We start from the raw sequence: 57,671 nt of genomic DNA, 5'->3' as shown, positions 1-57,671 counted from the left end.
AATAACGGGTCCTGTTGATAGATTGTTCTGACTTGCACTAATTGCTGTACCTATAACCCCAGAACTAGCTCCAAAAAATGCAGCTAGCACCACCATAATGCCTAGACTATTGGTCCATTGCCTAGCAGCTGCAGCCGGTGCTAATAACATCGCGCTCATCAATACAACACCCACTGTCTGCAAACCTAAAACAATTGCAATGACAATAAATGAAGTGATTAAAATATCAATCAGTTGAATATTAAAGCCTAAAGTCTTCGCATAATCAGCATCAAACAATAAAATTTTAAACTCTTTCCAAAACAACAGTAGAACGACCAAACAGACAAAGGTTACAGACGCCATAAACCAAACATCTCTTGCCAATAATGTCGCTGCTTGTCCAAATAAAAATTTATCCAAGCCGGATTGATTTGCATTTGGCAACTTTTGGATATAGGTTAGCAACAACATTCCAAACCCAAAAAAAATAGATAAAATTAAACCCAAAGCAGTATCTGATTTTAAATGTGTTCTTTTAGTAATACCTCGAATCCAAAATGCACCTAACAAGCCACTTACCAAAGCGCCTATTAGTAATACATTGGTTTCTTTTGTTCCTGTAATTAGAAAAGCGATTGCAATTCCTGGCAATGCTGCGTGTGAAATAGCATCGCCCAATAAACTTTGTTTTCGCAGTACAGCAAAACTACCAAGCATCCCGCAAATTGAGCCCAATATTGCCGTGCCCAAGGTTATGGTCCGAAGGGTATAATCTGTAAAAACGAGCTTTATGTATTCTGAAAAATCGATGGTTTAAGTTTTAGAGGTTTATTGTTTGCTATTCGTTGTTTAAAAGTATCTATTTATGCTTGTGAATTGGTGAAAAAACCTACATATTTCATAAATCACTTTCTAACATTTGTTTCTTATTTTTTACTTCTCTTAAAAACTATTTTTGGACACTTACCTTATAATTTATGCCATATGTTTTGGTCAGATTATCGTCATTAAAAATCTCTTTCACAGGTCCGGTTGCTATCTTTTTAACATTTAAAAATGTTACCCAATCAAAATATTCCGGCACTGTTTGTAAGTCGTGATGGACTACAACCACTGTTTTTCCTGCTTTCCGCAATTCTTTCAAAATATTAATAATGGTAATTTCTGTGGTAGCATCTACTCCTTGAAAAGGTTCATCCATAAAATAAATATCCGCATCTTGCGCTAGTGCTCTCGCCAAAAAAACGCGCTGCTGTTGTCCACCTGATAGCTGATTTATTTGTCGGTCTTTAAAAGAAAGCATTCCTACTTTTTCTAAGGACTCCAATGCTGTTTTTCGTTCGCTTTTACCTGGTCTTTTAATCCAACCTAACTTTCCGTAAGTTCCCATCATCACCACATCTAAAGCTGTGGTTGGAAAATCCCAATCTACACTTCCTTTTTGTGGAACATATCCTACTAATTTTCGCTGTTTATCATACGGCTTTCCGTAAATAGAAACACTTCCTGCTATGGGCTCAATAATTCCTAAAATAGATTTTATCAAAGTTGATTTTCCTGCACCATTCGGACCTACAATTGCCATTAAAACACCTTCTGGGATTGCGAGATCAATGTCCCACAAAACGGGTTTGTAGTTGTATGCAACCGTTAAATCGTCTACAGCAATCGCTATTTTTTGTGACTCCATTTATTCTATTTTAAAGAGCTTACAATAATTTTTACATTGTGTTTGTACATTCCAACATAAGTGGCTTCAGCAGTTCCTGCACTGCCTAATGCATCCGAATATAAAGTGCCGCCGATCACGACTTCTTTACCTTTTGCTCTCACGGCCTCCTGCAAAGCTTCCACTGTCCTTTTCGGTACTGAACTTTCTATGAAAATTGCTTTCACATTTTTTTCTTCAATAAAACTTGCCAATCGCTGTACATCTTTTACTCCTGCTTCTGTTGCTGTAGAAAGTCCTTGCAAGCCCACCACATTAAATTGAAATTCATTTCCGAAATAATTAAAAGCATCATGCGCTGTTACTAAAATTCTCCTTGCTACTGGTAAAGAATTTACTTGTTCGGTAATGGCTAATTTTAAAGAGGCTAATGTTTTTAAATAGTCTGCTCCATTTGTTTTATATGTTTCTGAATTCTCGGCATCCAACTCACAAAATTTATCTGTAATGTATTGCGTAATGAGTTCCCAGTTAGTTATGTCAAACCAAATATGTGGATCGTAATTAGACGCAAAATATTCTGAGCCAATTAATATAGCGGGATCAAGAGCATCAGAAGCTGCGATGGTTTTCTTATTCTGTTGACGCATTTTTTCAAATACATCCTCTAATTTCCCCTCTAAATGCAATCCATTATAGACAATTACATCCGCGTTAAATAATTTACCTACATCCCCTTCACTTGCTTTGTACAAATGCGGATCGACGCCAGCACCCATCAAACCCTGCACGTCTATTTTGTCTCCACCAATATTTTTTACCAAATCGGTAATCATTGTTGTGGTGGTCACTACCTTTAACTTTCCGTTCTTCTTCCCCACTTTTTTACAAGAAAAAATGGATATTAAGCATACTAAAATTATATATTTCTTCATTTAACCTACTTCTTTATGTATAAATTACTAGCTATTTTCTTTGAAATTGATAGTTTCTCTCCATCAATTTCGATAAACAATGAGTCGTCAAAATCTTCTTTTTCGAGAACAATGATTTTTTTTCCAAGCGTGATTTTCTTTTTGTCTAAAAAACGTAAAAATTCTGATGAAGAATCATTCACCCCAACACAAACACCACTTTCGTTTTTATTTAAAGTTGATAAAAGAATTTTATCAAGAGTATTTACATTCCCGTCTTTATCAGGAATTGGATCCCCATGAGGATCATGAGTAGGAAAACCCAAAAGAGCATCTAACTGATTGATTAATTTTGGTGATTTAATATGCTCTAATTGCTCTGCAACCTCGTGTACCTCATCCCAAGAAAAATTCAAGCGCTCGACTAAAAAAACTTCCCACAACCGATGCTTTCTCACAATATTTGCTGCCGTTTTTTTCCCAAACGCTGTTAAAGTTACTCCTTGGTACTTTTTGTAGAGGACCACTTTTTTCTCAGACAATTTTTTAACCATATCTGTCACTGAAGAGGCTTTTGTTTCTAAGCTTTTTGCAATGGCATTTGTACTTATTCCCTTTTTCGAATCTGATTCTAAATGATAAATCGCCTTTAAATAATTCTCTTCAGAAAGTGTAAACATTATACGTATTTAGTGGCACAAAGATATACTTTTTATTTTTATTCCAATTAATTTTTAGACAAGTCTAAAAATAATGTTACATTTGCCAAAAATTAAATTATTTTAAAATGAAAAATATAATATTTATAGGTTTATTACTGATATCCACCTGCATGTCAGGCCAGACAGTTAGCGGAAAAGTAACTGCCGAAAATGGCGATGAACTGCCGTATGCAAATGTGTATTTAAAGAAAACTAAAATTGGTACTTCTTCGGATGATTCCGGTTTTTATGAATTAAACAAGATACCCAAAGACAACTATACCTTAATAATTAGTAGCATTGGATACAAAACAAAAGCGATCCAAATTTCGATTACAGCGGATAAAAAAATAACAAGAGATGTTATTTTAATGGAAGATGACTCTTTAGATGAAATTGTAGTTTCTGGAACCTTAAGACCCGTATCGAAAACAAACAGCCCTGTTCCTGTCGAAGTGTATAGCGAAACTTTTTTTAGAAAAAATCCTACGCCTTCAATCTTTGAGTCTTTACAGAACGTAAATGGTGTTCGTCCGCAATTGAATTGTAGTGTTTGTAATACGGGAGATATTCACATCAATGGTTTAGAAGGACCTTATACCTTTGTATTAATTGACGGAATGCCACTTGTAAGTGGACTTTCTACTGTATACGGGTTAACGGGAATTCCACAGGCACTTATAGAGAGAGTAGAAATTGTTAAAGGGCCAGCTTCTACGCTGTATGGTTCTGAAGCTGTGGGTGGTATTATAAATGTTATCACCAAAAAAGCTGCAAATGCACCTATTTTAGCTACAGATGTTATGGCGAGTTCTTGGGGAGAAGTGAACACAGATATTAGCATGAGCTACAAAGCATCAGATAAGGTACAAGGTTTGTTAGGTATTAATTATTTCAATTATCAAAATAGAATTGACAACAACAATGACAATTTTACCGATATGACCTTACAGAATAGAATCTCCATCTTTAACAAAGTAAACATCGAAAGAAAAAGCAATAAAGTATTTACGATTGCTGGTCGTTATGTATACGAAGATCGTTGGGGAGGAGAAATGGATTGGGAAAAAGAATTTAGAGGAGGCAACCAAATTTATGGAGAAAGTATCTATACAAATAGATGGGAAACTTTTGGAACTTACGAATTGCCGACTTCAGAAAATTTAAGTTTCCAATTTAGCGCAAACGGCCATTATCAAGATTCTTATTATGGAGAAACTTCATATGATGCAGAGCAGTTAGTTGGTTTTGGTCAGTTAATTTACAGCAAACAATTGGGTAAAAAACATGATTTATTACTAGGTGCAGCGTATCGTTATACTTTTTATGACGATAATACTTTTGCAACTTTAAATGAAAATGGCATTGAAAATAATCCCTCGATAATCCACTTACCTGGTGTTTTTGCGCAGGATGAAATTAGTTTGAGTGATCGAAAAAAATTACTTCTAGGTGTTCGATGGGATCACAATAGCCTGCATGGGAATATCTTTTCTCCAAGAGTAAATTACAAATGGAATTCTAGAGATAAATCAAATATTGTGAGACTAAGTGCTGGAAATGGATTTAGGGTTGCAAATGTTTTTACAGAAGATCACGCCGCTTTAACTGGTGCAAGAACCGTAGAGTTTGAGGGTGAGTTAAATCCAGAAACCTCTTGGAATACCAACATTAATTATGTGAAAAAAATAAATACTGAAAATTCTTTTATCACTTTAGATGCAAGTGCTTTTTACACCTATTTCAACAATAGAATTTTGCCCGACTATGAAAGCGATCCCAATAAGATTATATATGCCAATTTAGAAGGTTCTTCCGTTTCACAAGGAGTTTCGCTAAATGCAGATTTATTATTTACAAATGGTTTAGCAATAAATGCAGGAGCTACTTTAATGGAGGTTTCTGTAACAGAAAACGGCGTAAAAAGAAAACAGTTACTAACGGAAAGTTTTAGCGGAGTTTGGTCTATATCTTACAAGTTCAGTAATGATTTTAGCATTGATTATACCGGAAATCTATACGGTCCTATGCGTTTGCCTTTATTAGGTGAGAATGATCCAAGAGATGAATACTCTCCGTGGTTTAGCATTCAAAATATTCAGTTGACAAAGAAATTCACAAATAGCTGGGAACTGTACGGCGGTGTTAAAAATTTACTAAACTTTACGCCTGCTGCCAATAGTATTAACAACGCAGGCAATCCATTTGATATTAACGTAAACACAGAATTAAACCCAGAAAGAGCTTTTGATCCGAGTTATGTATACACATCTAACCAAGGAATTAGAGCTTTTGCAGGAGTGCGTTACACCCTTTTTTAATATATTGCGAAGCTAATTATGCATTGTACAAAAAAACTTCTTTTTCTCTTTCTTCTCCTTGGTTGTTTTACGATCTGCGGACAAGAAAGTAAGGAAAAAGAAGTTTTAAATATTGTCACTTTCGAAGAAGTTGAAAATTTGCAGCAAAAAAAACCAAAACCACTGCTTATTCTTCTTTACACAGATTGGTGTAAAATATGCCATGGAATGAAAAAAACTACTTTTGAGAATAGAAAAGTAATTCAACTTTTAAATAAAAATTTTTATGTTCTCCTTTTAAATGGAGAAGAAAAAAGAGCCATTCCTTTTTTAGGAAAAACGTTCCAATATAAACCTACTGGAACAAATACTGGCATTCACGAACTAGCTCAAGAACTGGGAACAATTAAAAAAAGAATTGCCTACCCAACCACCACAATTTTAAACGCAAAATTTGAAATAGACTTGCAACTAGTAGGTTTTTTAAACAGTGAAAAAATGACTACTATTTTAACAAACTATAAATAGATAACTTCCTTTTTATAAAAACACAACCTACTCACTTGCTGATCAGCCTATGAAGGACATTAGGTCGAGAAAAAAAGGTAAGAAAACGAAATACTTCAGAGGTTCTTACTAATTTACAGCTTACATTTGCACAAAACTTCACAGGTTGAGTACGCAGAATATTGTAAACCAATACCAACAATCTTCGAATATTTCGCAGATTATACAGGCTTTTAAACAAGACAAAAACCATTTCCAAATCACTAATTTGGTGGGATCTTCATTGTCTTTTGTCATTTCAGAAACTTTCAAAACCTCAGAAAGACCCTATCTTTTAGTCCTTAACGACAAAGAAGAGGCTGCCTATTATCTAAATGATTTAGAACAACTTTTAGGAGAAAAAAATGTCCTTTTTTATCCAGGATCTTACAGAAGACCTTATCAAATTGAAGAAGTAGACAATGCCAATGTGCTCTTGCGCTCTGAAGTTCTAAATAGGATAAATTCTCAAAAAAAATCAGCTATCATCGTAACCTATCCTGATGCACTTTTTGAAAAAGTTGTGACCAAAAAAGAATTGGATAAAAACACACTAAAAGTCACCGTTGGCGAAAACCTATCCTTAGACTTTGTAAACGAACTGCTCTTTGAATATAAATTTAAACGCGTAGATTTTGTAACTGAGCCTGGAGACTTTTCTGTTCGTGGGGGAATCGTAGATGTATTTTCATTTTCCAATGATGAACCCTACAGGATTGAATTTTTTGGTGATGAAATAGAAAGTATTCGTTCCTTTGATGTAGAAACGCAACTCTCAAAAGAAAAATTAAAAAAAGTATCCATCATCCCCAATATTGAAAACAAAACGCTACAAGAACACCGCCAAAGTTTCTTAAAATATATTTCTTCGAATACCATCATCTTTACAAAAAACACGGGATTATTATTTGGAAGTTTAGACAGCCTCTTCCTAAAATCAGAAAATGCTTTTAACGATTTGTCCAAAGAAATAAAGCACGCCAAACCAAGTGAATTGTTTTGCGACGGCGCCTTTATAAAAAAGCAATTGCAAGAATTCTCTTTAGTTGATATTGGGCAACAAGACAAGCCCTTTGACGCTATTGTAAAAGAAAACATTACATTCAACACCCTACCACAACCCTCTTTTAACAAACAATTCAATTTATTAATTGACAACTTAACAGAATACCACAAAGGAGGATTTAAAAATTATATTTTCTGTGCAAATGAGCAACAAGCAAAACGCTTTCAGGATATTTTTGACGATTCGGAACAAGAAGTACACTATGAAACCGTTGTCTTTCCATTATATCAGGGTTTTATAGATGTAGACAACAGACTGGTTTGTTATACAGATCACCAAATATTTGAACGCTATCACAAGTTCAGACTGAAAAATGGATATGCAAAAAAACAAGCCATAACCATCCTAGAGTTGAACAAACTTGAAATTGGAGATTATGTAACCCATATGGACCACGGAATTGGAAAATTTGGAGGCTTACAAAAAATTGATGTTCAAGGAAATAAACAAGAAGCTATTAAATTAGTGTATGGCGAACGAGATATTCTATATGTGAGTATTCATTCGCTCCACAAAATTTCTAAATTCAGTGGTAAAGACGGGAAAGCTCCAAAAATCTACAAATTAGGTTCTGGTGCTTGGAAGAAAATCAAACAAAAAACAAAGGCACGAGTTAAACATATCGCTTTTAATTTAATTCAATTGTACGCAAAAAGAAAGCTTGAAAAAGGGTTTTCATTTGGTCCAGACTCCCACATTCAACACGAGTTAGAAGGAAGTTTTATCTATGAAGATACTCCAGATCAATTTACCGCCACACAAGATGTAAAAAAGGACATGGAAAAAGCGCAACCTATGGATCGCTTAGTCTGTGGAGATGTTGGTTTTGGAAAAACAGAAGTAGCTATTAGGGCTGCTTTCAAAGCAGTAGACAATGGCAAGCAAGTCGCTATTTTAGTACCTACAACAATTCTTGCTTTTCAACATTACAAGACTTTTACAGAACGTCTTAAAGATTTTCCCTTAAAAATTGATTACTTAAATAGGTTTCGAACTGCAAAAGAAAAAACGGCCGCAATAGAAGGTGTAAATAATGGTTCTGTAGATATTATTATTGGTACTCACCAGCTTACAAACCAACGCATAAAATTTAAAAATTTAGGCCTGTTAATTATTGATGAAGAACAGAAATTTGGGGTTGCTGTAAAGGACAAACTGAAAACTTTAAAGGAAAATATTGATACTTTGACCCTTACCGCTACACCCATCCCAAGAACCTTGCAATTCAGCTTAATGGCAGCAAGAGATTTATCGATTATTAAAACAGCACCCCCGAACAGACATCCCATAGACACAAATGTCATTCGGTTTTCTGAGGAAACCATTCGCGATGCGATTTCTTACGAGATTTCTAGAGGTGGACAGATTTTCTTTATTCACAATAGAATTGAAAATATAAAAGAAGTTGCTGGCTTACTCCAAAGGCTCGTTCCCTCGGCAAAAATTGGTATTGGACACGGACAAATGGAAGGTAAAAAATTGGAGGGACTAATGCTTAGTTTCATGAACAATGAATTTGATGTTTTAGTCTCTACAACCATTATAGAAAGCGGTTTAGATGTACCAAATGCAAATACTATTTTTATCAATAATGCCAATAATTTTGGACTTTCAGACTTGCATCAAATGCGTGGTAGAGTTGGTCGCTCAAATAAAAAAGCATTCTGTTATTTCATAACACCTCCCTACCATGTAATGACTGACGATGCTCGAAAACGCATAGAGGCCTTAGTTTTATTTTCTGATTTAGGAAGTGGAATTAATATTGCTATGAAAGATTTAGAAATTCGAGGTGCAGGAGATTTGTTAGGAGGAGAACAAAGTGGATTTATCAATGATATTGGATTTGACACCTACCAAAAAATCTTACAAGAGGCAATTGAAGAATTGAAAGAAAATGAGTTCAAAGACTTATATCCAACAGATGAAACAAAGCCCAAAGAGTTTGTAAAAGAAGTGCAAATAGATACTGACTTTGAAATTTTGTTTCCCGATAATTATGTAAATTCAGTAACGGAAAGACTCAGTTTATACAACAAACTCTCTGACTTAAAAAATGAAGAAGAAATTCAAGTATTTGAAACTGAAATTGTTGACCGCTTTGGAGAAATCCCAAATGAAGTTTTAGATCTTTTAGACTCGATACGAATAAAATGGCTGGCTAAAACGTTGGGATTGGACAAGATTATTCTGAAGCAAAAAAGAATGATTGGTTATTTTGTTGCAAACCAACAGAGTGATTTTTACCAAACTACAGCGTTTTCTAACATGCTAAAGTATGTGCAACAAAATAGCAAGAGTTGTGTTATGAAAGAAAAAGAAACCAAAAATGGTTTGCGTTTACTCGTCACTTTCATTCGCGTAGACGCGGTAAAAACAGCCTTGAATATTCTAAAGAAAATTTAATGAATAAAGGTCCTATCAAAAATTTATTGCTACTCCTTTTAGCAACTCTTTTTATAAGCACCTCTGGTGTTTTAGGTAAATACATCGCAATGCCTGTAGAAGTCATTATTTGGTTTAGAGCTTCTTTAGCAATGGTCTTTTTATTTGTCTACGGGAAATTCAAAAAAATAGATTTTTCGATAAAATCAACCAAAGACTACAAACCTTTTTTTATTAGTGGTGTTTTAATGACGGTGCATTGGATCACCTATTTTTATGCTTTAAAACTCTCTAATGTAGCTTTAGGCGTTTTATCTTTATACACTTTTCCCATTATGGTAGCACTGCTAGAACCCCTATTTTTAAAAGTGAAATTTAGTCCAATATACATTCTGTTAGGGCTCATGGTTTTAGCAGGGTTGTATGTTTTAACTCCAGAATTTAATATTGAAAGTGCACAAGCCAAAGGAATTCTTTTCGGAGTTTTTTCTGCATTTTGTTATGCGATACGAATTCTAATTTTAAAGCAATACGTTGCTAGGTATAATGGCACCACATTAATGCTGTACCAGACAATAATCATCACAGTTTTACTGCTTCCAACCTTATTTTTTATGGACCTATCGGGCTTAAAAAGTCAATTTGCGTATTTGATTTTGCTCGCTCTTCTTACCACAGCCATTGGACACAGCTTGATGCTGCACTCTTTGAAGTTCTTTTCTGCAACCACCACTAGTATTATTAGCAGCTTACAACCTGTTTTCGGAATCTGCATTGCCTATTTTCTCGTCAACGAAATACCGAGCCTTAAAACCTATATTGGTGGCGGATTAATTATATTAACGGTTGTTATAGAAAGTATCCGAAGTAAAAAAAGCAGCCCTTCTTAAAAGATGTTAGCAATCATAATTAAGCCATCTCATCAACATAAACTGAGGAGTGCTAAAACAATTCATTATTACTAATATCTATGTAATTACGTTTTACAAAAGCTAAGATCGTCTCTAAAATCTCTCCCATATTATTACACTCTCTAAATTTCACATCTCCCACATATTTGATGAGTTGCTTCTTTAGCAACGCGACATTTTCCGGAAAAGAGATCGTATCTGCTTTCATACATTTAATCAAACGTGCACTTCGTCTTGGCGTATTTAACATTCTTTTTGCCATGAAAGAGCGCTCTTCTATTTTATACTGCAAAATAGAATCGTTTTGTAGTTTCTTGCCAACCATCTCTATCATTTTAAAATTCTCTTTCATAAACTGTAGGTTGTACACCTTTAAGTTTCCTTCAAAAGATTGCTGATCAAAGTCAATGGCCCTAATTTTATAAATAATATGATCAAAATCGTGTGTTGGTGTAATGACATAATTATAAGAACGCATGTCTCCCAACAAACGAATCAGACATCGTTCTTTAAACTTTACAAACTCTTTGGCTATCTGTGATTTTTCTAATTCAGTGCAATTTGGAAGGATATCTCTGATAAAATCGTCTCCAGGAATTCCGGCAATGTGCTCTTCTATTAAGGTATCTTTATGCACCAAAAAATTCATGTTGTGCGGAGATAAAATATGCTCCAACTCCAAACCATAAATACGAGAAGCATCTGCTTTCTTCACGTAGAAATAGGTGAAATTATCATTTAAAATATTTCTAATTTTTATTCTAAAAGGTTTGGAATTTCCAAAGGTGCAATAGTCAATAGCATCTACATTTAGAAAGGGAATGGTACTATCATTACCATCCGAATGCAATATTGTATATACTTTTTTTAAACTTCTGTCGATCTCTTCTCTATCAAACTCAGAATAATACGTGCGCACCCAAAGGGTATCTTCATCATCCTTGTCATACACTACAACAGAACCTTGAAATCGCAACAAATCATCATAGAAAATAGAGATCTTAGTATTTCTATTGTAATTTTTCAGATAAGCATTTAACATTTCGTTTACGGGAAATGTAGGCTTCTTTTTGGACATCAATTTTTTCTCTACCGCCATCTTTTCGTGTGATTTCCTCAAAAATAAGTATTTTATATCAATTCAAACATCTTTCCAGGCAAAGGTTTTGAGACCCCTTTTAGCTCCATCTGTAATAAAATTGACGCCAACTTATACATGGGGATATTGCATTCTAAAGAAATTACATCCAGTATTTGTTTCCCCTTGTCATGCAAAAAATCATGAATTTTTTGCTCATTTTCATTTAAATCTAAAAACAACTGTTTTTGTATAATTTTTGGGGTCGCTTTTAAGTCCCAATTCAACATATTGACAATTTCTTTGGCAGAATTTAAAAGAAATGCACTGTTGTTTTTAATCAAGTTATTACAGCCTTTACTGTATAAATCTGTTGTTCTTCCCGGAACGGCAAACACATCTTTATCATAAGAATTTGCAATATCTGCAGTTACCAAAGAACCTCCCTTTTCGGCCGACTCAATTATAATGGTCGCATTAGAAATGCCTGCAACAATTCTGTTTCTCTTTAAAAAATTTTCTCTTAAGGGCATTTCATTGTGCCAAAATTCAGTTAAAAACCCTCCATTTTCATTTACTTGCTGCATGTATTTCTTGTGTACTTTCGGATAGATTTGCTCAAACCCGTGCGCTAAAACTGCAATGGTTTGTAAATTGTTTTGCACTGCCACTTTGTGCGCACAAATATCGACTCCATAAGCAAAACCACTCACTATAATTGGATTGTGTGGCGCTAAATCTGTAATCAACTTTGTACAAAAATCACGCCCATAAGAACTCATGTTTCGCGTGCCTACGATAGAGATAATTTTCTTATTAGAAAAATCAATTGCGCCGTCTTCAAATAACAAAATAGGGCTGTCTACACAATGTTGTAAATTCTGAGGATACTTGTCTTCCAAAAAATAAGAATATGAGATTGCATTGTCCTGTATGTACCTTAATTCTTGCTGTGCGAGCGTAATATTCTCTTTGGTAAAAAGATGTTTTAAAACATGCTTACCAATGCCATTTATTTTTGACAAATGACTTGTTTTTTCTCTAAATATCTGCACCACATCACCCACATGAACAATGAGCTTCTTCGCCAGAATATCGCCGACAGCTTTACACTTTTGCAATCTTAAAATAGCAAGGATTTTTTCTTCATTCAACACAGAACAATTTGATACCTAATATATAAAAAATTTGTTAATAATTATTATTGAAGCTTCTTGAAAGAGGTCTTAAAAATTATATATTTGAAACTATGAATTTAGCCAAGCACATCAACGATTTATTATACAGATACGATTGCGTAATAGTCCCGAATTTTGGGGGATTTGTAACCCATCAAGTTGGTGCAAAACTAAATAATGCTGCGCAAACATTTTATCCGCCAACAAAACAGATTGCTTTTAACGGTCATTTAAAACACAATGATGGTTTGTTAGCGAACTATGTGACCTCTGTTGAACACCTGTCTTTTGAACAAGCTTCTAATGCCATTTCTTTGATTGTTGGAAAATGGCAAGATCAATTAAAAACAAGCGAACTATCCCTAGATAAGTTGGGTGTTCTTTCTTTAAATACACAACAACAAATAGTCTTTGAACCAAAAAAAGAGATCAATTTCCTGACCACCTCTTTTGGTCTAAGTGCTGTTGTAAGTCCGGTTATGAATAACCCCAAGACTAGTATAAACAACCCAATACCGATCGTTAAAACAGCTTCTAGAGAAGTAATTCCTACTTTTATAAAATATGCCGCAACCGCTGCAATTTTATTAACCTTAAGTTTTGCTGGCTACTCAAGTTATGAGCAAAATGAACAAAAAGAAATGCTTGCAAGCCAACAAAAAGCATTAGAAAAAAAGATACAATCTGCTACCTTCGTAATTTCCAATCCACTACCCACTTTAAAATTAAATGTAGTCAGAGAGGTTTCAAAACAGTACCACGTAATTGCTGGTGCTTTCCAATTTGCAAAAAATGCGGACCGAAAGGTAAAGCAGTTAATTGCAGATGGATTTAATTCTAAAATTATTGGTCTGAATAAGTGGGGCTTAACGCAAGTTAGCTTTGATAGCTTTGCAGAAAAAAATGATGCGATCAATCATTTAAACAAAATTAGACAAACCGTATCAAAAGAGGCTTGGCTCTTGGTTCAAACCAATAAATAATTTCACCTTTCTGTTCTCAGCAGTATTTATGGATACATGATTGTTTACCTTTGCAAAAAAATTACTTTTTAATGGAAGCGAAAACATCCACAGCATCTTTAACCATATTAACAGATTTGGTTTTACCTGGAGAAACCAACTACTTAGACAATCTTTTTGGAGGAGAATTATTAGCTAGAATGGATAGAGCTTGCAGTATTGCTGCTAGAAGGCACTCTCGAAGAATCGTGGTAACCGCTTCTGTAAATCATGTTGCATTTAATAAATCCGTGCCCGTTGGTAGTGTTGTTACCGTGGAGGCAAAAGTTTCTAGAGCCTTTAACTCCTCTATGGAAATCTATGTAGATGTTTGGATTGAAGACAGACAATCGAGACACCGAACAAAAGTAAATGAGGGTATTTATACATTTGTTGCCGTAGATGAAACTGGCAAACCTGTGAAAATTCCAGAATTAATACCAGAAACACCTCTAGAAAAAGAGCGGTTTGAAGGAGCTTTAAGAAGAAAGCAACTAAGTTTGGTTTTGGCTGGTAAATTAAAACCAAATGAAGCTACTGAACTAAAAGCATTATTTAATTAAAAATAAAAAAAGTAGAATTTTTAAATCACTAGAAGCTCCTTACACCTTTAATTTTCTTTTTGTTTTATTTTTAAATTCGATTTGTGATTACAAAATCACTTTGCAAAATTAAAAAAAATTTAAGTTTCGAGTTCTTATAATTCTGGTGACAAATAAAATAATTAGTGTTTTTGTCTATATTACGGTACTAGTTGTAATCGCACTTATTTGGGGAGTGGTTGAAGAACAATTATTAATTTATAGTGCTTAGTAATTGACAATACTAGGCATCGCTTTTTTTTGCACAATGATCTGTTCTCTCAAGTATAACGACAGCCATTGTCTTATTTATCAACTTACCCTATAAAAATCATAGAAGCAATTACGTTTTTATAAAAGGACAACCCCCGCAGTATTACTAGAGCGATTAAAAATATTAGCGTTTTTTTCACTGCCTAAAAACAGCTGATATTAATTTAATTACATTGCCTAATTGAACTATCCTTCAAAATAACATCAGGTACACACTAAAATAAAGTGGCTTTAATTATCTTGTTAAAATCCAACTAGCAGGGTTCAATTTCGTCGTATTCTTATACAGAACAAAAATTAGAGTGGTTTTTCCCGAAACTTTGTCTGTAAATATCTGCCCTATCTTTTCTCCTGTTTTTACAACATCGCCAGTTCTTACATACAATTTATCTAAATTATTATAAGAGGTAATATAGTTTCCGTGTTGAATTAGCACATTTTTTCTACCCTCTGGTGATACTTGTATGTTCAATATTTTTCCGTCAAAAATAGCTGCTGCACTTTTACCTCTTCGAGTAACCATATGCAAGCCTGTACTGTTAATTGAAATTCCAGGAAATGTAGGGTGCGGCTGTATTCCAAAACGTCTTGTAATCAATCCTTCTTCGATGGGCCAAGGCAACTTTCCTTTATTCAACTCGAATTTTACTGCCAATGCTTTCGCCTCAGGACTTAAAACAAATTCATTTTTACTCACACTTTGGCCACTATTTTTAACTTTATTTCGCGCTATTCTATTCGCTTTCGCAATTTCGTCACGGATAATGTTTTCTATTTTCTCCGCAACTCTCTTTTCAGCTTTAATTTTGTTCTGTATTTCTTTTCGATACTTACTTTCTTTATTTTTTATCGTGGCAATTAATTTTTCTTTGTCCTTTTTATCCAACTCAATCATTTCTTTTTGATCTTTTTCAAAAAGCATTAAGGTATTTTTTAATTGCTTTTGAACAAGTAAAGAATCATTCATTTTCTTCACCACATCTGTTTGAACTCCAATTGCAACTCCTTGTTTTTTTCTAAAGGAGGTATATTGTTTCATATATTCCAAACGTTTATAGGCTTGCTGAAAATTTTGAGATGATAAAATAAACATCATTCTACTCTGCTGAGATTTACTTTTGTACGATTTTAAAATCATACCTGCGTAGTCTGCCTTTAAAGCTGCAAGTTCTTTTTCTAACTTTGCAATTTTCTTTTTGTTTTTGCCAATTACTTTCGTCAAAAGGTTTCCTTCTGCATTCATAACTGTAATCAACTTCAATCGCACAGCTATCTTTTGGTTGAGGTCTTTTAAATCTTCCAGCACATTCTTTTCTTTCTTTTGCTCGTTAAAAAGCAAAGAATTTACCTGCGAAATTTCTTTTTTCAGTTCTTTTCGCTGCTGTTCTAATTGTCTTTTTGTTTGACTAAAAGAAGACAAACCACTGAAAAAGAAGATGAAAAATGCTATGTAAAATCGTATTTTTATCACTACCTGTAAATGCGTTTATATCCTTTAGGAATAGAAAAAGAAGTATTTATTTTCGTGTTGATCTCAATTGTTTTTAGCGTAAAATCTATAGTTGTTTGCTCTATTCCTCGTTTTATATAAATCTTTATTTCTTGCGGAAACATTTCCTTTGCAACCTTTTTATAGGAAGGATAGTTTATTTCTAAGCGCTGTAATTTGTTTGCATCTATTATAGATTGATAGGCTAATTTAAAATTTTCTGCGTTCACCGCAAAAAGAATTTCAAATAAATTAGAGGGAGTCTGTGGAGACAAAACGTAGTTACTCTCCACAAACGCAACTTCATATTTTTCTTTCTTAAGAGCTACCATTGCCTGCCCTAAAAATAAATTTTGCAGTTGTTGGAAATTTATTTCTGTTCCCAATATTTTTTTTAACATCGAAAAATCCCCCTCAAAATAGGTCTTTTCTAAAGGAGAATAGAAGCGTACTTTATCTGGAGTTATTTTTGCTTTAAAAATATTGATAAATTTTGTTCCTTTCAGCCAAATTATCTCATCCTTTTTAATTTTTAGATCTACAGAAATACTTTGTTTCATATTTCTGTCTTTGTAATTTACTTTAAATTTAGCCTCCAAAGTATTTTTGGTAAAGTCCGCTGCAAGGTGTTTTTTCACGATCCTTTTAGCGGATATTTCTTTTGCGGATGCTGCAATGTCTGTGACCTGTTTTTTTATTTTACAAGAGGTAAAAAACAGACTTACCAGCAATAAATATTTTAAAGTTCGCATTTTAATTTTTAATTTTTTTAGACTTCTGTCTGTATTTTTCTGCTGCTATATCATCCCCTAAACCTTGGTAAGAAATCGCAAGTTCAGCATAAAAAGCTCTCTCGTCAGATGCTTCGTAAACAAAATCTAAACCGTCCTTTAACGTCGTTGTAGCTTTCTTGTGTTCTTTGTTTAAGTTGAGTGCCTTCCCATACATTAAATACACAAAAGGTTGCGCAGGAAACAATAAAACTCCTTCTGCCCCATACTTTAAAAGCTCTGCAGTATTTTCCTGAACGCGTTTCAGCACCTTTTTTAAAGCTGCGTATGATCGCGTTGTTTCAAAGGCCTTAAAAACATCTGCTGTCGCTTCAGTTTTATTCGTGTTTGCATTCCCTACTACTTCTAAGCGCTCCTTTACATCTGCAACACTTCCTTTTTGCGGATTATTTACAACGCCTGAATGCTGCTTTTCTATTCTTAAAATATTTGCTAAATGCGTTTGCATCCAACTATTTGTAGCATCCTTTTGGAGCGCTCGCTCAATGTATTCTTTTGACAAAAGAATGTCGTCTAATGCCAAATAATTTTTAGAAAATTCAAAAAAAACAGCGACATCATTCGGACTTATTTGATTGCAACTTTCTAAATTCTCTAATGCTTTCTGATGATTTCCAATTGCCTTTTCAGAAAGTGCTTTAAAGAAAAAGTGTTGGAAATCCAACTCCATTTCTTCTGTTAAATCAAATACCATTGGAATACTATCTTGGCAAAATCCTTGCAAAGAGATCAAAAAAAAGAGCACAGAAAAAAAAGGTCTCTTAAAATAAACCAATCCCCGCTGTATTCTACACTCTTTTTTTTTTCTGCTCAAGATTATGAAGTTAACTCTGTATAATCCCCAATACTAACAGACGTAAAATTACCATCGTATTTTACATGATTTCCAATCATCGCATTGTCTAATTTTGCATTGGAAATCACCACATTGGTTTGTATTAAAGAATTTATAATGGTAGTATTTTCTACAACGCTATTTTCACCGATAGAAACATAAGGTCCAATTTTTGCGTTTTTTAGCAAAACGTTTTTTCCAACATAACAAGGTTGTATAATCTCTGAATTCTCAAGAACAACATCTGCAGATACCAAGTTGTTTCCCGCTTTAAATTCAAATTCTAAAACCTGCTTATTGGTATCTACTGTTGGGTCTTTCTTCCCACAATCCATCCAAGTAGCCACTGTTCCGGGGACAAACTTCGCACCGTCTCTTTTTAAGGTTTCGAGAACATTGGTTAACTGGTATTCATTGTTCTCTCGTAAATTATTGTCGATTAAATATTGAATTTCATCTCGAACCTTATCTCCATCTTTAAAATAGTAGATGCCTATAATTGCCAAATCTGAAACAAAATCTTTTGGTTTTTCTATAAAGTCTTTGATAACACCGTTTTCCAACTTTACAACACCGAAAGCACTAGGATCTGCTACTTTTTTTACCCAAATAGCTCCGTCTGCCTTCGTATCTAACTTGAAATCTGCTTTAAACAAAGTGTCGGCATACGCCACAACACAAGGACCACTTAAGGAGTCTTTTGCACAATAAAGTGCATGCGCTGTGCCTAACGCTTCGTCTTGGATATATACCGTTCCCTTTGCACCTAATTCATCTGCGATTTGCAATAAACGTGCCGATGTATCTGCAGGAAATCCTTTTTTGGCAGGACCTATAATAAAGGCTATTTCATCTATCTTTTCGTCAATAACAGCAGCAATATCTTCTACTAATCTTTGAACAATTGGTTTTCCTGCAATTACTGTTAATGGCTTTGGGACGGTTAAGGTATGGGGTCTCAAACGAGAACCTATTCCTGCCATAGGTACAATTATTTTCATATGCTCTTTTTCAGTATTAATGGTGCAAGATACTATTATTAAAAAGACTTTAAAATATTTGAAGTAGCTAAAAACATCCGCGGAATTAAGGCTCTTAACGCAGTATTTGAAATTTTATTTCCACAAAATAATCGCAGCTAAATAAAGGTTTATAATCATTTTTCATAAAATAAATACTGCATTCAGTAGTATCAAAAATACACTGGTTTCAGGGATTGAATGGCTCCTTATTTAGACCTATCTTCGTCAACATTAAAAAATTTTAGTTCGTACCCCAATGCGATCTTTCTAAATTAAATGATCTAAAAACCCAAGCCTTTGTTTGGGTTTTTTGTTTCTTTGTAAAAAAATACAAATAGTGAATTATTTATCAATAGAAAATATATCTAAAGCCTACGGAGAGCGGGTTTTATTTGAAGACATCTCTTTCGGAATTAACAAGGATCAAAAGGTGGCGTTCATCGCAAAAAACGGAAGTGGAAAAACATCTATTTTAAATATTATAGCAAACTTAGATGTTCCTGATACTGGACAAGTAGTCAGTAGGAAAGGTATTTCTATTGCCTATTTAGCTCAAAAAGACGACATCAATCCAAATTTAACCATTGAAGAAACTATTTTTGCTACTGACAATAAAATTCTCTCAATTGTAAATCAATACGAAAAAGCCCTCAAAAACCTTGATGATGGTGACGCCTATCAAGCTGCATTTGACTTAATGGACCAACACAACGCTTGGGATTTTGAAACACAATACCGCCAAATACTATCCAAGTTAAAATTAGAAGACCTCACTTTAAAAGTAAGTGCGCTTTCCGGTGGACAAAGAAAACGTCTTTCTCTGGCCATTGTTCTTATAAATAAACCCGATTTATTAATTTTAGATGAACCTACCAATCATTTGGATTTGGAAATGATTGAGTGGTTGGAAGCCTTCTTTGCAAAAGAAAAAATAACCCTTTTTATGGTAACGCATGATCGGTATTTCTTAGAACGCGTTTGCAATGAAATCTTAGAATTAGACGAAGGAAAAATTTACAAATACAAAGGAAATTACTCCTATTATCTACAAAATAAAGAGGAGCGCTTGGCACTAGAAGCAACCAACTTAGGAAAAGCGAAGAGTTTGTTCAAAAAGGAACTGGAATGGATGCGAAAGCAACCAAAAGCGAGAACGACAAAATCCAAGTCTCGGACAGATGATTTCAATCAAATCAAAGAAAGTGCACACCAACGAAGAACAGATCATCAGGTGCAATTAGAAATTAATATGGAACGTCTAGGAAGTAAAGTCTTAGAACTTCATAAAGTATACAAGTCTTTTGGAGATAAAAAAATTCTTGATGGATTTGATTATATTTTTAAACGCGGAGAAAGAATTGGAATCATTGGTAAAAATGGAACCGGAAAATCCTCTTTCCTAAATATAATAACAGAAAAAGCAGAATTAGATAGTGGAAAAGTAGTTTTAGGTGAAACTGTGAAATACGGTTACTACACGCAAGCGGGAATTACTATAAAACCGGGACAAAAAGTAATTGAAGTTGTAAAAGAATTTGGAGAATTTATCCCACTTTCTAAAGGAAGAAAGATATCTGCTTCTCAACTATTAGAACGTTTTTTATTCGACAAAAAGAAACAGTACGACTTTGTAGAAAAACTTTCGGGTGGTGAGCAAAAACGACTGTATTTATGTGCGGTGTTAATTCAGAATCCCAATTTTTTAATTCTAGATGAGCCCACGAACGATTTAGATGTCGTAACTCTAAATATTTTGGAAAACTTCTTATTAGACTACCCTGGAAATTTACTTGTGGTATCTCACGACCGGTATTTTATGGATAAAATTGTAGATGCTCTTTTTGTTTTCAGAGGAGAGGGAGTTGTAGAAAATTTCCCAGGTAATTACTCCGATTTCAGGGCCTATGATGGTTCTGCTCCAAAAGAAATTGCAGAGAAGCCAGCAGAAAAAAAAGTCGAAAAAAAAGAAAATAAAAATGCATTGAGTTTTCAAGAAAAGAGAGAGTTTGGCACGTTAGAAGGAGATATTGAAAGACTTCAAAAAAAGAAAGCGAACATCGAAAAGCAATTTCTAGACGTTGCTATTGAAACCGATGCTATTGCTGCAAAATCTGAAGAACTTCAAGAAACAGTTGAGCAACTTGCACAAAAAGAAGAACGCTGGTTAGAACTTTCGATGAAGTTAGAAGACTAATCCAGTAATCACCAATGAAGCAGGACACCGCAATTGCTTATGGCATCTTACGCCCTAAGAATTGCGGAATCCTTTAACAAGTCTTGGTTGTTGAATCTTAATAAAACTTGTGCAACCGCAAGCGTATCTTTTTCGCAATAGTCTACAATTCTATCCATATTTTTTTCTCGATAGTATACCTCTGCAACTTCGCTACCATCGATATCCTCTTTTGGCGATGGAATGCCTAAAATAGAAGTTAATAATTTTAAAGAAGTGTACTGTTTATAGTCCCCAAATTTCCACAATTCTAAAGTATCTAAATGCTTCACTTCCCAAGGTTTCTTGCCAAATAAATTTAATTTCTCTGGAAGTGCTATCTGGTGCACAATCATTCTTCTTGCGATAAAAGGAAAATCAAACTCCTTGCCGTTGTGCGCGCATAGAAGTTTACTTTTTTCTGCAAAATGACTCACTAGTAAAGCCTTAAAGTCAGTTAAAATAGCGTGTTCATCGTCGCCATAAAAAGAAGTCAATCGGAATTGTTTTCGCTCTAAAGATGTAATAAAGTAGCCTACCGAAATACAAACTATTTTCCCAAACTCCGCCCAAATCCCCGCGCGACCATAGAAAGCTTCAGCAGTGAATTCTTCTTTTCGCTGATACCTTGTTTTCTTTTCATAAAGAGCTTGTGTCTCCTTAGAGAGTTGTTGCCACTTTTCTTTTTGAGGAACGGTTTCAATATCCAAAAAAAGCACATCTTTTAGATTGACAGATAAATTCATAGCAGTATATTTTTCTTTTTCTCAAGGTAAGATAGTAAAATAAAAACCTCTGAAATAAATGCAGTGCTTCTAAAAAGTATAAAAATGAATTTCACCCTTTAATCCTTCGGTTTTTTAATCTCTACTTTTCTGAACGGATTGCCACCGTGCGCCTTTCTAATTGTTCTTCTTAGAAACCTACTGACATTATTTTTATTCCTGATAACTCAACTACCGATGCTCTCTTTTTTTATCTAAAAATTAGGAATTCAATACCCATTAATCTATGATTAGGATAAAAAAATAGTAAAAACTGAGAATTACCATCTTTTTTATAATTGCATCAGTACTTCTTAAAACTTTCAGAAGCTAAACTAAAATTCTATCGCTATTCAATAAAAAAGGGCTGTTTTTAAAATGTTAGATCGAAAAATTTAACGAACTAAACTATAAGTATGGTTAACAAAATCTAATAAATTTTAAAAGGCAACTTTAAGGATGACCAGAGCTTTTCTTTTGTAAAGAGCACAAGAGAATTAAAGTAAAAAAATATGTTTTAAAATTCGTTTTCAACTCTTTTGACTCTTTTTAGAGCTTTAATTTTAGAATTTTTACATTTTCGCAATTTGTTACCGAATCATTAAACAATTGTAAACTAAATAAATCTGTGTATCATTCCATTATCTCTTTCAGTTTAAATTGCTATTTTTACTTTAAAATTTAACCTAGTTTCATGAATAAAAGCGAGATTAAAATTCTATTGGTAGATGACGAACCAGATATCATAGAAATTGTTGGATACAATCTTAGAAATGAAGGATACCAAATTTTCACGGCTACCAATGGCCAAGAAGCCATAAAATCTGCTAAAAAAAACATCCCTCATTTAATTTTACTGGATATTATGATGCCAGAAATGGATGGAATTGAAGCTTGTGAAAAAATTAGAAAAATAAGCTCTTTAGAAAATGTGCTTATTGCTTTTTTAACAGCAAGAGGAGAAGACTACTCGCAAGTAGCTGGTTTTGAAGCTGGCGCTGATGATTACATTACAAAACCTATAAAGCCAAAAGTTTTGGTTAGCAAAGTAAAGTCTTTGCTCCGAAGATTGAAATCTGAAAAGCAAAATGAAGAAACCGTTACCATTGGTGATATTGTAATCGATAGAGAAGAATATGTTGTTTTCAAGGCAGGGAAAAGAATTTCATTACCAAGAAAAGAATTTGAACTCTTCTCCCTGTTAACTTCAAAGCCAGGAAAAGTATTTAAAAGAGAAGTTATCTTAGACACTGTCTGGGGAAATGAAGTGGTCGTTGGCGGCAGAACCATTGATGTCCATATCCGAAAATTGCGTGAAAAAATTGGAGATGATCACTTCAAAACAGTCAAAGGAGTGGGATATAAGTTTGTATTGCTAGAAGCAGATAAATAAGACGCTCTTAATGAAAATTAAAAAAACTTATTCATATGCTCTTTGGTCCGCTATTTATTTAACACTTTTAGCGGTTGTAATCGCAACCATATCCTACATTTTTATTGCTAAAGACTTGGGAACCGGTCCTGTATTGATTTGTGTCTTAGTCCTCTTTATAATTTCATTCACCGTCATACAATACAGAGCAGAGCATTTTATTTATAGAAGATTAAAGAAAATTTATGAAGACGTCTCCATTTTAGACGTGAATGATCTCAGAAGAGAGTCGGTAACCACTGATATTGATAAGCTTTCTAAGCGCATGCAAACCTATGTAGAAGGAAAGGGCTTAGAAATAAAAAGTTTGACCGAAAGAGATTCTTTTCGAAGGGATTTTTTAGGGAATGTTGCACACGAATTAAAAACCCCTCTTTTTACAGTACAGGGCTACATACTAACCTTACTTGAAGGTGCTGTAAATGATAAAAATATTCGACTAAAATATTTGGAGCGCGCTAACAAAGGAGTTGAACGCTTGGTTGCAGTAACCAAAGACTTAGACATGATTGCCAAGTTGGAAACGGACGGGTTAAAACTAAATATGGCGGTTTCTAACATTTTGGAAATCATTCAAAATGTAATTGATTTGCTTGAAATGAAAGCAAAAAAAAGAAATATTATTTTAAAATTTGACCGAATTTACGAATTTCCAGTTTTTGTATTAGGAGACGTTGAAAAAATAGAACAAGTGCTCATCAACCTTGTGGTAAACGCAATTAAATATGGAAAACCAAATGGAACGACCATCCTTGCTGTAGATGACTACAATTCAAAGAAAATTCTAATTAGAGTCATTGATAATGGAGAAGGCATTAAGCCAGTGCATGTCCCAAGATTGTTTGAACGCTTCTACCGAGCAGACCAAAGCAGGTCTCGGGAACAAGGAGGTTCTGGATTAGGATTGTCGATTGTGAAGCATATTATAGAAGCCCATCACCAAAAAGTTTTACTGAAGAGTGTTTTTGGCGAGGGATCAGAATTTTCATTTACGATGGAAAAAGCAACCTAAGTGTACATGAAATTGTACTACTTTACATAAAACAAATTCGTTTCGCTATTTGATAACTAACATACGAGATCAAAACCGATATCCTTTCTGTAGTTCATTTGATCAAAATGAATTTTATTGACATTTCTATAACTTTTTTCTAACGCCTCTTCTATCGTATCTCCTAGTGCGGTTATTGCCATTACCCTGCCTCCATTTGTAACTACCTTACCTTCGAATATTGAGGTACCAGCGTGATAGACAATGGCATCATTCATATTTTCAAAACCTGTAATTTCTTTGTTTTTTTCGTAAGCTCCAGGATACCCACCAGCAACCAGCATTATAGTGGTGGCTATTTTGTCTACAACCTCGAAAGACTTTTCATGTAAATTCTGATGCGCAACACCCTCAAATAATTCAAATAGATCTGAAGTTATTCTTGGCAAAACTACCTCTGTTTCAGGATCTCCCATTCTTACATTGTACTCTACCACTGACGGGTTTCCATTGTGATTCATTAGTCCAATAAAGAGAAACCCTCTGAAATCAATTCCCTCTTTCTGTAAACCACTAATTGTGGGTTTTACTACCAACTCTTCTACTTTAGACAAAAAAACGCTGTCTGCAAATGGTACTGGAGAAATAGCACCCATCCCTCCTGTATTTAAACCAAGGTCACCCTCTCCAATTCTTTTATAATCTTTTGCTGAAGGCAATATTTTATAGCTTTTACCGTCTGTTAAAACAAAAACAGACAATTCTATACCTTTCAAAAACTCTTCGATAACGACGGTTGTAGAGGCCTTCCCAAACTTCTCATGAGAAACCATCTCTTCCAATTCGGTTTTTGCTTCCGCTAAGTCGTTTAAAATTAACACTCCTTTTCCACCAGCCAATCCATCTGCTTTTAATACATAAGGAGCTTCTAAAGTTTCTAAAAAAGCAATGCCGTCTTGTAAGCTTTCTTTTGTAAAAGACTGATATCGTGCCGTAGGTACCCCATGCTTTTGCATGAATTGTTTTGAAAAATCTTTACTGCCTTCTAACAATGCGCCGTCTTTCTTAGGTCCTATCACAGAAACCCCTTTTAAAGCCACATCCGCTAAAAAATAATCATGAATTCCCGCGACTAAGGGTCCCTCAGGACCTACCACGACCATTTTAATAGCATGTTCTAAAACGATATTCTTTACTGCTTCAAAATCCGAAATATCAATATTAATATTGGTTGCTATCGCTGCTGTTCCCGCATTGCCAGGAGCTACAAAAAGCTGTTGTACTTTGATACTTTCAGACAATTTTAATGCAAAAGCATGCTCTCTACCTCCAGCACCTAAAATAAGAATATTCATATGTAATGAGTTGTGATGTATTATTCGTGCAAATATATTTTAAATTCTTTTTTAGCCTCTTATAGCATTACCCGCACAGAAGCTTTGCAAAAAATTCGTATGCTTTAAATTATCCCGAAGAATAATATCCATTCTATTTAAATTTTATTATTTAAATCCTAAACGCTCATAAAATATTCATTTTAACCAACTGAAGCTTAAATTACTTGCTCTAGTTTATCAAAAACATTATTTTTTTCAGTAACCACGCGTATTTTATGTTGCGACTAGTTTAAACCTATAAGAGACAGACTAAAATCCTTAAAAGTATAATTTTAAAGCGCTAAAATGTCAACAGAAATCACAAATTTATTGTGTTAATTTGTAAGTTCACTTGCATTCTTTACCGTTACAATTGTAAGTTCTTTTATAAAAGCCTACAATTAAACCTATCAACATAGCGAAACCAATTTTTATACTGTTCTCTTTTAAAAAAAGCACACTGATAATTAAATGAAAAAGCCCTTTAAGTATCGTCCCTTTAAAATTAAAAAAATTAGAGATACCCTTCCTATAATTGCGAATAAAGAACCTACATCGACCTCCTCATGGTAATCGTGGTAATTCTTATCTGTATTTACTAGCTGGTTCTTGATTGACACGTATGTGTACGGTTTATTAATAATTTAATTCTTAAAAATCTGGGCTAATATTTTTTGTGTAATTGCGTATGTTGGGGTTACCCCAGTCATGCCCAATCCACCGGAAGCCAAAGTTGCCCCAGTTTCTAAAGGATTATCCGATGCGTAATACGCATATCGAACCTGCACATCTTCCGAAATATTTCCTCTAATTCTTGACGCAGCTTGTATTGCTTTTTGATAATGTGCCCCCTCCATTTCTAACCCAATTACATTCCAGGTGGAATCGTGAAAAAACTTCAATAAATCTTTATTTTGCAAAGAGGTTCCTAAAACAGAAATCATCGCGCCATCAAAAACCTCAATTCCAAAACCTTCCAAATCTTCTTTGGACAGTTCATTCTTAAAAGGGTAATTATCTGCGGTACCCTCAAAGATATGAGCTGAAGGAATCATAATATCTCCCTTCCCTCCCTCTAAAATTCCGGCTTTCCCCATTATTGAAACGGACTTCACGTCCAAGTGCGTTTTTATGTTTTTTTCGCAGATATACGGCTTTAACAACTCGTCCATTGTTTCATAAGCTTGCTCTCCAAAAGCATAATCCATTACAATAAGTACTGGATATTCCTCTAAATTTTGTTTTTTTGATATCTCGGAAACATCAAAATTTATTTTTGCAGTATCTATCACTTGCACATTGATATTGGTGCCAGAAGTATCTTTTATGTATACAAGACCATTTATAGAAGCAAAATCCTTTACTTTTTTTTGTAAAGGTTTGCTATCTGAATTGCTTAAAAGTTGATAAATTTCAAATCCTTTTAATCCCGTATTCTCTTTTGGCAGCGCATCTTTTGCATACATAGAGTTTAAGACACTGTGCATATTGGCACTAATAATATGAATCGGTCTTTTTAATAACTGATTTTCTTCTAAAACTTTTTTAATATTATTGGCCCAAATTTCTCCATAAATATGATGTCCAATTTCATCTATCAAAACAGAACTAAACGTGACCGTTCTTTTTTGATTTTCTAACACTTCATTAATCGCTAATTTCCCAAGCCAATAAACCAATTGAAAGAATCGATCTGGATTTGCATCCGAAGAGAACGAATTGTAAACCTCTAAAACCTCGTCGAAAGTTCTTCCTAAAATATTTCCAAGATGCGCAATAGTGACCTCTCGCTCTTCATCTGAAATTTTCTTTTGAAAAAGCACAATAGCTTCTAAATGTTTCCATTCTCTGGTGAAATCTTCACCATCGTTGAGGGTAACTCTCTCTTGAATTTTATGGGACTCTATAAAAAGGAACGTAAGATGGGTGAGAATATCGTAAATTTCAGACCTTCCTCTGGTAATCTCAATATTCATTTGATCTTTGTCTATCCGGTAACAATTTCTCCTCCTTTTTGGTGGAATGATAGATTTGAAGTGAGAATTTTTATACCCTTCATCTGCAGTTAAATTTATAAATTGACATTCTTCAATTCCTTCCGGAAGCCTCTCAATTACATAGGTTAATCCGCTTAACTCTATTCTTTCTTCTGCAATAGAACCATAAATTTCTGGTCTTAGCAACAAAAGAGATTTTCGCAGTGTTTCTCCTGAAATACCCATGGGCTTATAGAAACCTCTGCTAAATAAATGACGCATAGAGATATATAACTTCTCTATGGCATTTGTAGACTCTTGTGCTCTTGTTCTTGCTATTTTTTTAGTTTCTGACATGTTCTATGTTATTTCGCAAATATAAAGTTAATTTTTTAACAAAACATTGCTATAAATATCTTTATTCTCTAGTAGAGCGAACGCATCAGAAATCATTCTATCATTTTTTAAACGAAACTTATAAGCCCCTTCCGAATAAAAAAAACGCGTCATAATTTCTGACTTTATTCGTACCAAAATCAGTTCTTTATTTTTTGATATTGCCATAATTTTAGCCTCACATAAATGCTCTTTTATTTTAGGATATGCTTTTAAGATATCGGCAATTTTAGAAGTTGAAAAAGCTTTTTCAAATAAAGATTCCTGCACTGTTACAAAAGTAGTATCTCTTTTTAAATAGTTCGTAAACTTGTAAAAATTCAAATTTTTAAAATTAAAATCTACAAGACTGCTCGTTGTTAGGTTTTCATAAAAATAATGGGTTGCGAAATTAAAAATAGCTTTTGTTTTTAACAGGGCACTAGTGCTTGCATTCGCCACTGATGTTTTTGTCTCTATGTCTGGCATAATACCTCCACCGTCATAAACAGTCCTGCCGTTTTCTGTTTTAAAGGCATGGATTCCTGTATCAGAAAACTTAGGAACTTCTCCTGTTCTAACATTCCTATTCTCATAATCTAACTCCTGTATACAACGTCCACTTGGCGTGTAATATTTCGAAATCGTGAGCTTTAACTGCGTTCCATAAGTAAGTTCTCTATAGCGCTGCACCAAGCCTTTTCCAAAAGAGCGTTTTCCCATAATTACAGCCCGATCATAATCTTGCAGAGCACCAGCAACAATTTCAGATGCCGAAGCAGAGCGCTCATTGATTAAAACTACTATTGGAATTTCTAGATCTAAAGGGGTGTTTTTACTTTTGTAAAGGTTGCTCCATTTTTTAATTTTTGCCTTTGTACTCACTATTTTTTTTCCTTTCGGCAAAAAGAAATTAGAAATCCGAATCGACTCTAATAATGAACCTCCAGGGTTATCACGCAAATCAAAAATTAGTTTTGTCATGCCCTCCTTTTTCAACTTTTTGTACGCCTTTTTTACTTGTAAAGACGCCTTATCATTAAATTGAGTGAGCACAATATAACCTGTTTCCTCATCAATCATTTCCGCAAATGGCACGGCATTTACAACAATCTTACTCAGCGTTACCTCCTTTTTCAAAAGTACTCCTTGCCGGTCTAGCTCCAGTAGAATTTTACTGCCCGGAACACCTTTTAAGAACAGAGATAGCTGTGCACTTTCCATATTTTTCAAAGACTGGTTCTCTACAGAAACAATAATATCTCCGATTCTTATACCCGCTTTGTCAGCAGCCAACCCTTTTTGAATACTACTAATTTCAATTCCACTTTTTATATAATACACCGAAACTCCGATGCCAACGTAAGATCCTTCTCTATTTATTTTAGCACTTTCTACCTCCTGTTCATTGTAGAAATTTGTATATGGATCTAGCTCCTTAAGTGTGTTTCTAATTGCTTTGTTTGTAAATTCTGCAGGATTAATTTCAGAAATATAGTACATGTTTAACTCTTTAAACAATGTCGTATAGATTTCTATTTGCTTGGCAACCTCAAAAAAATTAGATTTGAACGAAAACGTCGCAAAAAGTATTCCCACCAATACTAAAATAAGTATGCTATTTTTAAGCTTGACTTTTTTCATCTGTTGTCTTCTTTATCGCGGCTATAAATATATTTAACAATTTCTCCATCTTTAAATACAGTTCCTCATATTTAATTTCTTCCCTCCCAATATACGAAATCATAAAAACATAAGGTTCTTCTAAATTATTGTAGACAATTTCTTTCTGTAAGCGATACGTTTCTCTCATTAAACGCTTCAATCTATTTCGATCTACTGCTAATTTATAATTTCTTTTTGCTACAGAAACACCTATTTGACAAGGAAATTTAGAAGTATGCGTTGTTTGAATAAACATCATGCGCAGCGGAAAACTTTTCACTGAACTTCCCTCAGCATAGAGTTTTTCTATTAATTTTTTACTCTTTAAACGCTCCAGTTTTCCTAAGGTATTTTTCATTGATACAAACTTAACAGAAAACAACAACTTTTTAACAATTTGCAATCGCTATCTTTAAAAAAGAACTGCTTTTAAAATACTTGTATTCTTCTCCTTTTCTTAAATTATTGTTTAAATTTAAACTATAATTAAAAACTTTGTTTAAAAAATACAAATAGAAGACATGAAACCTGATTTATTTCAAGCACCTGACTATTATCAAGTAGACGACTTACTATCCGAAGAACACAAACTTGTAAGAAATACCGCACGCGCCTGGGTAAAACGAGACGTTTCTCCTATAATTGAGGAATGTGCTCAGCAAGCAAAATTCCCCAAGACAATTATTAAAGGTCTTGCTAAAATCGGAGCCTTTGGGCCTGACCTGCCTCTAGAATACGGTGGCGCAGGATTAGATCAAATTTCTTATGGATTGATTATGCAGGAAATAGAACGCGGCGATTCTGGTATCCGTTCCACAGCTTCTGTACAATCTTCTTTAGTTATGTATCCTATTTTTACATACGGAAATGAAACACAGCGCAAAAAATATTTACCAAAACTAGCTTCTGGAGAATGGATGGGTTGTTTCGGACTTACAGAACCAAATCATGGCTCTAATCCTGCTGGAATGGAAACTAGTTTCGTGGACAAAGGGGATCATTATTTGTTAAATGGTGCAAAAATGTGGATTTCTAATGCACCTTTCGCACACGTTGCTGTTGTTTGGGCAAAAAATGAAGAAGGCAGAATTCATGGTTTATTAGTAGAAAGAGGAATGGAAGGTTTTTCTACACCTGAAACCCACAATAAATGGTCGCTTCGAGCCTCTGCAACAGGAGAACTAATCTTTAATAATGTGAAAGTGCCTAAAGAAAATATTCTGCCAAACAAATCAGGACTTGGAGCTCCTTTGGGCTGTTTAGATTCTGCACGATTTGGAATTGCATGGGGTGCAATTGGCGCTGCTATGGATTGTTATGATACCGCTTTGCGCTACTCTAAAGAGCGCGAACAATTTGGCAGACCTATTGGTCAATTTCAGTTACAGCAAAAGAAATTAGCAGAAATGATTACAGAAATTACCAAAGCACAGTTACTTGCTTGGAGATTAGGCACTTTAAAAAATGAGGGGAATGCATCCTCTGCACAAATTTCCATGGCGAAACGAAACAACGTAGAGATGGCTGTAAAAATTGCAAGAGCAGCGAGACAAATGCTCGGTGGAATGGGAATTACTGGCGAATATTCTATCATGCGCCATATGATGAATCTCGAAAGTGTGCTTACGTACGAAGGTACCCACGACATTCATCTTTTAATTACTGGTTTTGATATCACAGGATTAAATGCATTTTCATAACTAGTACGAACTAAAAACTCAGACTTTAGCACCCTATTATTACACAAAAGAATCGCTAAAAAAAGAATTTTTTATGCATCTATAAAAGGGATACTGATCTCCTGTTTTTCACAAAATAACACGTTTGCATGCTGAATGGCAGTATCATTTACTCCGAAGTATAACAAACAATTCTCTGCCTTTTCTATTCCCAAAAGAATTGTAACAAGCTTCCATTTTTTTAATAATAAAAAATGGTTTGAAATACTCTAAATATTCTGATTTATCACCTCCAAAAGGAGGCTTATTGGTATTGAGAGGAACGTTAAATAATACCCCAACTAATTTGCCTTTTGATTTCAAAAGATGATGCATTTTAGTCGTATAATCGGCTCTTAAATTTGGATTTATTGCACAAAAAAAAGTTTGTTCAATAATGAGATCAAAGACATCATCCATGTTAAAAAAATCACCCTGAATTAATTGGGAAGGGGGGAATTCTGGTATTCGTTTCTGAATATTTCCAATAGCAGTCTCAGAAAGGTCTACAACCCAAATATTTTTAAATCCATTTTCAAAGAGATATGCTGCTTCATGGGAATTTCCACCCCCTGGAATTAGGATTTTAATCTCTTTATTCTCTAATTGATCAAAATACGCCTTTAAAGGGGATGATACCTCTCCTAAATCCCAAGCAATGTCATTGTTTGTGTATCTTTCGTCCCAAGCATCTGCTGATAAATTCATTTTCTATAAAATTTTAAAGAGTAAAAATACCAATAAAATTCACTGAAACATTCTTTAAACACTCATTTTACGTCTCAACAAGACAAAATACGATGCACATGGCCTGTTGAAATATTAAAATATACAGACACACAACACCCTATAAAAGTATGAAAAATGTATTTTATTATTTCGAAAACTCGTAAAAACTGACCTGTTAAATAAAAGTTATAATTGAATCTTCCGAAGTGGAAACTAGTAAAATAAAATATCTTTATATTTTTGCCAAAATCTTATTAAGCTTGTCAAAGGCAAAACACAAGTTCCTCTTTTCGAAACAGGAACCTTAAAAAATTATCTTCTTCTTGAAGAGAAGGTTGAGTTTAAAATTAAAGTATCACCACAGAAGAAAATAATGCAAAATAAGAATACATTTTCAAAAAAAACATCTAATCATCAAACTATATTTACTAATTAAATGCCTTTTAAACAAACAAATACGGCCTTATTTTTCTCTACAATAGATGCAATTCCACAAAAAATTTGGGAAGATTTATCCTGTTCAAAAAATATTTATTTCCATCCACACTTTTTAAAAGCGATCGAAAAGAATCATCCGAATATACTCTTTCATTACATCGTCTTACTCGATGATAAAAATTGTGCAACAGCTTTTGCCAGTTTAAAAATCATCAACTTTCAATTAAAGACAATTAAAAATGATTTTGGCTTTCTCAAAAAAATAAGTGTCAAGCTCGGAGTTCTTTCAGAGAAAAAAGAGCTTAAACTTTTAATTTGTGGGAATACTTTTGTCAGTGGAGAGCACGGGATTTTCGTAAAAGAACATCAAAATAAAAAAGGTATCGTAAAAGAGCTCGCTGAAAGTATTGTTCGTTTTGTAGAGGCGAATCAGAAATTAAATAAGCAAATTGACGCCTATCTATTAAAAGACTTTGTAAAAGAATCGATCGCCATTACCTATGTATTAAAAGAATTCAATTATAACAGCTTTTCTGTCGAACCCAATATGCAACTTCAACTTCAAGAAAATTGGCATCATTTTGACGATTACCTAGCTTCTATCAAAACCAAGTTTCGCGTAAAAGCAAGAAAAGCATTTGCACTTAGCACAAACATCCGAATTGAAGAGGTTACTTTAGAAAACTTGTCTCAAAATTTACCAAAAATGACAATACTCTATAAAAAAGTTGCTGAAAATGCGACCTTTAATTTAGGCGTATTTAACCTTGAAACGTATCACAACTTAAAAGAGGCATTTGGCACCAATTACATTCTAAAAACCTACTGGTTAGAAAAAGAAATTGTAGGCTTTATGTCTGGTATTGTTAATGGAAACACTCTAGATGCACACTTTGTAGGCATCGATTATCAACGGAACAAAACACATGCCATTTACCAAAGAATGTTGTACGACTATATAGAAACTGGCATTCACAGAAAGCTAAAAAAAATAAATTTTGGAAGAACAGCGAGTGAAATAAAAAGTGGTGTCGGAGCTGTTCCCCAAGACTTAACCATCTATATTCGTCACAAGAAAACCATCAAAAACAAAATTTTAAAGTTATTTTTACAAAGGATAAAACCCACGCCATTTGATCAAAAATTTCCTTTTAAAAAATAAAATACATGCAAACTAGCAAAGATTTAATCGCACTACTAACTCTAAAAGAATTAGGAGACCACTCTTTTAGTGGCGATAGTTATACCATTGGGAGTCCACATGTTTTTGGTGGCCAAGTACTAGCACAAAGTGTACATGCAGCCTACAGAACCATTCCTGAAAATCGCTTTTTACACTCGTTGCATGGCTATTTTTTAGAAGCAGGAAATCTAACAATTCCCATTCACTATAAAGTAGAAGAGATGCGGAATGGTGGTAGTTTCTCTACAAGAAGAGTGACCGCAAAACAACAAGACCAAACTATTTTTATTTTAGCAGCCTCTTTTCATAAAAAAGAAGAGGGCTTTGAACATCAAGTAAATTTTGATACAACAATAAAGCAACCAGAAGAGCTGTTAAGTTGGGATGACATGTTTGTGAAGTTTGGTAACTTTTTACCAAAACCAATGAAAGAATTTTTAAGTGTTGACAGGCCAATAACGTTTAAACCTGTTCGGGTTCCAAATCTGTTAGAATCTAAAAATATGCCTCCTAATGAGCAAGTCTGGTTTCGTTTGAAAGGAGAAAAACAAGCATTAGATTATCGAACAAAACAAGAAATTCTAACCTATATTTCAGATTACAACATTTTAAACGCAGCCTTCAATCCGAATGCGGCCACTCATAATTTTGGAAATACACAAACAGCAAGTTTAGACCATTCTATGTGGTTTTTTAGAGATTTTGACTTCGATGATTGGATGCTATTCTCCGCTGAATCTCCAAATGCTTATGGAGCAAGAGGGCTCGCGAAAGGAAATATATTTACAAGAGATGGCAAGCTCATCGCTTCTTTTGCGCAAGAAGGTCTTCTAAGACCTAAAAAGTAACTGTAGTAAACTTTAAAAAAATAAAATTATGAATGATGCACTTTTTTATGTTTTTACCACAAACGGATTGTTATTTTTAATAAGTATTATTTTCTGGAAATTTCCCCCAAAAAAAATAAATAGTATTTATGGATATAGAACACCAAAAGCGACTCAAAATCAAGAAATATGGAGTTTTGCAAATCATACTTTTAATCAAAGTTTGTTAATCTATGCTGGCATTTCTTTTCTTGCCGGTTTGGCCTTTGTAACACTCTTAGGTGCTGAACTTACCTGGCAACCCATGGCTTTTATTTTTATAACAATCATCGTCAGTATTGTAAAAACTGAAAAGGCACTAAATGCTAATTTTACCGATGCCGGAAAAAAGAGATAAATTAAAAGTTAGCTCTGAGAGAAAGCGATAAATTCCTTCCTGGGGAAGCCACTCCAGAAGCAAATTCGATAAAATGTTGGTCTAATAAATTATCCAACCTCGCTTGAATAGAAATGATATCGCTTACTGCATAGTTTGCGTTTAAACCCAATGTAATCCAACTTGGCGTTCCGTAATATTTGACAAACTCATCCACCGCATTTTTAACTACAATTGGCGTCAAATCGTGATTGTCAATGCCTTCTGTAATATTAAAATTAGTGATTTCTTTCTTTGCGTTAAAACGAATCACAGAACCAATTTCAATTTCAGCGATTGTATAACTCATTTCAAACTGTCCAAATATAGGCGGAATAGAAGACATTGGCTCTTGAGTATCATAGGTTCGTCCTTTGGTATAGGTTACAAAACCAGAAGTTTTCCAAACAGCTGAAATCCTCCCTAAATAACTTGCTGTAATCCCAGTAATATAGGCCGTATTTTTATTTTGATTTGAAACTGCATTTCCAAATTCACCATCAAAAGCTACTTGGACAATACTATCATCTGCATTGTAAACAAAATCTCTTTGAATATAATTATTCAACAAGGTATAATAGATATTAGCTCCCAAGCGGAACTTCTTTTCATTAAAATATTTCTGAACCCCTATTTCGGCACTGTATGCAAACTCAGGTGTTACCGTTATATTTGGCACCGTAACGTTTCCTGCTTTCTCTCGAACCCTTCCCACATCGTCCACATTAGGAGCTCTAAATCCTGAGGAAACTACACTGTTGATTTGCCAATTTTTATTAGGTTTGTAAACATAGCCTAATGTTGCGGTTACTGCAGAATGATTCAACTGAATATTTGCATCCGACAATTGAATAAATGTCTGATCAACCCACGTCGCTGTTAAATTTGTATTTGTAAAACGAATCCCTGAATTTAAAGTGGATTTACTATTAATATCTTGTCGATAGTCAATATAAACAGCAGAGCTTAGATAAGAACTACCACCGTCAGGATACCGAGATTGTACTTTAAAGCTTTTTGAAAAACCTTCAATTTCTCCGGCTACAATATTTAACTCTTTACCGTATGCATTCGAATTGACATCATTATAAGCGAATTCAAAGCCATAGGAAAATGCCTGGGTTTTGTCTGCCGTAAGCGAGACAGAAAAATCTCCATTCAAACTATAAACGGCAACACGCTCCTCTCTATAAGAACGGTCTAAACTTCCAAATTTTCTTTGAATTCTGCTTTCTTGTACATTTTGATAAGCAGCGGTAATGACCCCGCTTTCCATTCCTTTTGTATTCGGATTCAGGAGCACTTGTGCGGAAGCTAAAAATCTTTTTTGAGGGCCGTAAAACCACTCTGCAAATTTTAATTGTTCATTTTTTAACTCCATTAACCGGTCAAATCTCGGAATGTTAGAAGAGGTAGAATATTGAAAATTTAACTTTATATCTGTGTTTTTAGTTATCGGAATAAAAAACTTCTGAAGAATGTCTGTTTGATTGTATCCCGTATTTCGCTGTAAGTTAGGGTCTAAGTTTACCGTTGGATTTTCCTTATAATTTCCATTGCTGTTCTCTGAATAAAAGAAAACTTTCCCCCAATCTTCAAAGCCGTGTGTGCGCTTTTTACCTGCCTTTAAATCGCCGAAATCACTGTACGAAACACTTGTTAAAGAGGCCCATTTTTGACTTCTAACTTCTACAGAAATATTGGTTGTGATTTCGTTATTAATTGAAGAAAATCTAGAAAACAACTGACTTTCAACCTCCTCTTCTTCAGATAATTTTGGTGTTTTTGTATAATAATGAATTACACCACCCAAAGCATCTGAACCGTATATTACCGAAGAGGGGCCAAAAACAACCTCTGTTTTCTCCAACATATTCGGAGTGACGGTAATGGCACTTTGCAAATGTCCTTTCCTATAAATTGCATTGTTCATGCGCACGCCATCTACTACCAATAAAACACGATTAGACTCCATTCCACGAATTACAGGGCTTCCACCTCCAAATTGGGACTTTTGAACTTTTATCCCAGGAATTGTTGCCAATAAATCTGCAGATGTTTGCGCAGAAACTCTTTGAATTTCTTTCGAATTTAAAACTGCGACCTGCTCTGCAATTCTATTGGTTTTCTCTTCCCTTTTAAAAAGCGAAACAACCACTTCGTCTAACTGCTCAGACTCCTTTGTCAAATAAACAATATAATTTTTAGATTTTAATACAGCCTTTCTAACTCTTGAGACTGCATAAGAAAGATGGGAGAAAATGACAACCTCCATAGCATCAAACTCTGAAATATCTGCAAAACCGTCTTCGTCCGTTGTTATGCTGATGGTTTCTTTAACATTAAAAATAGTTACATTTTTAATTATTTTACCTGTCTGTTTATTTAAAACCTTTACTTTCTGAGTAAACGCACAAAGGCTATTTAAAAAAATGATGAAAAGAAAAAAATACTTCATTAATTAAAAACTGTTTCTAAAATTTGTAAAGACTTAGGTTTTCTAAAGCCGTCCAAATGTAATTCAAAATATCTGATTATTATTTGCAATACCAATTGCCGCTCCTTTTTACTAAAAGAAGCATTTTCAATAGTATCAAAATTTATGCCTAAAAGCTTTTTGAATTGAAATAACTCATTTCCAGAAATAATATTTCTGTTCCCTGTTGCTTCTGAAAAGCTTCCATTTAACAAATCAAACCCAGACCTTTCAATTTCTGAAATATCTGGATAAAAACCTAAAAAACGAGAGGCATTCAATAAAAAAAGCAAGTGAAAGTTTGATATTTTGTCGTGGGCGTCAAGCCATATAAGTGCCGCTTCTAAGTAGTTATAAAAATCAGTATTTTTTTCTTCTTCTTGAATGCTGTTGGAAAGTACTTCAGATATAAATAAAACTACAGATTGTTTCACGATATCTCTGAAAATTGTTTTGTAAGGATTTAAAATCTGAACTTCTTTCAAAGTATGAAGTGAACTCTTAGTACTGTGATTTGCTACTAAATTTAGTTGCGTAAGCGGCTGAAAATACGCTGCTTTAATACCTCCTTTTTTAGCTTTTAAAACGCCTTTTATAATGTACGCCTTCAGCCCCTCCTCCGCTGTATAACATTTTACTATTAAACTAGTATCACTGTATTTTAGGCTGTTTAATACAATTGCCTTGGTTGTTATTACGGCCATCTAATTTACGATTGCAATTTTTGTTACTGAGGTTTCAGAAGCATCCTCATTGGATAATAAAACAATATAAATACCAGAAGCGACCCTCCTACCTGCCAAATTTCTTTTGTCCCAAATAACTTTACCCCCTTTTAATTGCTGCCCTTCAACAACATTGGTCTCATAAACTAAATTCCCTGCAATGTCAATAATTTTAACGTTCGTCCCTTTGGGTAAATGTGTGCCATTCCTGCCGTCTATCGTAATAAATTCGTGATGTCTTAACGCTGGATTTGGATACGCATACACTGCTCCTAATCTTTCTCCAAAAGGAGCGACTTTACTGTTGTAGGCAACAATTCCTTTAGAGGTTGCAAAATAAACTTTACCGGAAGTATTATCTGTTTTAATTTTTAAAATCCTATTGGAAGGCAGAGGTGAATTTTGCTTACTAAAATTCGCCATTGTAATCTGTCCACTTGGATTTGTATATATTACACCACCGTTGTCGGTGCCAAACCATTTATTATCTGCCCCGTCTATGGCAATAGAATTAATCGTTTGATCTCCCAAGAGTCGCTCCCCAAAGCCATTTTCATCACCGTTAATCACAATACTACTTGCATTTGGAGTTTTGTCATCAAAAATCCCGGAGGCATTGCCATAGACCACCAAACCGGACTGCGTGCCTATCCAAACACTATTATTTGCATCAATCGCAATTGTCCTTGCATTTAAATCTGGCAGATTCCCTCCGTTTGGCGCTGTGGTTAGTGCCTTTTTTCTGTTTCCATTTTCATTGTAAACATAAACACCATTTCTTCGAGAACCAATCCAAATGCTATTATTTCTATCTGCAAGAATTTCAGTAAGTCCTGGAGCGGAAGTAGATTGAATACTTTTCAAGGAAACACTACTCCACTGACCACTCTCTGAAAACTTTATCAGCTCTTCTGCTGTCTCATAATTTGTCGACCAAAGATTTCCATTGCTATCAAAAACAGCACCACTAACTCTAATATTAATTGCTGGTAATGAAACCACAATAGGACTAAAAGAACTGTTTAAATGATTGTAAGTTTCTACAAGTACGTTCTCTTCAACCACTAGTAAACCTCCGGTTGGTTTTGTCCTTACGTCATTACTTTGGCCCAAAGCACTAATATAAACCTTGTTTTCATCTTTAGGATCAATGGTAATGTCTACTAAGTCATGCGATAAATCTGAATTAAACTTCGTGTTTGTCCACTTTTTTCCATCAAAACAGCTGTATCCTTTTTTAATATTCCTGGGTGTAAATGTTCCATCATACCCCCCATAAACTGCCCAAAGCTTATTGTTTTGTGCTGTAATAGAAAAAACATCATTAGACATTGGTCCATCTGGGTGCACCTCAATAAGCGCTCCTGATGGGTCTGAATTTCCTGTTAAAATTCCGTTTTCTTTCGTCCCTAAAAAAACGCTGTTGCCCTCAAAAAAAGAAGTATTTAACCTAAAATTAAATTCAGAGTTTGGCAAAAATTCAAACGCCTGTTGCATTTCTAGATTCAAAATAATTGCGGAAGAACTAAAAGTAATTGCCATTTGGGCGCTTGAAGATTTCATATCTAAAATGGATTCCGTAAAACTCCTGGGTTCTAGTAAATCATCTCCTACAAACCGATACATCTTAGCTCCTTCAGCTACAAATAATCCTCCATTAAATAGTGTGATTTTCGTGAAATTTCGTCCAAAGAAGTACGCCTCCCAAAGGTTAAAATCAATCAATAAATCGCTATCTATTGCTGCTACAAAAATGCCAGTTTCTGTAACAGCATAAATAGAATCGTCATGAATGATCGTCTCGTTTATTTTTATGGCTGCAGAGTTCTCACCAATAAAATAGGTATCTCCAAATTCTAGCTTTTGAATATCATAAACAACCACCGCAAATGGTGTTGACAAATACAGTTTATTATTGTGTTCTAAGATGTGATTGATGCTTTTCTCGCCAGACTGATTGAAATTAATGATATCAGCGGAAATTGTAATGCTTCCATCCCCATCGATAACCTCTATCAATCCATTTTCATAGCCGATAACTAATCTTTTGCTACTTTCGCTATAATGTATCGCGGTAGTAGTTTCTCCCGACAGCCCTTGAACAGAAGAAATTTTATGAATTTCGCCACTTTCAATGTTGTAAGTAAAAACAGCATTGTCTGACAGTGCATAAACCACTGCATCTACCAAAACAAAATCCTTTACGTTATTGTATGAATAAAAATCTTCCCAAGAGTCGCTGTAATCTGTTTGAGCCGAAATTAGCACTGAAAAAAATAAAAGATAAAACAGAAATAATTTTTTCATCCGTAAATTTTGGTACCCAAAGATATTTATTAATTGTTGAAATAACGAGAAAACACGTACTTTAGTCACAAATTGAAAGGATTTAATGAATATTGAAATAGAACGGAAATTTTTAGTAAAAAGTCTGGATTTTAAAACAGAAAGCTTTGATAAAAAACACATTAAACAAGGCTATTTAAATTCTGATAAAAATAGAACAGTCAGAATTCGAGTCGCTGATACTCGCGCTTTTATAACAATTAAAGGCAAATCAAATAAAAATGGTACCAGTAGGTTTGAATGGGAAAAGGAAATTCATGTTTCTGAAGCAGAAGCACTACTCCTTTTATGCGAACCCAATATCATAGAGAAAACACGCTTTTTAATACAGGTGGGAAAACATGTTTTTGAAGTTGACGAGTTTGCTGGAAATAACCAAGGCCTCGTTGTTGCCGAAATTGAATTGAGTTCTGAGGAAGAAGGCTTTGAAAAGCCAAATTGGCTGTCAAAAGAAGTAACTGGTGATCTAAAATATTACAACTCTAACATTAGTAAACTTCCCTTTACAAGCTGGAAATAATAGTAGCATTAAAATCCACAAAAATGTGAACAACGGCTCCTATAACATATAATAAATACCTAAAAAGTGACTGAAACTGCCCAAAAGAACAAAAACATGAAATATTGCATGGTTGTATGGTAATTTCCGAAGCATATAAAAAGCAGCACCTACACTATAAAAAACACCCCCAAGAACTAGTAAACGCAAACTAAAAGAAGAAAGATTTTCCATAAGTGGTTTCGCAAAGAAAACTACTTGCCATCCCATTAACAAGTACATCGCCGTTGATAGCTTGTCATATTTGCCGGTAAAAAATAGCTTTAAGACAATTCCAATCAAGGCAAAAAGCCACACAAAAATGAACATATAAGAACCAAAATCACCCGCCAACCCCACAAGGCAAAAAGGAGAATAACTGCCCGCTATAAGCACATAAATTGCCGAATGATCAAAAACATTTAATTTTCTTCTCCTTTTTGGATCCGTTGCTGCATGGTAAAAGGTAGATGCCGCATAAAGTATAATAAGGCTAAGGCCATAAACTATAAAACTTGCAGGCTTCCAAAACCCTTCAAAATTAGAACTCTGTAGGACTAAAAAAGGAAAGGCAATAACACTCAGTCCCAAGCCAAAAGCATGCGTCCAAACGTTTAATTTCTCTTCGAAAATAGTGTAGGTATGATTTAATTTTTCACTCATATTTTCCTGTTGGTATCTTTCATATATTTCACGTCGTTTTGCAAGTCTTTTTGCAGTAGTTCAAAAGTTTTATCCATTAATTTCTGCGTGTCCTGCTGAACGTTCATCCCCTTTGTATCTATTAAAGCATGCTGATGGACTCTTAGCGTTCCCAAACTCCCTTTAAAAACATCCCAAGAAAAAAAACGTTTGCAATCATAATAAACTTGAGGCACAATTGGAATTTGAAATTCGATGGCCAAACTAAAAGCACCTTTCTTAAATGGTGCTAAAACAACCTCTTCTGAAGGGACCAAACCTTCAGGAAAAATAGCCATGCTCAGACCATTCTGCAATCGCTTTTTTGCTATTTCAAAAACGCGCTTTCTGCTCATTTCGCAAGACCTATCTACCATAATTACAGTACGCTTGTAAAAAAAGCCAAAGATAGGAATCCTTGCGAATTCTTTTTTACCCACAAATACTATCGGACTTTTACTTAGTGCAATTAATACAAAAGGATCCAACAAAGATCCATGGTTTGGACAATACATATAACTTTTATTTGGGTCTATGTTTTGATCTGCGTTCAAATTTAATCGAAACCCCATTCCATAAATTAATATTCTAGAAAGTATTCTTACAAACCTCCAAAAAACATGATATTGTTTTTCATGGAAAGAAAAAATCAATAAAAAAGGAAAAAAAAGCAGCAAAAAAGCAAATATCAAAATATAAAACCAGAGGCGCCAAATTAATAATAAAGGGATTTTGTGAATTTTCATAAAAGACAAAAATACTAATATTCTTTTTGTGTATTGATCTTACTTATCAAAACCTTATTTTTACGATCGCAAACGATTTTTGTAACTCACGCGCTCTTTAATTTGTAACCACAAAGATGCCTTTGAAACATTTATTCTAATTTTAAAAATTAAAAAATACAATGTCAAGAATTTTAACAGGCGTGCAAAGTACTGGAACGCCGCACTTAGGCAACTTACTAGGCGCTATTTTGCCCGCAATAGCAATGGCCAACGACCCAGAAAATGAAGCCTATCTATTTATTGCAGACATGCACTCTTTGACCCAGATTAAGGATGGAAAAGAATTAAAAGAAAATACTTACAGCACTGCAGCAACTTGGCTTGCCTGCGGATTAGATATTCATAAAACTGTTTTTTACAGACAAAGCGACATCCCGCAAACAGCAGAACTAACTTGGTATTTAAGTTGTTATTTTCCCTTTCAAAGACTGACATTAGCACATAGCTTTAAAGACAAAGCAGACCGGCTAGAAGACGTAAACGCGGGGCTATTTACATATCCTATGTTAATGGCTGCAGATATCTTGTTATATGACGCAGAAATTGTTCCTGTTGGAAAAGATCAATTACAACATTTAGAAATCACAAGAGACGTTGCAAATAGAATAAACAATTTACTGGGGGAAACTTTTGTTTTACCACAAGCAAAGATTCAAGAGCACACAAAATTAGTTCCAGGAACGGATGGTGAAAAAATGAGTAAGTCTAGAGAAAATACGATCAATATTTTTCTTAATGACAAAAAATTACGCAAACAAATTATGGGTATTAAAACCGATAGTTTGGCTTTAGAAGACCCAAAAAATCCGGAGACCGACACTATTTTTTCTTTATATAAATTACTAGCTTCCGCTACTCAGGTTGCAGCAATGAGTGCAAATTATAAAGGGGGAAATTATGGCTATGGTCATGCAAAACAAGCGTTATATGAACTTATTATTACAGAGTTTAAAACAGTTAGAGAGCGCTACCACCATTTTATGGAAAACAAACATGAAATAGACACCGCATTAAATCTGGGTGCAGAAAAAGCAAGAATTACTGCAAATTCGGTGATGAAAAGAATTCGAGGAAAAATAGGATACTAAAAAGATTTAAAACAAAAAAACCACCTATTTAAGGTGGTGTTTTTGTTTTAAAGAGGATTCTATTTATTGAATCTTCATTGATTTCGCAATTGCTTCCAACTCGAAAAGAGAGGCCCTTTTATTTACAGACGGTGCATAGGTAAATCCCTCAAAAACAACAATTCTATTATGCTTCTTGTCCACAACAAAATAGCTTACAAACGGACCTGCCATAAAATCATTCTTTACCTCCCATTTCCCCCTTGTTTCAAAAGCTTTTTTACCATCTACAACTGTTTCCAATGTTTGCGGTGTATATGCTTCTTCCGTAGTCATATACATTGTTTCTGCATCAGATCCAGGAATGTGTTTCTTACCAATCGCATTTCTAATCGGTATAATATTTTCTGACACTTTGGACTCCTCTTCTAACGGAATTGAATACACGAGAATGTTATTACTTCCTGTTTTTGCGATACCACTTGTCAAATGCTGTCTTAGCCATAAAAAATCTCCAGTATCCTTTACCGTCTTAAATTCTTCTGGAATGGTAAAAGAGACCCCTATTTCCTCTAATGTTTTCAATTGAGACAGCGCTAATTGCTTCGCTTTAAAAATATTCTGAGTCATTAAAATATCTGAAGAAATATAAGCTGATATAATTTCATTTTTATATTCATTAAAAACCTTTATAATACTTGCGTCATCTGTACCGTAGACATAGATGATCGTTTGAGGCTTTGCATACACGTTTTTTTTGATATAAAAATCTTCTTTCTCGCCCTCACCAATGATTAGAATATTTCTCGAAATGTTGGTCATACTTCCAAAAGCATTGGGTGCAATTTGTGAAACAGACAACGTAGGTTCTGGTTGTGGCAAACCAACAACCAATTCACCAAAAGCACTTCTAATTGCAGTTCCTAAGTCTCCAGTCCAATCACTTGCCTTTGTAACTACCATGACTTTGTTTAGTTTGCCTAGAGAGGTTCTCAGCACAAATTTATCTGTTCCAACACAAGAATTAAATAGGAACGCGATACCAAATATTGCTATTATTTTTTTCATGATTTGTTTTTTTATAGGATCTAGTACTCCAAATATTATTCCACTTTTAATTTTAAAGCAACGTTTCTAAAATAAAATCAACTTATTGTTAGTGATAAGAAGGTACTCAAAATTTCTTTGGATAAATACTCAAACGCTGGCCAATTTTTAACCGATTCGATTTCATTCTATTCCATCTCTTAATATCACGCACCCTTACCCCATACTTATTTGCAATTTTTCCAAGAAAGTCGCCACTTCTTACCTTGTAACGAATCCGCTTATCCATCTCAAAATACTTCGGTAAAGGCTTTTCTCTTTTCGCAGCTTCTTCTCGCGCTAACTCATAAATAGCAGTTTCGTTTTCTAAAAAAGCGAAAGAATTATTTCTCGGCAAGCGAATGGTGTACTTTTTTCCCGCAACAAAGGGAATGATCGCTAATTTATATGCAGGGTTTAAAAATTCTATTAATGCAGTACTTATTCCTGTTTTTTCAGAAACCTGATCAAAACTTATTGTCTTTTTTACCTGAATGGTATCCGTTTCAAAAAAACGAATTTGTGGAGCCTCTGGAATCAAATTATGCGCTTCTTGGTATTCAAACAAGTACATCGTTGCATAGAACGCAGGAACATAACTTGCCGTTTCTCTCGGTAAAAAAGGTCGAATATTCCAATAATTTCGATACCCACCAGAACGTTTTATCGCCTTTGCAACATTTCCAGGACCTGAATTATAGGCCGCTAAAGCCAAATCCCAATCTCCGAAAATGGTGTAGAGATTCAACAAGTACTTGCATGCAGCGATGGTTGCCTTTACAGGGTCTTGTCGCTCATCTACATACGAACTCACTTTTAATTTGTATTGCACCCCAGTAGGATACATAAACTGCCACAATCCGGTTGCGCCTGCGCCAGATTTTGCAGTTGGATTTAAGCCAGACTCAACAATTGCGAGATATTTCATTTCCAAAGGAATATCATACTGATCTAAATATTTTTCAAATAGTGGAAAATAATAGACCGCCCTTGCCATCAATGCAGGGTAATATTTTTTCTGATGCTTTAAATACGACTTTATAACACGCTCTAATATTGGATTGTAGGCAATATTAAATGGAGTTTTTGTATTTATCTTTTGCAACCTTTCCTTTAAAAGTTCTGTTGACAATGCAACATTGACAGCACCCTTTTCCTCTGAATCCTGTACTACATAACTTCTGGTTTTATAGAGGGGAGATCTGTACTTTGTGTCTAATAACAAACTATCTATTAATGCAATGTCATAGTCTGAAAATAGTGCTGCTTGTACTGCTTTTTTTTCGGGCAGCTCCTCTGGAACTTGCCCAAAAATAGGCCCTGCAAAAAATAGTAATAAAATTATTTTTTTCAAATTGTTTTAATTTTTAATACTAAAAAAAGATATTTTCTAAAGTACTGACATTTTTATAGCTCCTACTTCTTATAGGTTCAATTCTACTACAATTGGGCAATGGTCTGAATGTTTTGCTTCTGATAAAATATAAGCTCTCGAAATATGCGCTTTCAATGCTGATGAAACCATTGCATAATCAAGACGCCAACCTTTATTATTAGCCCTCGCATTGGCTCTATAACTCCACCACGAATATGCTTGTACATCTTGGTTTAAATACCGAAAACTATCCACAAATCCGCTTTTAATGAAATCGCTCATCCACGTTCTTTCTTCCGGTAAAAAACCAGAAACACCTTTCATTTTAGGATTGTGTATGTCCATTTCTTCATGGCAAATATTATAATCACCGCAAACCACTAAATTCGGAATTTCTTTTTTCAAATTGTTGATGTACTCCTGAATTTCATCCATATAATTCAATTTAAAATTAAGCCTGTCTAAATTTGTTCCCGAGGGAAGATACATACTCATCACGGAAACTGCATCAAAGTCAACGCGTAGATTTCGACCTTCAAAATCCATCGTTTCTATTCCAGTACCATATTCCACGTGGTTTGGTTTTTCCTTACAAAGCACTGCAACAGAAGCGTAGCCTTTTTTTTGAGCAGAGAACCAGTAATGATAGGGATATCCAGCATTTTCAAACTCAGACAAGTCTAACTGATCTTTATGCGCTTTAGTTTCTTGAATGCAAAGTACATCTGGATTCGCTACCTGCAACCAATCTAAAAATCCTTTTTTTAATGCTGCTCTAATTCCGTTTACATTGTATGATATTATTTTCATTGTATTCTCTTTTACTTATTTCTACATGGCAAACATGCTATATTTATACTTTATTGTCAATCACTTTTTTAAAAAACAACCCTCTTATCTGCCCCTGTTCTCCACTATTCTTATCAATTATTTTTACTTTTGGAGACAAAATATAGGCCAAAATTGTTGTTATAACTAGCTGTAGAGATACGCTATTAAAAACATTAACGCTTTTAAAAAACAGAAAAAAGCTAGCAAATAGGATTGGATACATTAAAAAGTATATTTTCTTAAATAACTTCATGCTACTTCACGCTCTTTTTTAAAAATAACCAAGTAACCTGCGTTTCAGTTCTATGTTGTTTTTTAATTTTGGTGAGCCGTGGCGAAAAAAGATAAGCTGCGCCAATGTTCACCGAAATTGTATAAAAATTGGGGTCATAGTCTAAAATTTTATAGATAACTAAACCAAAAAAAAGAATGAATACTGGAAATAAAAAAGGAATAAACGGTTTTATTCTCATCACACTAAAGGGTCATTTCAGGAATTTCACCCTTTACAATTAAGGTGGCTTCTGTTGCTTCTTGAATCTCTTGAACAGAAACTCCAGGAGCTCTTTCTATTAAGTGAAACTGATGGTCTTTAACTTCTAAAACAGCTAAATTTGTAACCACCTTTGTAACGCAGCCTACACCAGTTAAAGGCAACGAACATCTTTTTAAAATCTTAGAATCACCATGTTTATTCGTATGCATCATTGCCACAATAATATTTTCTGCAGACGCTACTAAATCCATTGCACCCCCCATCCCTTTCACCATTTTTCCAGGTATTTTCCAATTGGCAATATCTCCATTTTCTGCAACTTCCATGGCACCAAGTATGGTTAAATCTACATGTTTCCCGCGAATCATCGCAAAACTCATTGCCGAATCAAAAAAACTGGCACCTGGCAATGTCGTAATTGTTTGTTTTCCTGCATTTATAATATCCGCATCTTCTTCTCCATCAAAAGGAAAAGGTCCCATTCCTAACACCCCGTTTTCAGACTGAAACTCTACTTCAATATCATCTCTTACATAGTTTGCTACTAGCGTTGGAATTCCGATTCCTAAATTTACGTAAAAGCCATCTTGAACCTCTTGAGCAATTCTTTTTGCAATGCCAATTTTATCTAAAGCCATACCTATTTTTTTTGTCTTACCGTTCGTTGTTCAATTCTTTTCTCATACCCTTCGCCTTGAAAAATACGTTGTACAAATATTCCTGGAACATGAACATTGTCAGGGTCCAAAACACCAACAGCGACCATTTCCTCTACCTCTGCAACTGTAATTGTAGCTGCACCACACATATTTGGATTGAAATTTCTTGAAGTCCCTTTAAAAATTAAATTTCCTGCAGCATCTCCTTTCCATGCTTTTATAAAAGCAAAATCGGCTTTATAAGCAGCCTCTAAAACGTACATTTTACCGTCAAACTCCCTTGTTTCTTTTCCCTCCGCTACTTCTGTTCCATATCCTGCTGGAGTATAAAAAGCTGGAAACCCTGCTTGTGCTGCTCTGCATTTTTCTGCCAAAGTTCCCTGTGGTGTCAATTCTACCTCTAATTCTCCTGACAGCATTTGTCTTTCAAATTCGTCATTTTCACCAACATAAGAAGAAATCATTTTTTTGACTTGTTTGTTTTGTAATAATAATCCCAATCCAAAATTATCAACCCCCGCATTATTAGAAATGCAAGTAATTTCTCTCACGTTTAGTTTCACTAACTCTGAAATTGCATTTTCTGGAATTCCACACAGACCGAAACCACCGAGCATAAAAGTCATTTCACTTTGAACGCCAACTAAGGCCTCTTCCACGTTGTTTACTTTTTTGTTAATCATCTTATTTTTTTTATGACTTGAATTATACTTCAGTTTACGACTAAAAAAATTCTAATAACTGTTAAAAATCTGTATCCTCTTTTGGAAGTAATTTTTTAATCTTTTCTCCCTCTTCGTCCTCTAAAACTGTTTTCTCATCGCAATTTATATTGATAGACAAATTTTCTGGCTTTATAAAATCTTCCTCACTAATTTTAAGCGTTTTATCGGCATAACATTTTTTCATATATAGTGCCCAAGAGGGCAAAGACATCGTCGCCCCTTGTCCTTTTCCAATTCCTTCAAAATGGGTTGCTCTGTCTTCTCCACCCGTCCACACTCCCGTGGCTAGATTAGGTACCATTCCCATAAACCAACCATCAGATTGATTTTGACTGGTTCCTGTTTTACCGGCTATTGCGTTTTTAAATTCATAGGGATATCCAGTAACATAGCCCGGTTTTTCCCAAGGTAAACGCAAACGAATCCCGGAGCCAGATTGTGTAACACCTTCTAATAAATTTAAAATTACATAAGCTATTTCTTCACTCAAAACCTCTTCTGTCCTTGGTATGAATTCTTCTAAAATCGTTCCGTTCTTATCTTCAATTCTAGTAATAATCATAGGCGCTACACGCAAACCCCTATTGGCAAAAGTAGAATATGCACTCACCATTTCTAAAAGAGATAATTCTACTGCTCCTAAAGCAATTGAAGGGTTTGCAGGAATATAACTCTCTATCCCTGCCGCTTTCGCCAATCGGACTACATTTTCTGGAGACACCATATCTATCAATCTTGCAGACATTGTATTTACAGAACCGGCCAATCCTTCTTTTAAGGTCAACATTCCTCCATACTTTTCCCCAGAATTCTTGGGCATCCATTCTTCTGGAATTCCGTATTTCCCTTTGGGTATCGTATACGGGATATTGGGAAAGGTTTGACAAGGAGATAACTTTAACTGGTTAATCGCTGTTGCATATACAAAGGGCTTAAAAGTAGAGCCTACCTGTCTTTTTTGCTGCGCAACTGCATCGAATTTAAAACTTTGATAATCAATACCGCCCACCCATGCTTTAATATGTCCTGTTTGTGGCTCTAAAGAAAGTAAACCAGAACGTAAGAAGTATTTATAATATCGAATAGAATCATTTGGCGACATGATGGTATCTAAATCTCCTTTATAAGAAAAGACGGTCATTTTTGTCTTCTTTTTAAAGACGGCATCTATATATTTATTTGATTTTCCAGCATTTTTTAAACGCTTGTATCTGTCAGAATTTTTCTTAGCTCTTTCTATAATTCTAGAAATCTCACTTTTATCAAGGTCATAAAAAGGAGCTGTTTTGTTGCCTTTTTGTTCTTCAAAGAAATACTGTTGCAAATTAGACATGTGTTCATCTATAGCCTCTTCTGCATATTTTTGCATTCTAGAATCTATGGTTACATAAATTTTCAAACCGTCTTTAAAAATATTATATTGTTCTCCGTTTGGTTTTGGATGTTCTTCTACCCAAGTCCGCATCAACTTTTGCAGATGCCCTCTAAAGTAAGTTGCAGAACCGTCTTTATGACTTTCTTGATTAATATTTAAACCTAGATCTAGTTTTTGTATCGAATCTTTTTCAGCAACTGTAATAAAATTGTTACGTGCCATTTGTTTTAACACCACATTTCTTCGCTGTTTTACTTTTGCCTCTCTTCTTAAAGGATTAAAATAAGAAGCGTTTTTTAACATTCCCACCAGCATCGCCGCTTGTTCTATGTCCAACTCTTTCGGCTCTTTCCCAAAATAAATCCGTGCCGCAGAACGAATTCCTACAGCCCTATTTATAAAGTCGTATTTATTTAAATACATGGCAATAATTTCGTCTTTGGTGTATTGCTTTTCTAGCTTTGTGGCTACAACCCATTCTTTTAATTTTTGAAGAACCCTTGGTCCAAAGCTTCTAGCTGCCCGCCCTGTGAATAAATTTTTGGCTAATTGCTGCGTTATTGTGCTTGCACCACCACTTCCTGGTTTTAAAATTGCTCTTGCGGTTCCTTTAAAATCAATGCCAGAATGTTCATAAAAACGTTCATCTTCTGTGGCAACAACAGCATTTACCAAGTTGATCGGTAATTCTTTAAATTTTATAGGTGTTCTGTTTTCTGTCGCATACGTGCCAATCGTTTTTCCGTCGATAGAAATAACTTCTGTGGCTAAGTTGGTTTGCGGGTTTTCTAATTCTTCAAAAGAGGGCAATACCTCAAAAGGGTCCCAGGCGGTGTAGAGAAATAACACTAAAACAAGTGTAAAACCTCCTAAAATAATTCCCCAAAACCATTGTATGTATTTTTTAAAATCTGGTTTTTTTTTCGTTGCCATTATTCGTTTATTTTTTCAATACTAAAACCAACCTCTTGCACTCCTTTTAAAAACTCCATCGCATAAACGTTGCCATTTCTTCTCATGGCATGTCTTATCTCTAAAGAATATGTACCTAACAAAGGGAAAATATTGTGCTCTTTATAAAACAGTTTATTTTCTTTTACTTCTGAAAAACCCGCCCCTAAAAATTTTCCTAAAGCGTCTGCCATTTCATACTGTAGAGTATCAATCACAACGCTATTATCAGGGCGTTTTAATGCCGTTATCAAGAACAAGTTACTAAACTCATACGCACTATTATTTCTAATATTGATAAATAAGTCTTTCGGAACGATAGTATCCTTTACTTTAAAACTGAAGACCAAGCGATCTTCAGTTTTCCAAGCACTATTTTCTAATGTTTTATATTCATTAAATTCAGAATGATCACCGCAAGAAATCATCAAACTCGAAATCAAAAAAAAGACGAGCCACTTATTTTTCTGAATCGCTTCCATTTTTTGGAGTGTTGTTATTTCGATTTCTATTGTTATTTCTTCTCGGTTTGTTTGGTTTTTTTTCTTCTCCTGAAGCCTTACTTGCTCCAGAATCTGCATTTGGCTTCGGCCTTGATTTTGGTCGACTTTGCTGTTGAGACCTACTTTGTTGGCTCGCTTGTATCGGTTTTCTAGCGTGTGACTTTTGCCCCCCTCCACTGGCATCTGCGCTTACCGATTTATTCTTGTTGTTATTTTTATTCCTTCTTCGTTTGTTTGTTTTTGGCGCATCAAAACGAGTTAAACTGTCTTGCCCAACGGCATCTTCAAAATCTACCTTAACTGGCACTTCAACATCAGACTCATACTCTTCTAAGGATGCAGATTTTTCATTATTTTTATTGAGTTCTACAATTTCTAAAACCTGTGACAATGTCAAACGAAACCACTTAAAACGCTCTTCTTTATAGGTATACCACAAATGATTTTTAAAGATATCCATCTTTATAAAAACAGCTTCTCCTTTTTCTGTCTTTAAAACTAAATCTTGCTTTGGAAAAGACTTTAAAGCATCCAAATACGTATCTAACTCAAAATTTAGACAGCATTTCAACTTGCCACACTGGCCCGCTAATTTTAAAGGATTTAATGAGAGCTGCTGATAGCGCGCAGCCGACGTTGTTACTTTCCTAAAATCTGTCAACCATGTAGAACAACACAATTCTCTTCCACAAGAACCTACACCCCCTAATCGGGCCGCTTCTTGTCTTGCTCCTACTTGTTTCATTTCAATACGAATAGAAAATGCACTTGCAAAATCTCTAATTAATTGCCTAAAGTCTACTCTTGTTTCTGCCGTATAGTAAAAAATTGCTTTGTTCCCGTCTCCTTGATACTCCACATCTGACAGTTTCATTTGTAAGCCCAAGCGGCCTAATATTTCCCTACCTCTTTTTTGAGTTTCCTCTTCTTTAGCTCTCGATTGTTGCCAAATATCAATGTCTCTTTGTGATGCCTTTCTATAAATTTTCTTTACATCTTCGTGGTCTTCAGTAATTTTGCGTTTTTTCATTTGCACTCTTACCAACTCTCCCGCTAAAGAAACAGTTCCAATATCATGTCCAGGAGAACCCTCTACCGCTACAATATCTCCCATTGTAATCGTTAAATTTTCTGGGTTTTTATAAAAATGTTTCCGCCCGTTTTTAAAACGGACTTCAAAAATATTGAATCGTTCTTGACCGCTTGGCAATGTCATATTTGACAACCAATCAAAAACCGCCAGTTTATTACTACCACTCCCGCAGGAACCTGACCCACAATTACCGTTACTTTTACAACCTTTTGGTACGCCATTTTCTGTTGTACCACAACTTCCACATGCCATATAATTATATTTTAATATAGTCGATTGGTCGCTGTTTGTAATTAGTGCATTGCAACTAAAAGCGAACAACTTATAACTAATCGCTATTTTGGGTTCATAATTTATTTGTGGAGTCGCTACAAAAAAGCAACTTCACAAAGTCTAATCAGCGAATATATGAAATCCGAGTGAGAAGTAAAAGGGATTTTTTAAACAAAAACCAGCTTAAAAATGAGAAATTTTATTTTTAATTTTAGGAGAACTTCTTCTTAAACTTTAAAACTGCACTTCGCCCTTTCTTGAAAGTTTCGCCTGTAATTTCTTTACCTCTTCGCAATTCTTTTTGCACTTCAGAAGATAATTGAATTACATCCTGGCATTCTTCAGAGCAAGTATTATTTTTCGCCTCAGAACATTCGTCGCACTGAATAAATAACAAATGACAACCGTCGTTTGCACAATTAGTATGCGTATCACAAGGCACACCGCATTGATGACAGCTAGCAACTACATCTTCTGTAATTTTCTCTGCTCTTCGTTGGTCGAATACAAAGTTTTTACCAATAAACTTATTTTCGATTCCTTCTGCTTGCACTTGTCGTGTATATTCAATGATCCCACCTTCCAATTGAAAAACATTCTTAAATCCTTTATGCTTATAATATGCCGAGGCTTTTTCACAACGAATACCACCTGTACAGTACATCAATAAATTCTTATCCTCTTTGTTATTTTTCAAATCTTGCTCAATAACATCTAAAGAATCTCTAAACGTATCAACATCCGGTGTTACTGCTCCTTCAAAATAACCAATTTCACTTTCATAATGGTTTCTCATGTCCACACAAACCGTATCAGGATGTGCCAACATCGCATTGAATTCCGTTGCATTTAAATGCACTCCTCTATTGGTGACATCAAAAGTTTCATCTTTCAAACCATCTGCAACAATTTTATTTTTTACTTTAATCTTCAGCTTTAAGAACGATTTATTATCATGCGCTAGCGCAACATTCAATCGGATATCTCTTAAAAAAGAAATACTATCTAACTGATTTTTTAAAGCATGTAAGTTTTCAGAAGGCACTGATAATTGTGCATTTATACCTTCAAAAGAAACATAAATTCTTCCTAAAATATCTAAAGCGTTCCACTCTAAAAATAATTTATCTCTAAATAATTGTGGAGTCTCTATCTTAAAGTACTGATAGAAGGATACTGTAATGCGATCTTTACCAGCTTCATCTATTAAAGCAGCGCGCTCAAAGCCGCTTAACTTATTGTATAGTTGCATGCGATACCTATTGGTTTTAACTAAAAATTTTTCAAAGGTAAACAAAAAATTAAAAAAGAATCCTTAGAATATCGTTTTAGAAACATTTAAGATACAAAGAAGAACCCTGCTCTTAGTGCTGATATACCTGTGTATTCTTTTAAAAATTCAAGCCCCATATTCATACATAAATTTTAAAAACACGAAAACACGAGATTAAAACCTACACTCCCTATTGCGCTACCTTCATTCTGTCTAACTTTTATCTTAACAAATAGGAAAGTGCAATTGCTTGTCTAAAATCGGTCCTTTTAAAACAGACCTGAAGCGATACCATTTCGTTTAATTTTAAACACCAGAATTTTATGCATGTGAATTTTAAACTTTGCGAGATTTAGAGCACTTTAAAAAAGGCACTTCTTTCTTTTTTTTAGCATCTTTGTAGTATAAAATAAAAAAATGAAAATAGCTGTAATTGGGGTAACTGGAATGGTTGGAACGGTCATGTTGAGAGTTTTAGAAGAGCGTAATTTACCGATAACGGTGCTTATCCCTGTTGCTTCTGAAAGGTCTGCGGGTAAAAAGTTAGCGTACAAAGGAAAAGAATATACTGTTGTTACGCTCGCAGATGCTTTGGAAATGAAGCCGGATATTGCGCTGTTTTCTGCAGGGGGAGACACTTCTTTAGAATGGGCACCAAAATTTGCTGCAGTGGGCACCACAGTAATCGATAATTCTTCTGCTTGGAGAATGGACCCGACAAAAAAATTAGTAGTTCCCGAAATTAATGGAGATGTCTTAACCAAAGCGGATAAAATTATTGCAAATCCAAATTGCTCTACCATACAATTGGTAATGGCCTTAGCTCCGTTGCATCTAAAATATAAAATGAAACGTGTTGTTATTTCTACGTACCAATCTGTCTCTGGAACCGGTGTAAAAGCAATTAAGCAACTAGATAATGAAGAAGCAGGTATTGACGGAGAAATGGCATATCCATATAAAATTGGAAGAAATGCCTTACCCCACTGTGATGTTTTCTTAGAAAACGGATACACCAAAGAAGAAATGAAATTGGTAAAAGAACCGAAGAAAATTTTGCGTGATTCCTCTTTTTCTGTGACCGCCACTGCCGTAAGAATTCCTACTGCTGGAGGCCACTCTGAGGCTGTTAACGTACAGTTTGAAAATGACTTTGACCTCAAAGAAATACGTCAAATTCTAACGGATACTCCTGGAATAATTGTCCAAGATGATTTGGCAAATAACCTGTATCCAATGCCAATTACTGCATTTGACAAAGATGAAGTGTTCGTTGGTCGAATTAGAAGGGATGAATCTCAAGAAAATACCTTAAATTTGTGGATAGTTGCAGACAACCTAAGAAAAGGCGCTGCAACCAACACCGTTCAAATAGCTGAATATTTGATCGCTAACAATTTAGTCTAATTATATTCATGGCAGAATTTTATAAAGTACACATACAAGAAATAAAACAAGAGGCCGCAGATGCGGTTTCTGTAGTATTTAACATTCCTGAAAGCTTAAAAGCAACATTTAACTTCATTTCTGGGCAATATATTACATTGCAGCAAAAAATAAATGATGAAATGGTTAGAAGAGCCTATTCTATTTGCTCGACACCAGAAAGCGGTGAGCTTAGAGTTGCGATTAAAAAAGTAGAAAAAGGCATTTTCTCTAGTTATGTAGTCTCCGAATTAAAAGTAGGAGATACCATAGAAATTGCAGCTCCAGCAGGGCGTTTTTTATTACAACCTGAAGCACATAAAAACTATATAGGTTTTGCTGCTGGTTCTGGAATTACTCCAATTTTATCGATGTTGAAAACGACATTAAATACAGATACCACTGCTACATTTACCCTAGTGTATGGTAACAAATCAGTTCCAGATACTATCTTTTTTGAAGAATTAAACAATTTAAAAGAAACGTATTCTGAACGTTTTAAACTACATTACATCTACAGCCGATCGGAAGTTATTAACAGTTTACGCGGAAGAATCGATGGGAACGTGACCAACTATTTCGTAAAAAACATGTATAAAGAGACCTCTTTTGAAGCTGCCTTTTTATGTGGTCCAGAAGAAATGATCAAAAATGTTTCTAAGGCTTTAGAAAGTAATAAAATCCCAAAAGAAAAGATTCATTTTGAGTTATTTACAGCAACTGTAGACACCGATAAGGTTGCCCAAGTAAAAGAGGGAACTACTGAAGTTACCGTGCTACTAGATGACGAAGTCCATACTTTTACAATGGAGCAAACAGACGATATATTAGCAGCAAACTTGCGGAATAATATTGATGCTCCGTATTCTTGTCAAGGCGGTGTTTGTAGCTCTTGTTTGGCAAAAGTTACAGAAGGAAAAGCAGTCATGGTCAAAAATTCTATTTTGACAGATAGTGAGATTGAAGATGGTCTTATCTTAACCTGCCAAGCACACCCAATAACTGCTAAACTCACAATTGATTTTGATGACGTATAAATTTCCGTATTTTTGCGACTATGGATATTTATGATTTTAAAAATGCATTTTTAATTGGCTTTTTCATGGCTTTCATGATTGGGCCCGTTTTTTTTATGCTCATACAAACTAGTATTTTAAAAGGAGCAAGGGCGGCAATTGTGTTCGATTTGGGTGTTCTTTTAGGGGACTTATCTTTTATTTTAATTGCGTACTACGGCAGTCGGTCTTTGTTAGAAAAAATCAAAGACGATCCTCGCTTATATTTTATAGGAGGGCTCGTTTTAATTATATATGGACTGATCACCTACCTAGAAAAAGAAAACAAAAAGGAAGCATTGGCTTCTGCTCGAAGCATTGAGGTTCCTTTAAAAAATAATTATTTAAAACTTTTTTTTAAAGGATTCTTTTTAAATTTTATAAATGTGGGGGTCTTGGCTTTTTGGCTTGGAACAGTATTGGTCATTGGCCCCACTTTAAAAATGAATCAAAGTGCTATTTTCTGGTATTTTGGAGTTGTTTTATTAAGCTATTTCATCACAGATCTCGGGAAAATTTTTCTTGCAAAGCAGCTTAAAAATAAATTAACAGCCCCTGTAATCCATAGAGTAAAAAAAATCATGGGCGTCATTTTGATTGTCTGTGGAGTTTTCTTGATGTTAAAAGGTTTTATACCGAACGAACGCATAGAATCGCTTATTCAATAAATACAAAGCACAAAAAAAACCACAGATGTCAAATTTGTGGTTTTTTTTGTTGATAAAAAATTACTTTACCTCTAAACGATTATTCTCACTATTGATATCTGCCATTAAATTGCTTTTATCTATTGTTACAGACTGTACTAACTTTGCAGCCGTAAAAGAATAAATAGGATATGCCCAGCCCCAATCTTCAATAATAGTTGCAGATGTTGGCTTATTACCTCTCATCATTCGCAGCGGAATATTAAAGTTTTCTATAGAACCATCGGTATAGGTTACCTCCAAGTCTATAGGCATGGGCATTGCCCCAACTCTTTCGATGGTAATTTCTTTTCCTTCCACCGATTTAACTCCGTAGTCTATTGTATGGGTTGTCTGTGTCCACTCGTTCAAGTACCAATCCAAATGAATTCCAGACACTTTTTCCATAGACCGTTTGATG

The 57,671-nt window shown here is 34.5% G+C and carries 49 protein-coding genes (2 of these 49 running past the window's edge); 18 read left to right on the top strand and 31 right to left on the bottom strand.

The annotated features are described in order from the left end of the window. The 4 genes from PI23P_RS05015 to PI23P_RS05000 form a co-directional block, all read right to left on the bottom strand. Positions 1-738: the 5' portion of a metal ABC transporter permease gene (locus PI23P_RS05015; RefSeq protein ID WP_081439183.1), read on the bottom strand. It extends 336 nt beyond the left edge of the window; the window shows 738 of its 1,074 coding nt (coding positions 1-738); its start codon is at positions 736-738; its stop codon lies off the left edge, out of view. Positions 739-931: 193 nt separating this feature from the next. Beyond that, a complete protein-coding gene (locus PI23P_RS05010) occupies positions 932-1,672 on the bottom strand; it encodes a metal ABC transporter ATP-binding protein (protein ID WP_004569666.1) in 741 nt (246 codons plus the stop codon). A gap of 5 nt (positions 1,673-1,677) precedes the next feature. Beyond that, the gene (locus PI23P_RS05005; protein ID WP_004569665.1) at positions 1,678-2,586 is read right to left on the bottom strand and encodes a metal ABC transporter solute-binding protein, Zn/Mn family; all 909 of its coding nucleotides are present in this window, start codon (positions 2,584-2,586) and stop codon (positions 1,678-1,680) included. A 5-nt stretch (positions 2,587-2,591) separates the two neighbouring features. Further along, positions 2,592-3,245, bottom strand: coding sequence for a metal-dependent transcriptional regulator (locus tag PI23P_RS05000; protein ID WP_004569664.1), 654 nt, complete (start codon positions 3,243-3,245; stop codon positions 2,592-2,594). 107 nt (positions 3,246-3,352) lie between these two features. On the opposite strand from PI23P_RS05000, the gene PI23P_RS04995 reads away from it, so the two are divergent. From PI23P_RS04995 to PI23P_RS04980, 4 genes are all read left to right on the top strand, one after another. After that, entirely contained in the window at positions 3,353-5,587 is a 2,235-nt protein-coding gene (locus PI23P_RS04995) for a TonB-dependent receptor (RefSeq protein ID WP_026288396.1), read from the top strand. Between the two features lie 18 nt (positions 5,588-5,605). Then, positions 5,606-6,094, top strand: coding sequence for a thioredoxin family protein (locus PI23P_RS04990; protein WP_004569662.1), 489 nt, complete (start codon positions 5,606-5,608; stop codon positions 6,092-6,094). Between the two features lie 145 nt (positions 6,095-6,239). Continuing rightward, the gene (mfd, locus tag PI23P_RS04985; protein ID WP_004569661.1) at positions 6,240-9,584 is read left to right on the top strand and encodes a transcription-repair coupling factor; all 3,345 of its coding nucleotides are present in this window, start codon (positions 6,240-6,242) and stop codon (positions 9,582-9,584) included. Then, positions 9,584-10,453, top strand: a complete 870-nt coding sequence (locus PI23P_RS04980) for a DMT family transporter (RefSeq protein ID WP_004569660.1) — start codon at positions 9,584-9,586, stop codon at positions 10,451-10,453. Before mfd ends, PI23P_RS04980 begins: the two co-directional genes overlap by 1 nt. A gap of 52 nt (positions 10,454-10,505) precedes the next feature. Here the strand turns inward: PI23P_RS04980 and PI23P_RS04975 are convergent, their stop codons facing one another. Together PI23P_RS04975 and dprA are read right to left on the bottom strand one after the other, a co-directional pair. Further along, positions 10,506-11,573, bottom strand: coding sequence for a hypothetical protein (locus tag PI23P_RS04975; protein WP_004569659.1), 1,068 nt, complete (start codon positions 11,571-11,573; stop codon positions 10,506-10,508). A 32-nt stretch (positions 11,574-11,605) separates the two neighbouring features. After that, positions 11,606-12,706, bottom strand: coding sequence for a DNA-processing protein DprA (gene dprA / locus PI23P_RS04970; protein WP_026288395.1), 1,101 nt, complete (start codon positions 12,704-12,706; stop codon positions 11,606-11,608). Between the two features lie 95 nt (positions 12,707-12,801). Between dprA and PI23P_RS04965 the strand changes: the two genes are divergently transcribed. Both PI23P_RS04965 and PI23P_RS04960 read left to right on the top strand, forming a co-directional pair. Continuing rightward, a complete protein-coding gene (locus PI23P_RS04965) occupies positions 12,802-13,713 on the top strand; it encodes an HU domain-containing protein (protein WP_004569657.1) in 912 nt (303 codons plus the stop codon). A 71-nt stretch (positions 13,714-13,784) separates the two neighbouring features. Next, positions 13,785-14,294 carry an acyl-CoA thioesterase gene (locus PI23P_RS04960; RefSeq protein ID WP_004569656.1) on the top strand — a complete coding sequence of 170 codons (510 nt, stop codon included), beginning with the start codon at positions 13,785-13,787 and terminating at the stop codon, positions 14,292-14,294. A 526-nt stretch (positions 14,295-14,820) separates the two neighbouring features. Here the strand turns inward: PI23P_RS04960 and PI23P_RS04955 are convergent. The 4 genes from PI23P_RS04955 to PI23P_RS04940 form a co-directional block, all read right to left on the bottom strand. Then, on the bottom strand, positions 14,821-16,056 hold the full coding sequence (locus PI23P_RS04955) for a murein hydrolase activator EnvC family protein (RefSeq protein ID WP_238299978.1): 1,236 nt from the start codon (positions 16,054-16,056) through the stop codon (positions 14,821-14,823). Then, positions 16,056-16,826, bottom strand: coding sequence for a lipoprotein insertase outer membrane protein LolB1 (gene lolB1, locus PI23P_RS04950; RefSeq protein WP_004569654.1), 771 nt, complete (start codon positions 16,824-16,826; stop codon positions 16,056-16,058). The genes PI23P_RS04955 and lolB1 overlap by 1 nt, the downstream gene beginning before the upstream one ends. Before the next feature lies 1 nt (position 16,827). Continuing rightward, positions 16,828-17,559: a tetratricopeptide repeat protein gene (locus PI23P_RS04945; RefSeq protein ID WP_238299977.1), complete on the bottom strand. Its 732-nt coding sequence runs from the start codon at positions 17,557-17,559 to the stop codon at positions 16,828-16,830. A 122-nt stretch (positions 17,560-17,681) separates the two neighbouring features. Then, the gene (locus PI23P_RS04940) at positions 17,682-18,701 is read right to left on the bottom strand and encodes a sugar phosphate nucleotidyltransferase (protein WP_004569652.1); all 1,020 of its coding nucleotides are present in this window, start codon (positions 18,699-18,701) and stop codon (positions 17,682-17,684) included. A gap of 358 nt (positions 18,702-19,059) precedes the next feature. Here PI23P_RS04940 and PI23P_RS04935 point away from each other — a divergent pair, with 358 nt between their 5' ends. Then, positions 19,060-20,916 (top strand): ABC-F family ATP-binding cassette domain-containing protein, encoded by a 1,857-nt coding sequence (locus PI23P_RS04935; protein WP_004569651.1) that lies wholly within the window; start codon positions 19,060-19,062, stop codon positions 20,914-20,916. Positions 20,917-20,963: 47 nt separating this feature from the next. Here PI23P_RS04935 and PI23P_RS04930 read toward each other — a convergent pair whose 3' ends face one another. Further along, positions 20,964-21,680: a 3'-5' exonuclease gene (locus tag PI23P_RS04930; RefSeq protein ID WP_004569650.1), complete on the bottom strand. Its 717-nt coding sequence runs from the start codon at positions 21,678-21,680 to the stop codon at positions 20,964-20,966. A gap of 712 nt (positions 21,681-22,392) precedes the next feature. Here PI23P_RS04930 and PI23P_RS04925 point away from each other — a divergent pair. Further along, positions 22,393-23,091 carry a response regulator transcription factor gene (locus tag PI23P_RS04925; protein ID WP_004569649.1) on the top strand — a complete coding sequence of 233 codons (699 nt, stop codon included), beginning with the start codon at positions 22,393-22,395 and terminating at the stop codon, positions 23,089-23,091. 10 nt (positions 23,092-23,101) lie between these two features. After that, complete coding sequence (locus PI23P_RS04920; protein WP_004569648.1) at positions 23,102-24,142, top strand: sensor histidine kinase; 1,041 nt, start codon at positions 23,102-23,104, stop codon at positions 24,140-24,142. Between the two features lie 56 nt (positions 24,143-24,198). Here the strand turns inward: PI23P_RS04920 and purD are convergent, their stop codons facing one another. From purD to rnpA, 4 genes are all read right to left on the bottom strand, one after another. Next, positions 24,199-25,476, bottom strand: a complete 1,278-nt coding sequence (purD, locus tag PI23P_RS04915) for a phosphoribosylamine--glycine ligase (RefSeq protein WP_004569647.1) — start codon at positions 25,474-25,476, stop codon at positions 24,199-24,201. 665 nt (positions 25,477-26,141) lie between these two features. Continuing rightward, positions 26,142-27,830 (bottom strand): DUF6909 family protein, encoded by a 1,689-nt coding sequence (locus PI23P_RS04910; protein WP_004569646.1) that lies wholly within the window; start codon positions 27,828-27,830, stop codon positions 26,142-26,144. A gap of 27 nt (positions 27,831-27,857) precedes the next feature. Beyond that, positions 27,858-29,492: a S41 family peptidase gene (locus tag PI23P_RS04905; RefSeq protein ID WP_004569645.1), complete on the bottom strand. Its 1,635-nt coding sequence runs from the start codon at positions 29,490-29,492 to the stop codon at positions 27,858-27,860. Further along, complete coding sequence (gene rnpA / locus PI23P_RS04900; protein WP_004569644.1) at positions 29,473-29,871, bottom strand: ribonuclease P protein component; 399 nt, start codon at positions 29,869-29,871, stop codon at positions 29,473-29,475. The genes PI23P_RS04905 and rnpA overlap by 20 nt, the downstream gene beginning before the upstream one ends. 163 nt (positions 29,872-30,034) lie before the next feature. Here rnpA and PI23P_RS04895 point away from each other — a divergent pair, with 163 nt between their 5' ends. Next, positions 30,035-31,213 carry an acyl-CoA dehydrogenase family protein gene (locus tag PI23P_RS04895; protein WP_004569642.1) on the top strand — a complete coding sequence of 393 codons (1,179 nt, stop codon included), beginning with the start codon at positions 30,035-30,037 and terminating at the stop codon, positions 31,211-31,213. Between the two features lie 144 nt (positions 31,214-31,357). On the opposite strand, the gene PI23P_RS04890 is transcribed toward PI23P_RS04895, so the two are convergent. Continuing rightward, positions 31,358-31,939, bottom strand: a complete 582-nt coding sequence (locus tag PI23P_RS04890; RefSeq protein ID WP_004569641.1) for a methyltransferase domain-containing protein — start codon at positions 31,937-31,939, stop codon at positions 31,358-31,360. Positions 31,940-32,396: 457 nt separating this feature from the next. On the opposite strand from PI23P_RS04890, the gene PI23P_RS04885 reads away from it, so the two are divergent. From PI23P_RS04885 to PI23P_RS04875, 3 genes are read left to right on the top strand one after another with little or no spacing between them, the layout of a single operon-like run. Further along, complete coding sequence (locus PI23P_RS04885; RefSeq protein ID WP_004569640.1) at positions 32,397-33,560, top strand: peptidogalycan biosysnthesis protein; 1,164 nt, start codon at positions 32,397-32,399, stop codon at positions 33,558-33,560. Between the two features lie 5 nt (positions 33,561-33,565). Further along, positions 33,566-34,429, top strand: a complete 864-nt coding sequence (locus PI23P_RS04880; RefSeq protein WP_004569639.1) for an acyl-CoA thioesterase — start codon at positions 33,566-33,568, stop codon at positions 34,427-34,429. A gap of 28 nt (positions 34,430-34,457) precedes the next feature. After that, positions 34,458-34,805 (top strand): SdpI family protein, encoded by a 348-nt coding sequence (locus PI23P_RS04875; RefSeq protein WP_004569638.1) that lies wholly within the window; start codon positions 34,458-34,460, stop codon positions 34,803-34,805. Between the two features lies 1 nt (position 34,806). On the opposite strand, the gene PI23P_RS04870 is transcribed toward PI23P_RS04875, so the two are convergent. The 3 genes from PI23P_RS04870 to porZ are packed head-to-tail and all read right to left on the bottom strand — an operon-like array spanning position 34,807 to position 40,331. Further along, positions 34,807-37,281 (bottom strand): TonB-dependent receptor plug domain-containing protein, encoded by a 2,475-nt coding sequence (locus tag PI23P_RS04870; protein WP_004569637.1) that lies wholly within the window; start codon positions 37,279-37,281, stop codon positions 34,807-34,809. Beyond that, on the bottom strand, positions 37,281-38,003 hold the full coding sequence (gene recO, locus PI23P_RS04865; protein WP_004569636.1) for a DNA repair protein RecO: 723 nt from the start codon (positions 38,001-38,003) through the stop codon (positions 37,281-37,283). Before recO ends, PI23P_RS04870 begins: the two co-directional genes overlap by 1 nt. Beyond that, entirely contained in the window at positions 38,004-40,331 is a 2,328-nt protein-coding gene (gene porZ, locus PI23P_RS04860; protein ID WP_004569635.1) for a type IX secretion system anionic LPS delivery protein PorZ, read from the bottom strand. A gap of 85 nt (positions 40,332-40,416) precedes the next feature. On the opposite strand from porZ, the gene PI23P_RS04855 reads away from it, so the two are divergent. Next, complete coding sequence (locus tag PI23P_RS04855; protein WP_004569634.1) at positions 40,417-40,890, top strand: CYTH domain-containing protein; 474 nt, start codon at positions 40,417-40,419, stop codon at positions 40,888-40,890. Positions 40,891-40,929: 39 nt separating this feature from the next. On the opposite strand, the gene trhA is transcribed toward PI23P_RS04855, so the two are convergent. Both trhA and PI23P_RS04845 read right to left on the bottom strand, forming a co-directional pair. Continuing rightward, positions 40,930-41,571, bottom strand: coding sequence for a PAQR family membrane homeostasis protein TrhA (gene trhA, locus PI23P_RS04850; RefSeq protein WP_004569633.1), 642 nt, complete (start codon positions 41,569-41,571; stop codon positions 40,930-40,932). Then, on the bottom strand, positions 41,568-42,143 hold the full coding sequence (locus tag PI23P_RS04845; RefSeq protein WP_238299976.1) for a lysophospholipid acyltransferase family protein: 576 nt from the start codon (positions 42,141-42,143) through the stop codon (positions 41,568-41,570). The genes trhA and PI23P_RS04845 overlap by 4 nt, the downstream gene beginning before the upstream one ends. Positions 42,144-42,496: 353 nt before the next feature. On the opposite strand from PI23P_RS04845, the gene trpS reads away from it, so the two are divergent. Continuing rightward, the gene (gene trpS / locus PI23P_RS04840) at positions 42,497-43,465 is read left to right on the top strand and encodes a tryptophan--tRNA ligase (protein ID WP_004569631.1); all 969 of its coding nucleotides are present in this window, start codon (positions 42,497-42,499) and stop codon (positions 43,463-43,465) included. A gap of 63 nt (positions 43,466-43,528) precedes the next feature. Here trpS and PI23P_RS04835 read toward each other — a convergent pair whose 3' ends face one another. The 9 genes from PI23P_RS04835 to trhO form a co-directional block, all read right to left on the bottom strand. Further along, on the bottom strand, positions 43,529-44,512 hold the full coding sequence (locus PI23P_RS04835; RefSeq protein WP_081439182.1) for a DUF4837 family protein: 984 nt from the start codon (positions 44,510-44,512) through the stop codon (positions 43,529-43,531). Positions 44,513-44,618: 106 nt separating this feature from the next. Next, the gene (locus PI23P_RS04830; RefSeq protein WP_004569628.1) at positions 44,619-45,884 is read right to left on the bottom strand and encodes a lytic transglycosylase domain-containing protein; all 1,266 of its coding nucleotides are present in this window, start codon (positions 45,882-45,884) and stop codon (positions 44,619-44,621) included. Positions 45,885-45,953: 69 nt separating this feature from the next. Then, complete coding sequence (locus PI23P_RS04825) at positions 45,954-46,715, bottom strand: exodeoxyribonuclease III (RefSeq protein WP_004569627.1); 762 nt, start codon at positions 46,713-46,715, stop codon at positions 45,954-45,956. A 498-nt stretch (positions 46,716-47,213) separates the two neighbouring features. Then, a complete protein-coding gene (locus PI23P_RS04810) occupies positions 47,214-47,870 on the bottom strand; it encodes a 3-oxoacid CoA-transferase subunit B (protein WP_004569624.1) in 657 nt (218 codons plus the stop codon). Between the two features lie 2 nt (positions 47,871-47,872). Continuing rightward, a complete protein-coding gene (locus tag PI23P_RS04805) occupies positions 47,873-48,574 on the bottom strand; it encodes a CoA transferase subunit A (protein WP_004569623.1) in 702 nt (233 codons plus the stop codon). Between the two features lie 61 nt (positions 48,575-48,635). After that, positions 48,636-50,924, bottom strand: coding sequence for a penicillin-binding protein 1A (locus PI23P_RS04800; protein ID WP_004569622.1), 2,289 nt, complete (start codon positions 50,922-50,924; stop codon positions 48,636-48,638). Next, positions 50,924-51,424, bottom strand: a complete 501-nt coding sequence (locus PI23P_RS04795) for a gliding motility lipoprotein GldH (protein ID WP_081439181.1) — start codon at positions 51,422-51,424, stop codon at positions 50,924-50,926. Before PI23P_RS04795 ends, PI23P_RS04800 begins: the two co-directional genes overlap by 1 nt. Continuing rightward, the gene (locus PI23P_RS04790; RefSeq protein WP_004569620.1) at positions 51,402-52,790 is read right to left on the bottom strand and encodes a PSP1 domain-containing protein; all 1,389 of its coding nucleotides are present in this window, start codon (positions 52,788-52,790) and stop codon (positions 51,402-51,404) included. Before PI23P_RS04790 ends, PI23P_RS04795 begins: the two co-directional genes overlap by 23 nt. A gap of 232 nt (positions 52,791-53,022) precedes the next feature. Continuing rightward, the gene (gene trhO / locus PI23P_RS04785; protein WP_018941894.1) at positions 53,023-54,063 is read right to left on the bottom strand and encodes an oxygen-dependent tRNA uridine(34) hydroxylase TrhO; all 1,041 of its coding nucleotides are present in this window, start codon (positions 54,061-54,063) and stop codon (positions 53,023-53,025) included. A gap of 438 nt (positions 54,064-54,501) precedes the next feature. Between trhO and PI23P_RS04780 the strand changes: the two genes are divergently transcribed. The 3 genes from PI23P_RS04780 to PI23P_RS04770 are packed head-to-tail and all read left to right on the top strand — an operon-like array spanning position 54,502 to position 57,232. Further along, positions 54,502-55,491: an aspartate-semialdehyde dehydrogenase gene (locus tag PI23P_RS04780; RefSeq protein ID WP_004569618.1), complete on the top strand. Its 990-nt coding sequence runs from the start codon at positions 54,502-54,504 to the stop codon at positions 55,489-55,491. Positions 55,492-55,499: 8 nt separating this feature from the next. Further along, entirely contained in the window at positions 55,500-56,546 is a 1,047-nt protein-coding gene (locus tag PI23P_RS04775) for a ferredoxin--NADP reductase (RefSeq protein ID WP_004569617.1), read from the top strand. 20 nt (positions 56,547-56,566) lie between these two features. After that, positions 56,567-57,232, top strand: coding sequence for a LysE family translocator (locus PI23P_RS04770; protein ID WP_004569616.1), 666 nt, complete (start codon positions 56,567-56,569; stop codon positions 57,230-57,232). 60 nt (positions 57,233-57,292) lie between these two features. On the opposite strand, the gene PI23P_RS04765 is transcribed toward PI23P_RS04770, so the two are convergent. Then, positions 57,293-57,671: the 3' portion of a M1 family metallopeptidase gene (locus tag PI23P_RS04765; RefSeq protein WP_004569615.1), read on the bottom strand. Its footprint extends 1,463 nt past the window's final position; only the last 379 of its 1,842 coding nucleotides appear in the window; its start codon lies off the right edge, out of view; its stop codon occupies positions 57,293-57,295.

Origin of the sequence: Polaribacter irgensii 23-P, from assembly GCF_000153225.1 — a bacterium.
Taxonomy (GTDB): Bacteria; Bacteroidota; Bacteroidia; order Flavobacteriales; family Flavobacteriaceae; genus Polaribacter; species Polaribacter irgensii.
This window is presented reverse-complemented; position numbering and strand designations above follow the sequence as displayed.

Coding starts and splice junctions, on each gene's coding strand:
- PI23P_RS05010 (WP_004569666.1), bottom strand. CDS start 1,672: ATGGAGTCACAAAAAATAGCGATTGCTGTAGACGATTTAACGGTTGCA.
- PI23P_RS05005 (WP_004569665.1), bottom strand. CDS start 2,586: ATGAAGAAATATATAATTTTAGTATGCTTAATATCCATTTTTTCTTGT.
- PI23P_RS05000 (WP_004569664.1), bottom strand. CDS start 3,245: ATGTTTACACTTTCTGAAGAGAATTATTTAAAGGCGATTTATCATTTA.
- PI23P_RS04995 (WP_026288396.1), top strand. CDS start 3,353: ATGAAAAATATAATATTTATAGGTTTATTACTGATATCCACCTGCATG.
- PI23P_RS04990 (WP_004569662.1), top strand. CDS start 5,606: ATGCATTGTACAAAAAAACTTCTTTTTCTCTTTCTTCTCCTTGGTTGT.
- PI23P_RS04980 (WP_004569660.1), top strand. CDS start 9,584: ATGAATAAAGGTCCTATCAAAAATTTATTGCTACTCCTTTTAGCAACT.
- PI23P_RS04975 (WP_004569659.1), bottom strand. CDS start 11,573: ATGGCGGTAGAGAAAAAATTGATGTCCAAAAAGAAGCCTACATTTCCC.
- PI23P_RS04965 (WP_004569657.1), top strand. CDS start 12,802: ATGAATTTAGCCAAGCACATCAACGATTTATTATACAGATACGATTGC.
- PI23P_RS04960 (WP_004569656.1), top strand. CDS start 13,785: ATGGAAGCGAAAACATCCACAGCATCTTTAACCATATTAACAGATTTG.
- lolB1 (WP_004569654.1), bottom strand. CDS start 16,826: ATGCGAACTTTAAAATATTTATTGCTGGTAAGTCTGTTTTTTACCTCT.
- PI23P_RS04945 (WP_238299977.1), bottom strand. CDS start 17,559: ATGGTATTTGATTTAACAGAAGAAATGGAGTTGGATTTCCAACACTTT.
- PI23P_RS04940 (WP_004569652.1), bottom strand. CDS start 18,701: ATGAAAATAATTGTACCTATGGCAGGAATAGGTTCTCGTTTGAGACCC.
- PI23P_RS04930 (WP_004569650.1), bottom strand. CDS start 21,680: ATGAATTTATCTGTCAATCTAAAAGATGTGCTTTTTTTGGATATTGAA.
- PI23P_RS04925 (WP_004569649.1), top strand. CDS start 22,393: ATGAATAAAAGCGAGATTAAAATTCTATTGGTAGATGACGAACCAGAT.
- PI23P_RS04920 (WP_004569648.1), top strand. CDS start 23,102: ATGAAAATTAAAAAAACTTATTCATATGCTCTTTGGTCCGCTATTTAT.
- purD (WP_004569647.1), bottom strand. CDS start 25,476: ATGAATATTCTTATTTTAGGTGCTGGAGGTAGAGAGCATGCTTTTGCA.
- PI23P_RS04910 (WP_004569646.1), bottom strand. CDS start 27,830: ATGTCAGAAACTAAAAAAATAGCAAGAACAAGAGCACAAGAGTCTACA.
- PI23P_RS04905 (WP_004569645.1), bottom strand. CDS start 29,492: ATGAAAAAAGTCAAGCTTAAAAATAGCATACTTATTTTAGTATTGGTG.
- rnpA (WP_004569644.1), bottom strand. CDS start 29,871: ATGAAAAATACCTTAGGAAAACTGGAGCGTTTAAAGAGTAAAAAATTA.
- PI23P_RS04895 (WP_004569642.1), top strand. CDS start 30,035: ATGAAACCTGATTTATTTCAAGCACCTGACTATTATCAAGTAGACGAC.
- PI23P_RS04890 (WP_004569641.1), bottom strand. CDS start 31,939: ATGAATTTATCAGCAGATGCTTGGGACGAAAGATACACAAACAATGAC.
- PI23P_RS04885 (WP_004569640.1), top strand. CDS start 32,397: ATGCCTTTTAAACAAACAAATACGGCCTTATTTTTCTCTACAATAGAT.
- PI23P_RS04880 (WP_004569639.1), top strand. CDS start 33,566: ATGCAAACTAGCAAAGATTTAATCGCACTACTAACTCTAAAAGAATTA.
- PI23P_RS04875 (WP_004569638.1), top strand. CDS start 34,458: ATGAATGATGCACTTTTTTATGTTTTTACCACAAACGGATTGTTATTT.
- PI23P_RS04870 (WP_004569637.1), bottom strand. CDS start 37,281: ATGAAGTATTTTTTTCTTTTCATCATTTTTTTAAATAGCCTTTGTGCG.
- recO (WP_004569636.1), bottom strand. CDS start 38,003: ATGGCCGTAATAACAACCAAGGCAATTGTATTAAACAGCCTAAAATAC.
- porZ (WP_004569635.1), bottom strand. CDS start 40,331: ATGAAAAAATTATTTCTGTTTTATCTTTTATTTTTTTCAGTGCTAATT.
- PI23P_RS04855 (WP_004569634.1), top strand. CDS start 40,417: ATGAATATTGAAATAGAACGGAAATTTTTAGTAAAAAGTCTGGATTTT.
- trhA (WP_004569633.1), bottom strand. CDS start 41,571: ATGAGTGAAAAATTAAATCATACCTACACTATTTTCGAAGAGAAATTA.
- trpS (WP_004569631.1), top strand. CDS start 42,497: ATGTCAAGAATTTTAACAGGCGTGCAAAGTACTGGAACGCCGCACTTA.
- PI23P_RS04835 (WP_081439182.1), bottom strand. CDS start 44,512: ATGAAAAAAATAATAGCAATATTTGGTATCGCGTTCCTATTTAATTCT.
- PI23P_RS04825 (WP_004569627.1), bottom strand. CDS start 46,715: ATGAAAATAATATCATACAATGTAAACGGAATTAGAGCAGCATTAAAA.
- PI23P_RS04810 (WP_004569624.1), bottom strand. CDS start 47,870: ATGGCTTTAGATAAAATTGGCATTGCAAAAAGAATTGCTCAAGAGGTT.
- PI23P_RS04805 (WP_004569623.1), bottom strand. CDS start 48,574: ATGATTAACAAAAAAGTAAACAACGTGGAAGAGGCCTTAGTTGGCGTT.
- PI23P_RS04800 (WP_004569622.1), bottom strand. CDS start 50,924: ATGGCAACGAAAAAAAAACCAGATTTTAAAAAATACATACAATGGTTT.
- PI23P_RS04795 (WP_081439181.1), bottom strand. CDS start 51,424: ATGGAAGCGATTCAGAAAAATAAGTGGCTCGTCTTTTTTTTGATTTCG.
- PI23P_RS04790 (WP_004569620.1), bottom strand. CDS start 52,790: ATGGCATGTGGAAGTTGTGGTACAACAGAAAATGGCGTACCAAAAGGT.
- trhO (WP_018941894.1), bottom strand. CDS start 54,063: ATGCAACTATACAATAAGTTAAGCGGCTTTGAGCGCGCTGCTTTAATA.
- PI23P_RS04780 (WP_004569618.1), top strand. CDS start 54,502: ATGAAAATAGCTGTAATTGGGGTAACTGGAATGGTTGGAACGGTCATG.
- PI23P_RS04775 (WP_004569617.1), top strand. CDS start 55,500: ATGGCAGAATTTTATAAAGTACACATACAAGAAATAAAACAAGAGGCC.
- PI23P_RS04770 (WP_004569616.1), top strand. CDS start 56,567: ATGGATATTTATGATTTTAAAAATGCATTTTTAATTGGCTTTTTCATG.